The sequence below is a fragment of the Pantoea sp. 9140 genome, assembly GCF_000745295.1.
In the GTDB taxonomy this organism is placed as follows: domain Bacteria; phylum Pseudomonadota; class Gammaproteobacteria; order Enterobacterales; family Enterobacteriaceae; genus Pantoea; species Pantoea vagans.
The window spans coordinates 112,072-168,270 of record NZ_JQNO01000002.1 but is presented as its reverse complement, the minus strand read 5'-3'; the positions used below and the strand labels follow the sequence as shown (position 1 = coordinate 168,270).

At 55.2% G+C, this 56,199-nt stretch carries 56 protein-coding genes (2 of these 56 cut by a window edge); 26 read left to right on the top strand and 30 right to left on the bottom strand.

What is annotated here, in order from left to right; genetic code table 11:
- The 4 genes from FA92_RS20135 to FA92_RS20120 form a co-directional block, all read right to left on the bottom strand.
- Positions 1-549, bottom strand: partial view of an anti-sigma factor gene (locus tag FA92_RS20135; RefSeq protein WP_033784907.1) — the 5' portion only. Its footprint begins 129 nt before the window's first position; only the first 549 of its 678 coding nucleotides appear in the window; the start codon lies at positions 547-549; its stop codon lies off the left edge, out of view.
- The gene (locus FA92_RS20130) at positions 546-1,094 is read right to left on the bottom strand and encodes a sigma-70 family RNA polymerase sigma factor (RefSeq protein WP_013196003.1); all 549 of its coding nucleotides are present in this window, start codon (positions 1,092-1,094) and stop codon (positions 546-548) included. Before FA92_RS20130 ends, FA92_RS20135 begins: the two co-directional genes overlap by 4 nt.
- Positions 1,095-1,155: 61 nt before the next feature.
- On the bottom strand, positions 1,156-1,716 hold the full coding sequence (locus tag FA92_RS20125) for a fasciclin domain-containing protein (RefSeq protein WP_033784905.1): 561 nt from the start codon (positions 1,714-1,716) through the stop codon (positions 1,156-1,158).
- Between the two features lie 129 nt (positions 1,717-1,845).
- On the bottom strand, positions 1,846-2,247 hold the full coding sequence (locus FA92_RS20120; protein ID WP_033784903.1) for a RidA family protein: 402 nt from the start codon (positions 2,245-2,247) through the stop codon (positions 1,846-1,848).
- A gap of 143 nt (positions 2,248-2,390) precedes the next feature.
- On the opposite strand from FA92_RS20120, the gene FA92_RS20115 reads away from it, so the two are divergent.
- Positions 2,391-2,984 carry a TetR/AcrR family transcriptional regulator gene (locus FA92_RS20115; RefSeq protein WP_033784902.1) on the top strand — a complete coding sequence of 198 codons (594 nt, stop codon included), beginning with the start codon at positions 2,391-2,393 and terminating at the stop codon, positions 2,982-2,984.
- Between the two features lie 64 nt (positions 2,985-3,048).
- Here FA92_RS20115 and FA92_RS20110 read toward each other — a convergent pair whose 3' ends face one another.
- The 7 genes from FA92_RS20110 to FA92_RS20080 all read right to left on the bottom strand — a co-directional run bounded on the left by FA92_RS20110 (position 3,049) and on the right by FA92_RS20080 (position 9,117).
- Entirely contained in the window at positions 3,049-3,828 is a 780-nt protein-coding gene (locus tag FA92_RS20110) for an ATP-binding cassette domain-containing protein (protein ID WP_033784901.1), read from the bottom strand.
- Positions 3,825-4,511 (bottom strand): ABC transporter permease subunit, encoded by a 687-nt coding sequence (locus FA92_RS20105; RefSeq protein ID WP_033784900.1) that lies wholly within the window; start codon positions 4,509-4,511, stop codon positions 3,825-3,827. The genes FA92_RS20110 and FA92_RS20105 overlap by 4 nt, the downstream gene beginning before the upstream one ends.
- A 9-nt stretch (positions 4,512-4,520) precedes the next feature.
- The gene (locus FA92_RS20100) at positions 4,521-5,246 is read right to left on the bottom strand and encodes an ABC transporter permease subunit (protein ID WP_197061520.1); all 726 of its coding nucleotides are present in this window, start codon (positions 5,244-5,246) and stop codon (positions 4,521-4,523) included.
- Positions 5,247-5,252: 6 nt separating this feature from the next.
- A complete protein-coding gene (locus tag FA92_RS20095; protein WP_013195994.1) occupies positions 5,253-6,101 on the bottom strand; it encodes a transporter substrate-binding domain-containing protein in 849 nt (282 codons plus the stop codon).
- A gap of 21 nt (positions 6,102-6,122) precedes the next feature.
- Positions 6,123-7,310 (bottom strand): M20 family metallopeptidase, encoded by a 1,188-nt coding sequence (locus FA92_RS20090; RefSeq protein WP_033784898.1) that lies wholly within the window; start codon positions 7,308-7,310, stop codon positions 6,123-6,125.
- Positions 7,311-7,584: 274 nt separating this feature from the next.
- Positions 7,585-8,451 (bottom strand): alpha/beta hydrolase, encoded by an 867-nt coding sequence (locus FA92_RS20085; RefSeq protein WP_033784897.1) that lies wholly within the window; start codon positions 8,449-8,451, stop codon positions 7,585-7,587.
- Between the two features lie 51 nt (positions 8,452-8,502).
- Positions 8,503-9,117, bottom strand: a complete 615-nt coding sequence (locus tag FA92_RS20080; RefSeq protein WP_033784896.1) for a TetR/AcrR family transcriptional regulator — start codon at positions 9,115-9,117, stop codon at positions 8,503-8,505.
- A gap of 148 nt (positions 9,118-9,265) precedes the next feature.
- Here FA92_RS20080 and FA92_RS20075 point away from each other — a divergent pair, with 148 nt between their 5' ends.
- The 3 genes from FA92_RS20075 (at position 9,266) to FA92_RS20065 (ending at position 11,381) form a co-directional block, all read left to right on the top strand.
- Positions 9,266-9,709, top strand: coding sequence for an antitoxin Xre/MbcA/ParS toxin-binding domain-containing protein (locus FA92_RS20075; protein ID WP_033784894.1), 444 nt, complete (start codon positions 9,266-9,268; stop codon positions 9,707-9,709).
- Positions 9,706-10,176, top strand: a complete 471-nt coding sequence (locus tag FA92_RS20070) for an RES family NAD+ phosphorylase (RefSeq protein WP_033784892.1) — start codon at positions 9,706-9,708, stop codon at positions 10,174-10,176. Before FA92_RS20075 ends, FA92_RS20070 begins: the two co-directional genes overlap by 4 nt.
- 173 nt (positions 10,177-10,349) lie before the next feature.
- On the top strand, positions 10,350-11,381 hold the full coding sequence (locus FA92_RS20065; protein ID WP_033784891.1) for an AI-2E family transporter: 1,032 nt from the start codon (positions 10,350-10,352) through the stop codon (positions 11,379-11,381).
- Here the strand turns inward: FA92_RS20065 and FA92_RS20060 are convergent.
- Positions 11,370-14,099, bottom strand: a complete 2,730-nt coding sequence (locus tag FA92_RS20060; RefSeq protein ID WP_033784890.1) for a cation-transporting P-type ATPase — start codon at positions 14,097-14,099, stop codon at positions 11,370-11,372. The two genes, FA92_RS20065 and FA92_RS20060, sit on opposite strands and share 12 nt — an antisense overlap.
- 513 nt (positions 14,100-14,612) lie before the next feature.
- Here FA92_RS20060 and FA92_RS20055 point away from each other — a divergent pair.
- Genes FA92_RS20055 through FA92_RS20045 form a run of 3 tightly spaced genes read left to right on the top strand, consistent with a single transcriptional unit; the run spans position 14,613 to position 19,721 of the window.
- Complete coding sequence (locus tag FA92_RS20055; protein ID WP_033784889.1) at positions 14,613-15,701, top strand: efflux RND transporter periplasmic adaptor subunit; 1,089 nt, start codon at positions 14,613-14,615, stop codon at positions 15,699-15,701.
- Positions 15,701-18,763 (top strand): efflux RND transporter permease subunit, encoded by a 3,063-nt coding sequence (locus FA92_RS20050; protein ID WP_033784888.1) that lies wholly within the window; start codon positions 15,701-15,703, stop codon positions 18,761-18,763. The genes FA92_RS20055 and FA92_RS20050 overlap by 1 nt, the downstream gene beginning before the upstream one ends.
- A complete protein-coding gene (locus tag FA92_RS20045) occupies positions 18,756-19,721 on the top strand; it encodes an acyltransferase family protein (RefSeq protein ID WP_033784887.1) in 966 nt (321 codons plus the stop codon). Before FA92_RS20050 ends, FA92_RS20045 begins: the two co-directional genes overlap by 8 nt.
- Here the strand turns inward: FA92_RS20045 and FA92_RS20040 are convergent.
- The 3 genes from FA92_RS20040 to FA92_RS20030 form a co-directional block, all read right to left on the bottom strand.
- Positions 19,671-20,399, bottom strand: coding sequence for a DJ-1/PfpI family protein (locus FA92_RS20040; RefSeq protein WP_033784886.1), 729 nt, complete (start codon positions 20,397-20,399; stop codon positions 19,671-19,673). The two genes, FA92_RS20045 and FA92_RS20040, sit on opposite strands and share 51 nt — an antisense overlap.
- Before the next feature lie 125 nt (positions 20,400-20,524).
- Entirely contained in the window at positions 20,525-20,848 is a 324-nt protein-coding gene (locus FA92_RS20035) for an AzlD domain-containing protein (protein ID WP_033784885.1), read from the bottom strand.
- Positions 20,845-21,513, bottom strand: a complete 669-nt coding sequence (locus tag FA92_RS20030; RefSeq protein WP_156105731.1) for an AzlC family ABC transporter permease — start codon at positions 21,511-21,513, stop codon at positions 20,845-20,847. The genes FA92_RS20035 and FA92_RS20030 overlap by 4 nt, the downstream gene beginning before the upstream one ends.
- 111 nt (positions 21,514-21,624) lie before the next feature.
- On the opposite strand from FA92_RS20030, the gene FA92_RS20025 reads away from it, so the two are divergent.
- Positions 21,625-22,173, top strand: a complete 549-nt coding sequence (locus FA92_RS20025) for an XRE family transcriptional regulator (RefSeq protein ID WP_033784884.1) — start codon at positions 21,625-21,627, stop codon at positions 22,171-22,173.
- Here FA92_RS20025 and FA92_RS20020 read toward each other — a convergent pair whose 3' ends face one another.
- Entirely contained in the window at positions 22,174-22,512 is a 339-nt protein-coding gene (locus FA92_RS20020) for an ASCH domain-containing protein (RefSeq protein ID WP_033784883.1), read from the bottom strand.
- Positions 22,513-22,634: 122 nt separating this feature from the next.
- On the opposite strand from FA92_RS20020, the gene zigA reads away from it, so the two are divergent.
- Both zigA and FA92_RS20010 read left to right on the top strand, forming a co-directional pair.
- The gene (gene zigA / locus FA92_RS20015) at positions 22,635-23,864 is read left to right on the top strand and encodes a zinc metallochaperone GTPase ZigA (RefSeq protein ID WP_033784882.1); all 1,230 of its coding nucleotides are present in this window, start codon (positions 22,635-22,637) and stop codon (positions 23,862-23,864) included.
- Positions 23,865-23,957: 93 nt separating this feature from the next.
- The gene (locus FA92_RS20010) at positions 23,958-25,136 is read left to right on the top strand and encodes an FAD-binding oxidoreductase (protein WP_033784881.1); all 1,179 of its coding nucleotides are present in this window, start codon (positions 23,958-23,960) and stop codon (positions 25,134-25,136) included.
- Between the two features lie 3 nt (positions 25,137-25,139).
- On the opposite strand, the gene FA92_RS20005 is transcribed toward FA92_RS20010, so the two are convergent.
- Positions 25,140-26,510, bottom strand: a complete 1,371-nt coding sequence (locus FA92_RS20005; RefSeq protein WP_033784880.1) for an aldehyde dehydrogenase family protein — start codon at positions 26,508-26,510, stop codon at positions 25,140-25,142.
- 464 nt (positions 26,511-26,974) lie between these two features.
- Here FA92_RS20005 and FA92_RS20000 point away from each other — a divergent pair, with 464 nt between their 5' ends.
- The 3 genes from FA92_RS20000 to FA92_RS19990 all read left to right on the top strand — a co-directional run bounded on the left by FA92_RS20000 (position 26,975) and on the right by FA92_RS19990 (position 31,637).
- Positions 26,975-27,904: a RepB family plasmid replication initiator protein gene (locus FA92_RS20000; protein ID WP_003855845.1), complete on the top strand. Its 930-nt coding sequence runs from the start codon at positions 26,975-26,977 to the stop codon at positions 27,902-27,904.
- Positions 27,905-29,458: 1,554 nt separating this feature from the next.
- On the top strand, positions 29,459-30,658 hold the full coding sequence (locus tag FA92_RS19995) for an AAA family ATPase (RefSeq protein WP_013196500.1): 1,200 nt from the start codon (positions 29,459-29,461) through the stop codon (positions 30,656-30,658).
- A 7-nt stretch (positions 30,659-30,665) separates the two neighbouring features.
- Complete coding sequence (locus FA92_RS19990; protein WP_033784879.1) at positions 30,666-31,637, top strand: ParB family protein; 972 nt, start codon at positions 30,666-30,668, stop codon at positions 31,635-31,637.
- Between the two features lie 709 nt (positions 31,638-32,346).
- Here FA92_RS19990 and FA92_RS23120 read toward each other — a convergent pair.
- The 5 genes from FA92_RS23120 to FA92_RS19965 form a co-directional block, all read right to left on the bottom strand.
- On the bottom strand, positions 32,347-32,631 hold the full coding sequence (locus FA92_RS23120) for a hypothetical protein (protein ID WP_081917213.1): 285 nt from the start codon (positions 32,629-32,631) through the stop codon (positions 32,347-32,349).
- A gap of 99 nt (positions 32,632-32,730) precedes the next feature.
- Positions 32,731-33,741 carry a transketolase family protein gene (locus FA92_RS19980; protein ID WP_033784877.1) on the bottom strand — a complete coding sequence of 337 codons (1,011 nt, stop codon included), beginning with the start codon at positions 33,739-33,741 and terminating at the stop codon, positions 32,731-32,733.
- A gap of 1 nt (position 33,742) precedes the next feature.
- A complete protein-coding gene (locus FA92_RS19975) occupies positions 33,743-34,585 on the bottom strand; it encodes a transketolase (protein WP_033784876.1) in 843 nt (280 codons plus the stop codon).
- A gap of 12 nt (positions 34,586-34,597) precedes the next feature.
- Positions 34,598-35,896, bottom strand: a complete 1,299-nt coding sequence (locus FA92_RS19970; protein ID WP_033784875.1) for an MFS transporter — start codon at positions 35,894-35,896, stop codon at positions 34,598-34,600.
- A 54-nt stretch (positions 35,897-35,950) separates the two neighbouring features.
- Entirely contained in the window at positions 35,951-36,700 is a 750-nt protein-coding gene (locus FA92_RS19965; protein WP_013196494.1) for a glucose 1-dehydrogenase, read from the bottom strand.
- A gap of 197 nt (positions 36,701-36,897) precedes the next feature.
- Here FA92_RS19965 and FA92_RS19960 point away from each other — a divergent pair, with 197 nt between their 5' ends.
- The 4 genes from FA92_RS19960 (at position 36,898) to FA92_RS19940 (ending at position 41,832) form a co-directional block, all read left to right on the top strand.
- On the top strand, positions 36,898-37,800 hold the full coding sequence (locus tag FA92_RS19960; RefSeq protein ID WP_033784874.1) for a LysR substrate-binding domain-containing protein: 903 nt from the start codon (positions 36,898-36,900) through the stop codon (positions 37,798-37,800).
- A gap of 199 nt (positions 37,801-37,999) precedes the next feature.
- Positions 38,000-39,451, top strand: a complete 1,452-nt coding sequence (locus FA92_RS19955) for a sugar porter family MFS transporter (protein WP_033784873.1) — start codon at positions 38,000-38,002, stop codon at positions 39,449-39,451.
- Positions 39,452-39,753: 302 nt separating this feature from the next.
- Positions 39,754-40,314 carry a lipid IV(A) palmitoyltransferase PagP gene (gene pagP / locus FA92_RS19945; RefSeq protein ID WP_033784870.1) on the top strand — a complete coding sequence of 187 codons (561 nt, stop codon included), beginning with the start codon at positions 39,754-39,756 and terminating at the stop codon, positions 40,312-40,314.
- 18 nt (positions 40,315-40,332) lie between these two features.
- Complete coding sequence (locus FA92_RS19940; RefSeq protein ID WP_033784869.1) at positions 40,333-41,832, top strand: alpha/beta hydrolase; 1,500 nt, start codon at positions 40,333-40,335, stop codon at positions 41,830-41,832.
- Positions 41,833-41,864: 32 nt separating this feature from the next.
- Here the strand turns inward: FA92_RS19940 and FA92_RS19935 are convergent, their stop codons facing one another.
- Entirely contained in the window at positions 41,865-42,719 is an 855-nt protein-coding gene (locus FA92_RS19935) for an aldo/keto reductase family oxidoreductase (RefSeq protein ID WP_033784868.1), read from the bottom strand.
- Between the two features lie 95 nt (positions 42,720-42,814).
- Between FA92_RS19935 and FA92_RS19930 the strand changes: the two genes are divergently transcribed.
- A complete protein-coding gene (locus tag FA92_RS19930) occupies positions 42,815-43,744 on the top strand; it encodes a LysR family transcriptional regulator (protein ID WP_033784867.1) in 930 nt (309 codons plus the stop codon).
- On the opposite strand, the gene FA92_RS19925 is transcribed toward FA92_RS19930, so the two are convergent.
- Both FA92_RS19925 and FA92_RS19920 read right to left on the bottom strand, forming a co-directional pair.
- Complete coding sequence (locus FA92_RS19925) at positions 43,728-48,242, bottom strand: ATP-dependent helicase (RefSeq protein ID WP_033784866.1); 4,515 nt, start codon at positions 48,240-48,242, stop codon at positions 43,728-43,730. The genes FA92_RS19930 and FA92_RS19925 overlap by 17 nt on opposite strands.
- A 106-nt stretch (positions 48,243-48,348) precedes the next feature.
- Positions 48,349-49,542: an MFS transporter gene (locus FA92_RS19920; RefSeq protein WP_033784865.1), complete on the bottom strand. Its 1,194-nt coding sequence runs from the start codon at positions 49,540-49,542 to the stop codon at positions 48,349-48,351.
- 152 nt (positions 49,543-49,694) lie between these two features.
- Between FA92_RS19920 and FA92_RS19915 the strand changes: the two genes are divergently transcribed.
- On the top strand, positions 49,695-49,967 hold the full coding sequence (locus tag FA92_RS19915; protein ID WP_033784864.1) for an antitoxin: 273 nt from the start codon (positions 49,695-49,697) through the stop codon (positions 49,965-49,967).
- Positions 49,967-50,332: a type II toxin-antitoxin system PemK/MazF family toxin gene (locus FA92_RS19910; RefSeq protein WP_033735363.1), complete on the top strand. Its 366-nt coding sequence runs from the start codon at positions 49,967-49,969 to the stop codon at positions 50,330-50,332. Before FA92_RS19915 ends, FA92_RS19910 begins: the two co-directional genes overlap by 1 nt.
- A 158-nt stretch (positions 50,333-50,490) precedes the next feature.
- On the opposite strand, the gene FA92_RS19905 is transcribed toward FA92_RS19910, so the two are convergent.
- Positions 50,491-51,108: a pyridoxamine 5'-phosphate oxidase family protein gene (locus FA92_RS19905; RefSeq protein WP_033784863.1), complete on the bottom strand. Its 618-nt coding sequence runs from the start codon at positions 51,106-51,108 to the stop codon at positions 50,491-50,493.
- Positions 51,109-51,381: 273 nt separating this feature from the next.
- Here FA92_RS19905 and FA92_RS19900 point away from each other — a divergent pair, with 273 nt between their 5' ends.
- From FA92_RS19900 to FA92_RS19895, 3 genes are all read left to right on the top strand, one after another.
- Positions 51,382-51,930 (top strand): GNAT family N-acetyltransferase, encoded by a 549-nt coding sequence (locus FA92_RS19900; RefSeq protein ID WP_013196482.1) that lies wholly within the window; start codon positions 51,382-51,384, stop codon positions 51,928-51,930.
- Positions 51,931-52,066: 136 nt separating this feature from the next.
- On the top strand, positions 52,067-52,198 hold the full coding sequence (locus tag FA92_RS23780) for a hypothetical protein (protein WP_255359552.1): 132 nt from the start codon (positions 52,067-52,069) through the stop codon (positions 52,196-52,198).
- Between the two features lie 127 nt (positions 52,199-52,325).
- Complete coding sequence (locus FA92_RS19895; RefSeq protein ID WP_033784862.1) at positions 52,326-52,871, top strand: TetR/AcrR family transcriptional regulator; 546 nt, start codon at positions 52,326-52,328, stop codon at positions 52,869-52,871.
- Between the two features lies 1 nt (position 52,872).
- Here the strand turns inward: FA92_RS19895 and FA92_RS19890 are convergent, their stop codons facing one another.
- The gene (locus FA92_RS19890; RefSeq protein WP_033784861.1) at positions 52,873-53,754 is read right to left on the bottom strand and encodes a LysR substrate-binding domain-containing protein; all 882 of its coding nucleotides are present in this window, start codon (positions 53,752-53,754) and stop codon (positions 52,873-52,875) included.
- A gap of 96 nt (positions 53,755-53,850) precedes the next feature.
- Here FA92_RS19890 and FA92_RS19885 point away from each other — a divergent pair, with 96 nt between their 5' ends.
- The 3 genes from FA92_RS19885 to FA92_RS19875 are packed head-to-tail and all read left to right on the top strand — an operon-like array spanning position 53,851 to position 55,069.
- A complete protein-coding gene (locus FA92_RS19885; RefSeq protein WP_033784860.1) occupies positions 53,851-54,156 on the top strand; it encodes a carboxymuconolactone decarboxylase family protein in 306 nt (101 codons plus the stop codon).
- A complete protein-coding gene (locus FA92_RS19880) occupies positions 54,156-54,545 on the top strand; it encodes a tautomerase family protein (protein WP_013196477.1) in 390 nt (129 codons plus the stop codon). The genes FA92_RS19885 and FA92_RS19880 overlap by 1 nt, the downstream gene beginning before the upstream one ends.
- The gene (locus FA92_RS19875) at positions 54,542-55,069 is read left to right on the top strand and encodes a DUF4865 family protein (RefSeq protein WP_013196476.1); all 528 of its coding nucleotides are present in this window, start codon (positions 54,542-54,544) and stop codon (positions 55,067-55,069) included. Before FA92_RS19880 ends, FA92_RS19875 begins: the two co-directional genes overlap by 4 nt.
- A 25-nt stretch (positions 55,070-55,094) precedes the next feature.
- On the opposite strand, the gene FA92_RS19870 is transcribed toward FA92_RS19875, so the two are convergent.
- The 3 genes from FA92_RS19870 to FA92_RS19860 form a co-directional block, all read right to left on the bottom strand.
- Positions 55,095-55,472 (bottom strand): RidA family protein, encoded by a 378-nt coding sequence (locus tag FA92_RS19870; RefSeq protein WP_033784859.1) that lies wholly within the window; start codon positions 55,470-55,472, stop codon positions 55,095-55,097.
- A 49-nt stretch (positions 55,473-55,521) separates the two neighbouring features.
- The gene (locus FA92_RS19865) at positions 55,522-55,842 is read right to left on the bottom strand and encodes a hypothetical protein (RefSeq protein WP_033784858.1); all 321 of its coding nucleotides are present in this window, start codon (positions 55,840-55,842) and stop codon (positions 55,522-55,524) included.
- Between the two features lie 99 nt (positions 55,843-55,941).
- Positions 55,942-56,199 carry the 3' end of a B3/4 domain-containing protein gene (locus FA92_RS19860; protein WP_033784856.1) on the bottom strand. It continues 438 nt past the right edge of the window, so 258 of the gene's 696 nt are visible here — the last part of the coding sequence; its start codon lies off the right edge, out of view — the gene reads right to left on this strand; it ends in the stop codon at positions 55,942-55,944.

Below are 56,199 nucleotides of genomic sequence, written 5' to 3'. Positions count from 1 at the left end.
GGCGTTACTGTCACGGTGATCGATCAGTCCCAGTGATTGTGGCGGAGCACTGCCCTTAATCAGCCACAGCTGTAAGTTTTTATTTTCTGGCAGCGTGACGTTCAGTGCAGAAACCTGAATTAATGACGCGCGCTTGTCCAGACTCACCACAAACTGTACATCAGGCTGTGCGCCGCTGAGTACCGCGATCGGCTGCAGCGCGTGTGTCGCATCAGGCTTCGTCACCCAGCTAAATACGAGGATGCCGGTCATTGCCGCGGCGAGGCCCCAGCCGAGCCAGAATCCGGGAGGCTGCTGTTTGCGTTTATTGCCGGGGATGCCAGGTTTCCGCTCAAGATTCTGCGCAATCTGCTGCCAGAGTGCAGAAGGTGGGGCGACCTCCTGAGTCGTCAGGTCAATGCCACTGAACGCGCTCTGCCAGCGCACCACCTCAGCGGCAAAGGCTGCATCGTCATTAAAGCGTTTATCCAGCCGTTGCCGGGTGTCAGCGTCCGTTAGCCCAAGCACATATTCCGCGGCAGTGAGATCATCGTTTTCCTGACCAGTCATAAGCCTATGCACTCCCGAAGATGGGTTAACGCGCGACGGATCCAGCTTTTTACCGTGCCTTCGGGCTGGCTCATGGAGAGTGCGATCTCACTCTGTGACAGACCACGATAATAGGCGAGCGAAAGGCTTTGTCGCTGTTCTGACGGTAACTGCGCCATACAGTGCTGAAGGCGACGCGCCTCAGCAGGACTGTCGTCAGAGGGACGTGAACGCTCAAAACCCGCTTCCGCTTCGCTGATTTCCTCTATCGAACAGCATCTGTTCTCGTGTTTACGCAGAAAATCGATCGCTCTGTTTCTTGCAATGTGACTGAGCCAGATGAGCGGTTCACTGCGCTTGTGGTCGTAGTAGTTTGCCGACTGCCAGATTTGAATAAAGGTGTCGTGGAGGATCTCTTCTGCCCAGTCGCGCCGTCTGACCATACGCAGAATAATGCCGTAAAGCCGGGGTGAGAGGACGTGATAGAGCTGCGCCAGCGCAGATTTATCGCCGCAGGCAATCTGGTTCATTAAGTCAGCCTGAATATGAGGCACAGTTTTTGTCATCGGCTTCCCTGTTAAAGGTGTAGCCACAGTATCAGTGGCTACACACAGTATAGGTAACGCTTTACGGCATCAGCACGGTATCGATAACGTCAATGACGCCGTTACTCTGATTCACATCATAAGTGGTAATGTTAGCGACATTGCCCTGAGCATCTTTAAGCTGAATGTTGTGCGGGCCGTTTGCCATCACCCACAGCGATGCGCCATTTACCGTTTTCAGCTCCGCTTTGCCTCCACCCGCTTTGATTTTTTTCTCCAGCGCTTTCATGTCCAGTTTTCCTGCGACCACGTGATAGGTCAGAACGCTGGTGAGCTTCTGTTTGTTCTCTGGCTTAAGCAGAGAGTCGACCGCGCCCTGCGGCAATTTTGCAAAGGCGGCATTGGTCGGCGCAAAAACGGTAAATGGCCCCTTCCCTTCGAGCGTCGGAACCAGACCGGCGGCTTTAACAGCCGCGACCAGCGTGGTGTGATCTTTCGAGTTAACAGCATTCTCAACAATATTTTTTGACGGGTACATGGCAGCGCCACCGACCATGACCGTATCGCTGTCCATGGATGCCGCATAGGTGGCACCGCTGAAAACTAATGCAGAAAAAAGCAGAGTTGGCAGGAATGGTTTCATTTTCACTTCCCTCATTGAGTTTGCAGACAGGGCCGATGTGCCCTTATCTGTTAATACGAATGAGTGAAGAAAACGGATGCAAAAATTTTTAATTATTTTCTTCCGGCATCCGTTTACGGCACGAACAGATTATTTTTGTTGTGGCGGAATGCGGGCAATCACCTTGATTTCAAAATCAAATCCCGCCAGCCAGGTGACCCCTACCGCTGTCCAGTTAGGGTAAGGCGGCTGCGGAAAAATGGACTGCTTCACCTGCATAATGGTTTCAAACTGGTTCTCCGGATCGGTGTGGAACGTGGTGACATCGACCAGGTTGTCAAAAGTGCAGCCTGCCGCAGCGAGCGTCGCCGCCAGATTTTCAAACGCCCGTTCAACCTGAGCAGCAAAATCGGGCTCGGGCGTGCCGTCAGCACGGCTGCCCACCTGACCGGAGACAAACAGTAGATCGCCTGAGCGGATGGCAGCAGAATAACCATGCTGCTCATACAGGGCATGACGGTTAGCGGGGAAAACAGGTTCGCGCATAATCATAGTGGTTCCTTTCATAGCGTCTGTCGGGAAAGCAGGATGCGGCGTACACAGGATTGATTTAATATACGCGGCGTATGTCACATTAATCACGCATACGCCGCGTATGTCAAATAATATACGAGACGTATGTGAAAGGAGAGCTTATGACCGTTAAACGTCGCGCTGAGACAATGGAAGAGAACCGTGCAAAGCTGATTGCAGCAGCGCGCACCGCATTTGCTGAAAAAGGGTTTGCGGCGGCATCTATGGATGAACTGACGGCCAGCGTGGGCCTGACCCGTGGTGCGCTTTACCATAATTTCGGCGATAAAAAGGGGCTGCTGGCGGCGGTCGTGGCTCAGGTTGATGGTGAGATGGCGCAGCGGGCTAAAGCAGCCGCATCCGGCGTGGCAGATGGGTGGGAAAAGCTGGTGGCAGAAGGCGTCGCCTATATTCAGTTAGCTATGGAGGCCGAAGTGCAGCGTATTGTGCTGCGCGATGGCCCGGCATTTCTGGGTGATCCCGCGCAATGGCCCAGCCAGAACAGCTGTCTGGAAGCCACGCGCGAAACGATTATGAAGCTGACCGAAAGCGGAACGATCAAGTCGGTAGACGCCGATGCCGCCGCGCATCTGCTGAATAGCGCAGCGCTGAATGCCGCCCTCTGGGTCGGCTCCAGCAGTGACCCGGAAAAGGCACTGCCGAAGATGATCGAGGTGTTCACCCAGCTGGCGGGCGGCCTGCGCCAGAGTGATTAATCCTGAACATGGCTTCAAACGATAGCTATCAGTGCTGAAGCCAGATTGCATGATCCCGGTTATTCTAGCCAGCATTGCGCTCAAAGTGGCTGTTCACAAAGGCACGACAGCGCGGCGAGATCGGATCGAGGAACACCTGTTCCGGCGAACCCGACTCCTCAATCATCCCCTGATGCAGAAACACCGCCTTGTTGGACACGTCACGCGCAAAGCCCATTTCATGGGTCACGATAATCATGGTGCGCCCTTCTTCTGCCAGACTGCGGATCACCCGCAGTACTTCACCCACCAGCTCTGGATCCAGCGCAGAGGTCGGTTCATCAAACAGGATCGCTTTCGGCTGCTGCGCCAGCGCCCGGGCAATCGCCACGCGCTGCTGCTGTCCGCCTGACAGCTGCGACGGCCAGGCGTCGCGTTTTGCGTAAAGCCCCACTTTATGCAGCAGCGATTCGGCTTCTTCAATCGCCTCTTTATGGCTGCGCTTCTGCACATGAACCGGCGCTTCAATGATGTTCTGCATCACCGTTTTATGCGGCCACAGATTGAAGCTCTGAAACACAAAGCCAAGCTGCATACGCATCAGCTTGATGCGACGGCGCTGCTCACGACTCAGTTTTTCGTCGGCGTTATCCAGCGTGACGTTTACCTCGCCGACCGCAATTTCACCCGCCTGCGGCACTTCAAGAAACGGGATGCAGCGTAGCAGCGTACTTTTTCCTGAACCGCTGGCACCAATCAGTGATATCACATCGCCATCCTGCGCGGTCAGGCTAATGTCGTGCAGCACTTCGTGTCCCGCATAACTCTTTCTGAGATGACTCAGCATGATAGTAGGTGCGGTCATGATCGTGCTCCGAAATAGTAAGGTGATAAGCGTCGTTCCAGCATCGATACGCCTTTGCTGACCAGCATGGTCAGAATCAGGTAGATCACCGCCGCGCTCAGGAACACTTCCAGCGCCCGGAACGTGGAGGAGACAATTGAGTCGGCAATGCCGGTCATTTCCATCAGGCTGATGGTGCTGACCAGTGACGTCGCTTTAATCATCGAGATAATTTCATTGCTGTAAGCCGGCAGCGCCTGACGAATCGCAATCGGTAAGGTGATGCGGGTAAAGATCTTGTATGACGACATGCCCGAGACCTTAGCCGCCTCCAGCGACTGCTGGCTGACGGCACGCAGCCCGCCGCGCAGAATCTCTGAGGTGTAAGCCGCATCGTTAAGGATCAGCGCCAGCAAGCCGCACCAGTAGGGATCGCGCAGCAGCGGCCAGAACAGGCTTTCGCGCACTGCCGGTAAACTGCCGAGGCCGTAATAGACCATAAAAATCTGGATCAGCAATGGCGTACCGCGAAACAGCCAGACGTAGAAACGGCAGAACAGGCTGCCGACACGCGTCATGCGCAGCAGGTTAAGCAGCAATGCCAGCATGCCGCCCCCCAGCAGCGAGAGCAGCGCCAGATTGATCGTCAACGGCAATCCTTTCAGCAGCGCCAGCAGCGTCTGCTGTAAAAACAACATATCCACGTGGACTCCTTATCCCCTCACGCGCTGTTGACCGCGCATCGCAAACTTTTCCACGTAGCGGAAAACCATATCGGAACAGGTGGTGATAATCAGGTAGATCACCGCACCCACGCTGTAGAAGAAAAAGGACATCTGGGTAGAGTTGGCTGCGGTCGAGACCTGGTTCATGGTTTCCACCAGCCCGGTGACCGAGACCAGCGCCGACTCTTTGATCACCGATTGCCACTGGTTGCCCATGCCTGGCAGCGCGGTGCGTAACGCCTGTGGTACGATGATGCGGCGAAACATCATCAGCCGTCCCATGCCAGTCACGGTCGCCGCTTCCAGCGTACCGCCCGGAATGGCGTAGAACGCGCCGCGAAATACGCCGCTCTGATAGGCACCGGAGATCAGCCCGATGGCGATCGCGCCCGCCACAAAACCGTTCACATCGAACGGTCCCTGTAGGCCCAGCGCGGTGCCTACCGTGGAGACCACCTGACGTCCACCGAAGTAGAAGAGGTAGATCACCAGCAGTTCCGGCACGCCGCGAAACAGCGTGATGTAGCCTGCCGCCAGCCGCTGCTGCCAGCGCGAACCGGCAATCTGCATCCAGCAGAGCACGCTGCCCAACAGGGCACCCAGCAGCCAGGCGCAGAGCGACACGCTGACCGTGACGGCGGCGGCGTTAAGCAGCACGCCTCCCCAGCCCTCATCACCGAAGCCCAGTATCTGCCAGTCAATATTCATCAGCATCAGCAGTTACGCTTTTGGCGCGACATCTTCGCCAAACCATTTCATCGACAGTTTGCTGAGTGTGCCATCTTTGATCATCGAGTCCAGCGCCTGATTCAGCACCTGCTGCAGCTCGCTGTTACCTTTACGCAGACCAATCGCCGAACCTGCGCCCAGCACACCACCCGAGAAGCCATAACCGCTGCTGCTGATGGCATCACTGTGTTTTTTCACAAAGGCATTGAGGTTGGTGCGTGAAGCCATGACGGCATCAACACGGCCATTCATCAGGTCAGCGAAGGTTTCAGGACCGGCCTGATAGGTGCGGATAGTGGCCACATCGCCCAGGTATTTCTGCAGGAAGTCCGCCTGAATAGTGGCGACCTGCACCGCAATGGTTTTGCCTTTAAACGTGGTTTTAAGATCGTCGATCGCTTTTTTCATACCGGCATCGTCATCCGCCGTCACCACCGTGCCGCTGCCTGGCAGCGTGGCGAGCGGGCTTTTTTTCGCGGTCACAAAGCTGGAGACGCTGACGGTGTACTGATGAGTAAAATCGATCGCTTCAGCGCGCTTTGGCGTCACCGTCACCGCGTCTATCACCGCATCATATTTACCGTCGATGAGGCCCGGGATCATGCCTGACCATTTCTGGGCGATGATTTCATATTTAAAACCTGCACGCTTCGCCAGCTCCGCTACCATATCCGGCTCATAGCCGACGATTTTTCCACTCGGGGTCGTCTGGTTAAACGGAGGGTAAGCCGCTTCGGTAGCAAACTTCAAGGTGCCGAAATCTTTCGCCTGGCTGAAGGCGGAAGTGGCAAGCAGCGCCACGGTCAGAGACGCCTTAAGGAGACGGTTACGCATCATCATATAAACCTCATGTCTTTATTATTAAGAGAGTAAATCAATAGCAAGGCGGGTCAGCGCCTGCGTCCCGGCGGCAATGCTGCGTTCGTCCGGCTGATAGTCGGAGTTATGCAGATGATCGTCACGGCCCGGCGTAGCGGATCCAATATGAATCTGACAACCCGGTACCCGTTCTGTAAACAGTGAAAAATCCTCAGCACCAAAGCTGGCGCTGGGCTGCGCGATGATGGCCTCCTCAAACTGATGCGACAGAATCTGCTCCAGTGAATCGATGAGGCGATCGTCGTTCATTAAGGGGGGAACGCCACGCTGGAAGTTAACTTCTATGCGGACGTTCTGCGCCAGCGCTACCCCTCCGCACATCCGTTTAAATGACGCTTCCATCGCAGCCCGCACTTCCGGTGATTTAGTGCGGATGGTGCCCTGAAACAGACAGCTGTCAGGAATGATGTTGTGGGTGGTGCCGCCCTGAATGTGCCCGATGGTTAACACGGCGGAGTGAGCAGGATCGCGTTCACGCGAGATGATGGTCTGGAGCTGGCTGATGAGATGCACAGTGGCGAGTATCGGGTCAGTGCCCATATGCGGACGGGCCGCATGGGTCGATACACCCTGTACCGTCACGTCGAATTCGTCGCTGGAGGCAGTACTGGCGCCGCGCGTCAGGGCAACGTCACCCGCAGCCAGTTCAGGTTTGTTATGCAGGGTCACCGCCCAGTCAATGTCGTCGGCCACACCGTCGGCGATCATAGCCTCAGCACCACTTTCTGGTGTCTCTTCCGCAGGCTGGAAGATCAGCCGGACGCGGCCTTTTAGCTGCTGACGATAGTGCGGCAGGATTGTGGCCACACCCAGCATCGTCGCCGTGTGAATGTCGTGACCACAGGCGTGCATTTTGCCGGGATAGCGGCTGGCAAAGGGTAAACCCGTCTGTTCATGTATGGGCAGCGCGTCCATATCAGCACGCAATAGCAGTGTCTTACCCGGCTCCGCGCCGTCGATATCCACCACGACACCGCTGCGGCCAACGCCGGTCCGGGGATTCAATCCCAGCGCCTGCAGATACTCTGTGACCAGACTGGCGGTACGCAGCGTATCAAAGCCTAATTCCGGATGCGCATGGATATCACGCCGAATCGCCACCAATTGCGGTTCAATCTCATTAACTCTGGCTTTTATTTCCCCGGCCAGTCGTTCTTTTTCCTGATTCATCGCAGCCCCGGCAATATGAGGCCGGCAGTCTGGTGCCGGCCCTCTTTTTAATCTCATCCTGACGTTGGATGGTGGTGACCGTTTATTTATTCACAGCACGTGACAGAAAGCAACGCGTTATAACACACGAGGAACCATTAATAATCAGTAGCTTAGGTTTATTTATTGGAAAGCCGTATGAGATAGCAGCGGATCAGCAATAATATTAATAATCCGCCGCCCCACATTACTTTCCCTACTTTCTGAGCGGTGTTATTCAGCGTATATCCGGAGGTTAAATAAAGAAGTCTGCCAGTATTTCCGCTAATTTCTCCGGTTGTTCATCAGGAATAAAATGACCGCAGTTGAGAATAGTTTCACTGTTTACCTGCTGCGCCACAGCGCGTAACGGCGTAGCCATATCGGGTATCGATCCCTGATCAGCACTCACCGCCAGCAGCGGCATTGCCAGCTTACCGTTTAACGCACGCTGACGGTTCTGCTCTGCCGACTGCGAGAAGGCGCGGTAAAAAGCCAGTCCCGCGCGTAACGCGCCGGGCTGCTGAAAAATGCGCAGATATTCACGACGCGCCGTCGCATCAATTCGACGAGGATTCGCTGCTTTGCGGTTAAAAAACCAGTCAAGGTAGATCGCCTCCCTGCCGGTGATCAGGGCTTCCGGCAGATCATCCACACAGTGAAAGCCGAAATGCCAGGTTTTCCAGGCACTATCACCGACCATCGGCAGCACGTCAGGCAGGGTCACACCGGGAATACCGCCATCCAGCAGCGCGAGACGGCTGACCTTATCGGGATGGGCTGCCGCCAGTGACCAGGCAATCCATGCTCCGACATCATGTCCGGCCAGATGAAAGCGTTCGATTCCCAGCTGATTTAGCAACGCCACAATGCATGTCGCTACACTGTCGGTGTCATAGCCACTGACCGGGAAATCTGAATCACCCTGCCCCGGCAGGTCGGGTGCAATGACATGAAATCGACTGGCCAGCCGGGGAATCACCTCCCGCCAGGCGTAACTGCTCTGCGGAAAACCAGCGAGCAACACCACTGTTTCGGCGTGTTCGCTGCCAGCGCTAAGGTAGTGAAGGCGCTGTGTGCCGACGTTGATAAAATGATGCTGATAAGCGGGTTGAGAATACATAAAGCCTCCGGATAATAAGGAAACGATCACTTCCTTAATGGATAAAAAAATTCAGTCGAGTAACTTCAGTGCCACAGGGATGATGCTGCTATCGGGCCGGGTAGCCGCAACTTTACCGGCGACGCGCATCCCCAGCACGATACAGAGCATCAGCGAAGCGGTGGCTTCACAGTCAAGTGCAGGGTTAACCGAACCATCCTGCTGACCCAGCCTGATCATCTGCTGTAAGTTCTGCTGATTGCGCATCAGCGCCGCGCTGACCGCGCCGGCCAGCTCCTCATCCAGCGTCTGCAACTCCACGGCACTTACCGCGACCAGACAGCCGCGCTCGCCTTCCAAATCGCGCACTGAATCCACGTAAAAATTCAGCAGCGCCGCCAGTTGCTCACGGCCATTTTCACATTGCGCCAGCCGCGCAGCTAAGCTGCCGTTACGCTGTGAGAGATAGCGGGCAAAGACCGTAGCAAACAGCGTTTGTTTGTCGGTGAAGGCTTTGTAAATGCTGCCAGTGGTCAGCTGCATAGCATGGCCCAAATCGCCGATTGAGGTGGCGTGATAGCCTTTCTGCCGGAAAACCAGCATTGCGCTGTCGAGTGCCGCATCGGTATCAAATGCCCGTGGTCGTCCCCGATCTTTATTACGGTTATCGTGCATTGATAGCACCATTAGGAAATGATTATTCCCTTAAAGATAGACTGATTCGTTACTTAGTTAAAGAAGCGCTTGTACTTTATCCGACATCTTTTATCAGGCTTCAGCAATTGCGCAGTGCAAACCAAATGGTTATGATTAAATGACCAACTGGAGGTGACGAATGAAAATATTCAGTTTTTCTGCAGCTAAGACCAGACCGCCACGTTTATGGCAGGCTGCGGGCCTGCACAGTACGGATGGTGTCGCTCTGCTGGGCCAGATCAACGATGGCCTCGATGGCAACGTGGCTCACCTCATCATCGACTGGGCGAAGATTACCCAAAACGACCTGCGCAGAATGTCCGGTATTCCCTCCACGACTTTCAGCCGTGGCGTGAAAGCGAAATTCAGCGCTGAACAAAGCGAACGACTGGTGCGGATTATCCGCGTTATTGATAGGGCGGTTGAATTGTTTGAAGGCGATAAGGATGAAGCGCAAAAATGGCTGAATGAGCCTAACCGGGCGTTGAGCTGGAAAATGCCAGCAGAACTTATGGCATCGGAAACCGGCGCTTATGAGGTCCTGAAGCTCATCACGCGTCTGGAGCATGGAGTTTATTCTTGATCCTCTACAGGCTGACTAAGACAAAGTATCTTTCGACCGCCTGGACGGGATTCGGCGCAAAAGAGGCGGGCGGTCGCTGGAACAGCATCGGCATCTCAATGGTTTATGTCTCAGAAACCGCCTCACTGACGTTGCTGGAAACACTGGTCCATCTGCACTCAGCACACATCCTCGACGCTTTCACGCTACTGCGCATCGATGTTCCCGATGCGCTGATACAAACCGTCGATATCAGTGAATTGCCTGCAAACTGGGCCGATGAAGACGCGCCGGCGGAACTGGCTGACTATGGCGACGCCTGGTGCTCTGCCTGCGATGCGGTTGCGTTGCGAGTTCCCAGTGCTCTATCTCCTACAGAACACAACTATCTGTTAAATCCTGAACACCCGGAGTTTTCCCGGATCGTTCAACAGGCTGAGGCCATTCCGTTCCGGTTTGACCGTCGGCTGAAACCGGACCGTAAATAGACTAACCGGATAGCGACAGACCACGCATTTGGCTTTGAACAGTGATTCAGAGCCTATGATAATCGGATCTGAAGCGTCTCTTATAACTCTTCCCCCTGCTCTGACCTGACGCAAAGCACTGACAGGTAAGCCTCATCTATACTGCAGCTTATCTTTGCTGAAGGAGCCCGAACATGGGACTGAGCTGGTTTACTCTCTGGCAACCGCTGGCGCGCGTGCTGTTTATTCTCGCCTCTCTGACCATTATTCTCACCGGCCTTTATCTGGCGGCACCGCTGATCAATCAGGTCCTGCTGGCGGCGTTACTGGCTATCATGCTCGACCCACTGATTACCCAGCTGGATAAAAAACGCATCCCACGCATTATCTCATCCCTGCTGGTGATTACGCTGATGCTGATGGTCATGGTGGTCACCACGCTCAAGTTAACGGCACTGACGCCCGATTTAATGCAACTCAGCCGCCAGGCCCCCATGCTGCTGGCGGCACGGCTGGAACAGCTGACGCTGGCTTTTGCCCGGCTTGATATCGGTATGACGCCCGACCAGATGCTCACTTTTGTGGATGCGGGCGCGATAGTGCGTATCGTCACCGCGTTTCTGACGCAAATTCCCGGCGTCATCTCCTGGTGGATTATGGTGTTCCTGATGCTGCTGTTTATGCTCTATGAGATGCCGCTGCTGAAAGCGGCGCTTCAGCAGCGGGTCAGCGGAAAAAATCAGGCCTTTTATCTGGCGCTGCAGGAGGGAATTGAGAGCGTGATTGTTTATGCCAGGGTGAAAACACTGACCAGTATTCTTGGCGGGATCATCGTGGGTTTAGGTGCGCACCTGATCGGGCTGAAGTTTGCCTTTTTCTGGGGCGTGCTGATGTTCATCTTTAACTACGTGCCGGTGCTGGGCTCTTTCCTGGCTGCGATTCCGCCGGTGATCCAGAGCTACATCATGTTTGATTTACAGGTTGCGCTAGCGGTCTCAGGCTTCTTTATGATGCTGAACCTCTGCCTGAGTTCGGTGATTGAACCGCTGCTGATTGGTAAACGACTCAATCTGGCGCTCACTACACAGTTGCTGGCGTTTCTCTTCTGGCAGGCGTTACTGGGGATTACGGGCGGGATACTGGCCATTCCTCTGACCTATCTGATTAAGAAGGTCCTGCTGGCGAGCTATCCGCAGCAGGACCCGGAGTCAGAGTTAACTCAGTGACGGCGTCTTCACCCGCCATGCGCGGGTGAGACGTTTCTCAATCTCTACCACAATGAAGATTGCGATACTGACAAACAGCGAAATCAGCCAGTAGTTAATCGGTAGTGGGCGTGTTCCGAACAGCGTGTTCATCAACGGCACGTAGATAATGATCGCCTGAAGCACAATCAGTACCAGCGTAACAAGCCAGATACCGCGGTTTTTCAGCAGGCCACGGTCCAAGGAGAAACCATCTGTGTTGCGGCAGTTAAGCATGTAGACCCACTGCGCCGTAACCAGCATCTGCAGCAGCACGGTGCGGATGAACTCAGGACTGTAGCCACGCGGTTGCAGCCAGGCTTCCAGCACAAAGGCACTGATTGAAATCAGCAGGCTGACAAACACCACACGCCAGATGGCGTAAGCGTCCATCACGTGTGCTTTGACATTACGGGGGGGCCGACGCATCGCATTGGGTTCTGCTGGCTCAAATGCCAGACCAAACGACAGCGTGGCGGAGGTCGCCATATTCATCCACAGGATCTGAACCGGCGTTAACGGCAGCAGATTACCCATCAGAATCGCGATAATAATCAGCAGTCCCTGCGCCATACAGGTTGGCATAACGAACAGAATGGTTTTTTTCAGGTTGTCATAAACCCGACGGCCTTCTTTGATTGCCGCCGCGATGGTAGCAAAGTTGTCGTCGGCCAGAATCATATCGGCCGCCTCTTTTGTAACCTCCGTGCCTTTGATCCCCATCGCAATGCCGACGTTCGCCTGCTTCAGCGCCGGTGCGTCGTTGACGCCGTCGCCGGTCATACCCACGATCTCGCCGCTCGCTTCCAGTGCTTTCACCAGACGCAGTTTATGTTCCGGGCTGGTGCGGGCAAAAATATCATAGGTTTTTGCCGCCTCGGCAAGTTCAGCGTCACTCATATGTTCAAGCTGGTAACCCGTGATGGCCGTCTGGCTGTTGCCTATACCCAGCATCTGACCAATCGCCATAGCCGTTTCCTGATGGTCGCCGGTAATCATTTTGACGCGGATGCCCGCTTTCTGGCATTCATCAATGGCAGTTATGGCTTCAGGACGCGGCGGATCCATCATGCAGGCAAGCCCCAGCAGCACCATGTCACTTTTCAGATCGGCATGATCCAGCGAAGTAATGGGTGCGGAGGTTTTTTTCCAGGCTGCAGCAACGGTGCGTAATCCTTCACTGGCATAGGTAGTGATGGCAGCATCCCAGTAAGCACGGTCAATCGGCTCTGCACCGTCCGGCGTTTGCTGCTGCTGACACAGCGTCAGCAGCACATCCGGTGCGCCGGTCAGCAGAACATAAGATTCACCGTCAGCTACACAGCTGACCGACATATATTTATAGAGGGAATCGAACGGCAGCTTGCTCACCACGTCAACCGGCTGAGGCGTCGTCAGACCTTTGGCTGCCAGCACTTTCAGTGCGCCTTCAGTCGGGCCGCCAACAATCGTCCAGAGCCCCTGGCTTTCCTGACGCAGCTGACTTTCATTACAGGTGTCTACCGCATGGAGGAACTGCTGGAACAACGGATCCTGTGCCGCCGAAGCAGCCGCGTTGCCGCCCTGCTCAGCCACAATTTCGCCTTTGGGTTCGTAACTGTTGCCGCTGACGCGCCAGCGGCTTTTTGCCAGCACCACCGCTTTCACCGTCATCTCATTCATAGTGAGCGTGCCGGTTTTATCAGAACAGATAACGGACATGGCGCCCAGGGTTTCGACCGTCGGCAGTTTGCGGATAATCGCATTGGTGCGCGCCATCGACTGCACACCCAGCGACAGAATAATGGAGATAATGGCGGGCAGACCCTCCGGCACGGTGGCGACGGCCAGGCTGATAACGGACAGCAGCAGTTCGCCCAGCGGAATGTCACGCAGCATGAAACCGAAGATAAACAGCATCACCATCATCGCCAGGATGATAAGGAAAATCGCTTTACCCAGTTTGTCGATCTGCACCAGCAGCGGGGTTTTAGCCTCTTTTATGCCGCTGATCATTTCGTTGATATGGCCCAGTTCCGTATCACCCCCGCTGGCGATGACCACACCTGAGGCGGTGCCGGAGCTGACGGTGGTGCCGGAAAATGCCAGATTCAGACGGTCCCCCAGCGACTTTTCACCGCTCAGCGTGTCGATGTTCTTAGACACCACCGTCGATTCGCCGGTGAGAATCGCCTCTTCCACCCGCAGGTTATTGACTTCAAACAGTCTCAGGTCAGCCGGAATTTTGTCGCCGGGACGTAACATCACCACGTCGCCGACCACAATATCGCGTGTTGCGACAGTGACCTGTTTGCCATCCCGCACCAGCATCGCTTCACTGGCGAGCATGTTCTGAATACTCTTCAGCGATTTCTCGGCATTGCTCTCCTGAATAAAGCCGATCAGGGCATTGATAACGGCTACGCCGATAATGACAAAGGTATCCACCCAGTGGCCCATGAGCGCGGTGATCACCGCTGCGGCCAGCAGAATATAAATCAGCACATCTTTAAAATGGGCGATAAATTTGAGCAGCGCAGATTTATCCGCTTTTTGCGGCAGCGCGTTTGGCCCCTGTTTCTGCAGACGTTCCTGTGCGTCAGCAGTCGATAATCCTGCCGGAGAGCTTTGCAGGTCAGAAAATATCTCGGCTACACTGCGCTGATACCAGGGGCGCTCAGATAAAGCTAACGCTTTATCCTGCTTATCATTATTTAGCATATATAAACCTCGTGCCATTTAGCGATGAATTAAAGGCGCAATTAAAAGACATGCATTTTGCGGGAAGCCGCTCCCGCCAGTAATGACCGATATCATATTTAGGTAAGAAACGTCTGATGAATAACATAAAATGGCTAAATTAAATCTAACCTATATTATGAGAATAACAACGTTGTTTTTGTTTAGCTAAGGTTTAACTATGCTGATGCAGTGTGCTTCGGCTTGTACTCTGGCTCGCAAAAGGAAACTCTGATGAAAAAACAGAGCATTATCATGCTTTGCGGTTTCGTTATTCTCGCGGTCACCGCAACCACATTAGTCGGCTTACTGACCTGGCTGGTGGTCTCTCATATGGCGGCGTAACCCGATCCAGGCGAAGCGGCCCTGCCGTCTCGTTAAAATAAGATTACGTATATTAAAAATATTTTTATCCCGGTGGCGATAAGCACCAGGCTAATGACGCCTTAACGCTTATTAAACCGCAGTGAAATAGCTGATGTTAAGGCGAATAAAATGATTAAACGCAAGGTTATTCCCGTTTTTCTCTGTTGCTTATTTATGACAGCGTGCGATGAAAAAAAAGAACCGGACGCGCCACCTCCTCGTGTAATAAAAGTTTTTACCCTTGAGCCGGACATTGCGCAGAATATCCGGGTATTTCCTGCACGTATTCAGGCCGGAGACAATACCGACCTGGCTTTTAAAAGGGCGGGCCAGCTGGTACAGCTGGATATACGTGACGGAACACCCGTGAAAGCGGGGCAAATTCTTGCCACCCTGAACGACGCGGATGCGAAACTGCGGGTACGCGATCGTCTGACGGCGCTGCAGCTGGCGGAGCGGCAATTTCAGCGCTTTAACACGCTGGCCCAGCGCAGCGCCGTTTCAAAATCGGAAATGGATGTGCAGCGAGCTAACCGCGATGCCGCCGCTACCGCACTGAAAATTGCGCAGGAAGAGTTGCAGTTTCTTACCCTGCGCGCGCCGTTTGATGGCGTGATTGCCAGAGTGCAGGCGCGTAATCATCAGGTGGTGGCCGCAGGACAGCCGATTGCGCTGCTGACCCGGGCCGATTTGCTCGACGTGATCTTCACGCTGCCGGAAACCCTCTTCACCAGCCTGGACATCCAGAATATTCACTATCAGCCGGAGGTGCAGTTTAACGCCCTGCCCGGTCGCTTTTTCACCGCGCAATACAAAGAGCACACCAGCCAGACCGACGCTGCCACGCTGACGTATCAGGTGGTGCTGACCATGCCGCGTCCCGCTGATCTGCCTGGCGTTGCCGGTCTCAGCGGCTCAGTGCGCGTTAAGCTGCATAACCTGCCGAATGCCCCTGCGCAGCCGCGGCTGGTGGTACCGGCGGCTGCGGTGTTCAATCCCGACCGTAGCCCGACTAACCAGCCACACGTCTGGCTGGTTGAGCAGGATGGCGAGGCGCTGCGCATTAAAGATCGCCCCGTCGAAGTGGGTCGTCTCACCGCGCAGGGTATTGAAATCGTCAGCGGGCTGCAGCCTGGCGACCGCATTGTTGCTGCCGGTGTGGGTAAGCTGCGTGACGGTGAAGCGGTGCGCATCTGGCAGCGTGAGCGGGGGTTATAATGCGTATTCAGGAGCACTTCCTTGATAAACCCATTCGCATCTGGATGGTTATTCTGCTGCTGGGCGTGGGCGGTATCTATGCCCTGCTGAACATTGGCCGCCTTGAGGATCCGCTGTTTACCATCAAATCGGCGGTGATTGTCACCCACTATCCTGGTGCGTCAGCCCAGCAGGTCGAAGAAGAGGTGACTCTGCCACTGGAGAATGCGCTGCAACGCCTGCCCTCACTGGACAATGTCACCTCCATTTCAGGCAATGGCCTGTCGCAGATTACCGTCAATATCCATACCCGCTATCTTGCCGATCAGCTGCCGCAAATCTGGGATGAGCTACGCCGTCGCGTCGGCGATGCGGCCCGGCAGTTTCCGCCAGGCGTGCAGGCTCCGCTGGTTAACGACGACTTCGGCGATGTTTATGGCTACTTCTTCGTCATCCACGGCAAAGACTTTACGAACAGCGAACTGCGTAACTATGCCGATCAACTGCGGCGCGATCTCGTTCTGGTGCCCGGCGTGGCGAAAGTCGCGGTAGCGGGCGTTGAGCAGGAGGAGGTCCGCATTGCCCTTTCCGCCAGCAAAATGACCGCCTATGGCATGACGCCGCAGCGCATCGCCGATCTGCTGAACCGGAATAACAGCGTTGCCAGTGCCGGCACGCTGCGGGTCGACAGCGAATCAATCCGTTTTCACCCTACCGGCGAGCTAAAGACACTCGACGACCTGGCGAATCTGCCCATTCTGCCTGCGGGCAGCCCGCAGAACGTGCATCTGCGCGATATCGCCACCCTGACACGTGGCGTGACCGATAATCCTGCCAATATCTATTTTGCCGATGGTGAAGCGGCCCTGGCAATCGGCATTTCATTTGCGCCTGGCGTCAACGTGATTGATGTCGGCGACGCGCTCTCCGCCCGGATAACACACTATCAGCAGGATACCCCCGCCGGGATCAGTCTGAAGGTGTTCTACAACCAGGCGCATGAGGTGAAACAGTCTGTTGATGGCTTTATCCTCAACTTCCTGATGGCGCTGGCGATTGTGGTGGGAACGCTGCTGCTGTTTATGGGCCTGCGCAGCGGCATGGTGATTGCCGCGTCACTGGCACTAAACGTGCTCGGCACGCTACTGATCATGTATCTGTTTAAACTGGAACTGCAGCGGGTGTCGCTGGGCGCGCTGATTATTTCGCTCAGCATGCTGGTGGATAATGCCATCGTCGTTGTCGAAGGGGTGAAGATCGACCACCAGCGCGGACATCCTTTACAGCAGGCGATTTCCCGCATGGTGCGCCGCACTGCCCTGCCCCTGCTGGGTGCCACGGTGATCGCGATACTCGCCTTTGCACCGATTGGCCTGTCGCAGGACTCAACCGGCGAATATTGTAAATCGCTGTTCCAGGTGCTGCTGATTTCCCTGATGCTGAGTTGGGTAACTGCGCTGACGCTGACTCCGGTATTTATCAACTGGAGCGAGAAACGTCGTGGCGCAGCGAAGCCCGCAAAAACTGACATCTCCGATCCTTATCAGGGCATCGTTTTCCGGCGCTATCGTCAGACGCTGAGCGGCCTTTTGCGTTTTCGCTTGATCACGCTGACGGCGATGGTCGCGCTGCTGGCACTATCGCTGTATGGCTTTACCCTGGTGAAACAGAACTTTTTCCCCTCATCCAGCACGCCGGTCTTTTTTACCGATCTCTGGCTACCCTATGGCACCGATATCCACTACACCGCAGATACCGCAGCGGAAATAGCCCGGTTCATTAATCAGGATCCGGACGTTGCGGCGACGGTCACCACCGTGGGCCAGGGCGCACTACGCTTTACCCTGACCTATGACGCGGCGCGCCAGTACAGCAACTTCGCCCAGATTATGGTGCGGGTTAAGGATGGCCGACTGCTGGATGCGCTGGCGCTGAAAACTGAGAATTATATTCAGCAAAACTTCCCGCAGGTGAATCAGCGCATCAAACGTATTCAGTTTGGCAGCGCCAGTGATAGCGCGATTGCCCTGCGGGTAACCGGCCCGGACCCGGAAGTGCTGCGTCACATCGGCAGCCAGCTGGATGCGATTTTTCTGGCGGATGGCTCGACGTTCCCGGTACGCAACGACTGGCAGGAGCGCAGTAAAGTGCTCCGCCCGGTTTATTCCGCACTGCGTGGTCAGGAGCTGGGCATTGATAAACGCGATATCGATCAGGCGCTGAGAATGAATTTCAGCGGCGATGCCGTAGGCATTTTCCGGGACGGATCGCGGCTGATGCCGGTGATGCTCTATCCGGCAGATGAAGAGCGGCAGAGTGTTGATCACATCGAAAACATTCAGCTATGGAGCGCTGCCCTGCAGCACTTTGTGCCGCTGAGCAATGTGATTTCTGACTTCCGGCTGGAGTGGGAGAATCCGCTGATTATGCGTCGTGACCGTACGCGCGTGCTGACGGTGCAGACAGACCCCGATCCCGCCTCAGGATTAACCTCCGCGCAGGTGGTGGCACGGGTTCAGCCGCAGATCGATCAACTTAAGCTGCCGTCGGGCTACCGGCTTGAGTGGGGTGGCGAGCTGGAGAGCTCACGTGAAGCACAAAGCGGATTGCTGAGTTCGCTGCCGGCAGGCTTCCTGGCCATGTTCATCATTACCGTGCTGATGTTCAACTCGCTGCGTGACGCCGTCGCAATCTGGATTACCGTGCCGCTGGCGATGATTGGTGTCACCTGTGGCTTTTTGAGCACCGGTATTCCGTTTGGCTTTATGGCGCTGATTGGACTGCTCAGCCTGTCAGGGATGTTGCTCCGCAACGGGATCGTGCTGATTGAGGAGATCCGACTGTTCCGGCAGGAGAAGCCGTTGCAGCAGGCAATTATTGATGCGGCGACCTCGCGTCTGCGTCCTATCCTGCTGACGGCCTTTACTACCGTACTGGGCCTGCTGCCGCTGCTGCGCGACGTCTTTTTCCAGAGCATGGCGGTGGTGATTATTTTTGGTCTGGGATTCGCGACGGTGCTGACTCTGCTCGTACTGCCGGTGATCTATCGCTGCTTCCACGGACGGGAGGCGCACGGTGAATAAGACCGGGCTGGCAATGCTGAAGACGCTGGCCTGTATCACAGCCGTGTCGTTTTTCACGCTGTATCAGAGTTACGACAGCTATCATTACGACGTTAATCTGACGCTGAATGTGCTGAGTTTTATCTCGACCATTGCCACACCGCTCTATTTTCTGCTTAGCGGCTATCTCGACGCGGGCGAGCTGCACACGCCCGCGTGGCAGCTCGGCAAAATTCGCCGTATTCTGCTGATTTTTATCTTCTGGTTCAGCTTTTTCTGGTTTGCCGGGATGCACCACAAAGGCTACCTGATCCAGCCGTGGTTTGTGATTGCACTGATTGTCATTTACGTCTCGCATCCGCTAATCGACTGGCTGATTCAGCGGCCTGGCGTAATGGCAGCAGGGATTTTGCTGTTGCTGGTGCTGGCCTTTGCTTTTGACCTGCTCGCCAGCCTCTATCCGGACCAGCGGGCCTTTTCACTGCTGCCGCAGTACCGAATCTGGACATGGGTACTTTATTACCTCACCGGCCGGCTGATGGCTGCGCCACGTGTGATGCAGTTGCTGACATCACCCAGAGTGATAAAGATAAGCCTGCTGCTGCTGCCCGCGGTGTATCTCTTTACCTGGCTGTATGAGCGCTATTACTTTATTGCGCGCTTTCTGGCGACCCACAACGACGTAGTGCTGACGGGCTCACAGGTTTATCTGCTGGTGGTGCTGATCGTGATCAGCATTAACGCTATCCGGCTGCCGGAAAAAGCCCAATGGCTGACCACATTTCTGACCACCCTCGGCAAAACCATGACCGGCGTTTATATCCTGCATTACCTGATTTTTGGTGTGCTGGCGGCTGCTATCCGCATTCAGACCCTGGGCGACAAGCTGCTGGTCATCGCCCTGACGCTGATCTTCTCAATGGCGCTGTCACTGCTGCTGTTGCGCATCCCCGGCGTCCGTAAGCTGATCAGCCTGTAGTCGCCGCGCGGCATGCTCCGTTGCTGCACGGCGCGTGGCGATGAACTCAGCAATTTTCGCCCGTGCCTGCGCCACCTCCTCGGGCGGCGCGGTCTGCGGCGAGCCGCAGGAAAACGGCGGTTCGGGGTCATATTCCATCTGCAGCTGAACGGCTCGGGCGACGGCGTCCCCGGCGATTTCCGCCATCAGCGTCAGGGCGAAATCGATGCCGGAAGTGACGCCCGCGCCGCTGATACGGTTGCGGTCACGCACCACCCGCTGATTCACCGGCTCCGCGCCCAGCAAAGCCAGTTGGTCGATGGAGCTCCAGTGTGAGGTCGCACGGTACCCTTTCAGCAATCCGGCAGCGCCCAGCACCAGCGAACCGGTACAGACCGACGTGACCCACTGCGCCTGCTCAGCCTGCCGTCGAAGAAAATCCAGCGTTTCCTCATCCGACATCAGGGCAATCTGCCCTGGCCCACCCGGTACGCAGATCACATCCAGTAACGGGCAATCGCCAAAGGTAGCAGTCGGTAATATCGACAGGCCGCGATCGGAGCGCACCGGCTGACGATCTTTCCAGATCAGATGGCACTCCACGCCGGGCGTGCGTGCAAATACCTCCCACGGGCCGGTTAAATCGAGCTGGGTAACATCGGGGAAAAGTAACAGACCAATCTGTAGCGGACGATTCATGCGTGAACTCCGGCGGGTGATGAGTGACCATCATGCCGTGATGCCCGGTCAGATAGCAATTATGATTGCCGGAGACGCTTTACAGCCTCTCCGGAAGAGAGAGCAGTGGATTGCGTAAAGAAGCCTCAGGCCACGCCGAGAAAACGCAACAGCGCGGTCATTGCTGCCGCCCCCAGAATAATGACAATCAGGGGTGCCCGACGCCATGCCAGTAACAGAGCAAAACCCACGCCTGCCACTCGTGCCACACCGGCAAAATGCTGGCCTTCAAACAGCGTGGTGGTCGCCGCGACGGCCAGTAGCAGCACCGTGGCAGCGTCGGAGAGCATCTGCTGAGTACGCTCACTAATCGGAAGACGGTTTCCCAGCCTGACGCCGGCAAAGCGCATCAGATACGTTCCGGCGGCCAGCATGGCAATCCCGGCGATGATCATTCCCTGATGCGTCATTTGCGCGATCTCCATGTCAGCAGGCCCAGCAGCGAGAACAGCACCGGCATGCCCGCCGGAACCAGCGGCGTTGCCAGCAATGAGAGCAGCGCGCCGACGGTGGCAGGGATCCGGGTCCGCCGCTGTCGCAGCGCCGGGATGATCAGGGCAATCAGGATCGCCGGAAACACCGCATCCAGTCCAATCACCGAGACATCGGGAATAAACTGGCCAATCGCCGCCCCAACCATAACGCTCACCGGCCAGATTAAGCCGATACCGATGCCGCACAGCCAGTAGGCGCTGCGACGCTGGGCCAGCTGTGGTTGTGAGATACCAAACACCACGCTTTCATCATTCATGATGTGACAGCCAAACCAGCCCTGAGGCCCCTTTCCAACCAGATCTTTGACCGCAATGCCAAAAGGCAGATGACGCGCATTCACCAGCAGGCCCGCGGCAGCCGCGGTAAAGGGACTGCCGCCACCAGCCACGATGCCGATAAACAGAAACTCAGACGCGCCTGCCAGCACCAGCGTTGACAGCGCCAGCGGCACCCAGAGCGGAAACCCGTCGGCGGAGGCCAGCGAGCCATAGGATAAACCGACAATTCCATCAGCCAGGCAGACCAGAAAAATCGCTTTGATTACCCCTTTGTCCAGCGACTGCATTTGCGGAAAAAGCATCACTCTGTCTCATAATGAACGTATAATCCGATATAATGAACACCTCAACATCGTTTTACAAGACGAACAAAGCGTTCGGTATAAAAAACTTTTCGTTTTTCAGGAGTGCGTTTGAATACCCCTATCAGCATCATTGCCAATGCCTTAGTGCGTGAACGTCAGCGATCCGGCCTGTCACTGGCTGAAGTCGCGCGTCGTGCCGGTATCGCCAAATCAACGCTCTCACAGCTGGAGGCGGGTAACGGCAATCCGGGCATTGAGACGCTGTGGTCACTGTGCGTGACGCTGAATATTCCGTTTTCACGGCTGCTGGAGCCGGATGCGCGTCGTCTGCAGGTGATCCGCCGTGGAGAAGGTCTGACGGTGACTGCCGATCTGGCAGACTATAAGGCGGTTTTGCTGGCATCCTGCCCGCCCGGCGTCCGGCGTGATATCTATCTGCTGGAGGTTCAGCCTGGCAGTGAGCGCATTTCACAGCCCCATATTCCCAATACGATTGAGCATATTATTATTGCTAAAGGCCGGGCGCTGGTGGGTCCGATGGACAGCGCGGTAGAGCTGGATGTGGGTGATTACATTACCTATCCGGGCGACGAGCTGCATATCTTTCGGGCGCTGGAAGCCGATACGCTGGCGCTGCTGGTGATAGAGCACAGCTAGTTACCGCTCAGCAAGCTTCTGCCGGGTTTCTGCGGGTGTGAGGTGCGTAATCAGCTGCACCTCACTGCTCAATCTGATCGCCGGATAATGCTCGCGCATCCCCTCCAGCAGCACCGCATCCGGCCATTCGTGCTCTTTCCCCAGCTTCGCAGCGACCTCGTTTAAGCGCAGTGTGTCGATCCGTGTCACCCAGACGATCACCGTGTCGGCTTCATCCTGCTGATTCACCAGCCTCAGCGGGCCGGTGACGATATCGCCCTCCTGCCAGCGTATCGTGGAGGTTTTCTCGCCGCGTCTGACGACGGGCATCAGACGCGGAACCAGTGTAAGTTGCTGCATTTCCTCTCCTTTTTTTAAACCCACTTTGAGAACTGCCACAAAACCAGAAATCCGGATTGAAAACAGTGTTATTAATGTTATGTTATAACATAATTATTTAACCTCATCTGACAGGTAACAGTATGACACTCTCTTCTCTGATATCCGGCGATCCACGTCTGCCGGTTGCCGTTCTCTCCGGTTTTCTGGGGGCCGGTAAAACCACGCTGCTCAATCATATTCTGAATAACCGTGAAGGACGACGGATCGCAGTCATCGTCAATGACATGTCTGAAATCAACATTGATGCGGCCCTGGTGCGCAACGGCGACGCACAACTGTCACGCACTGATGAAAAGCTGGTCGAGATGAGTAACGGCTGCATCTGCTGCACGCTGCGTGAAGATCTGCTGCTGGAGGTGAAACGTCTGGCGCAGGCTGGTCGCTTCGACCACCTGGTCATTGAATCGACCGGCATTTCTGAACCCCTGCCGGTGGCTGAAACCTTTACGTTTGAAGACGAAGCGGGTGAAAGTCTTTCAGCCTATGCCCGGCTGGATAGCATGATTACCGTGGTGGATAGCTTTAACTTCCTGCGCGACTACCGTTCAGTCGATGATCTTCAGTCTCGCGGCGAGTCGCTGGGCGAGCAGGATGAACGATCGGTGGTTGATCTACTGGTGGATCAGATTGAGTTCTGTGATTTGCTGGTGCTGAACAAAACGGATCTGCTTAGCCCGACGGAACTGCATCAACTGCAGAGCATACTGCGTGCGCTCAACCCACACGCTCGTATGGTGACCAGCGAGTTCGGGCAAATTCAGCTGGACTGTCTGCTGAATACCGGCCGGTTTGATTTTGACCGGGCAGCGCAGGCCCCCGGCTGGCTGCAGACCCTGCGCGGCGAGCATCAGCCGGAATCGGAGGAGTATGGCATTCGCAGCGTTGTCTATCGCGCGCGTCGTCCTTTCCATCCTCAGCGTTTCTGGGAGGTTGTAAACCACCAGCTCGACGGCGTGATTCGTTCAAAAGGTTACTTCTGGCTGGCCACCCGGCCCGAATTTGCGGCAATGTGGTCGCAGGCGGGCGCAGTGGCACGCCAGGGTTACGCCGGGCGCTGGTGGGTCAGCGTGCCGCGAGACAACTGGCCACAGGATGCAGATTCGCTCAATTCCATCGCTGAGCAGTGGCAGGAAGGCACCGGCGATGCGCGTCAGGAGCTGGTATTTATCGGCATAGATATGGATGAGCAGCACATTATTGTCGCGCTGGATCACGCACTGCTGACGCCTGATGAGATGGCTGCAGGGCCGGAGCACTGGGTTACGCTGGACGATCCGGTGCCTGCCTGGTTTGATGAGATGACCGCCTGACGCAACGGTTGACCGCACACTGTCGCTCCGCAATAGTAAAACGTCCCGGCGGGTGGCCGCCACCCGCTGATTTCTGTTCAGGAGAAGCCGGATATGCCACAACGTATCGCTGTTATCGGTGCAGGCGTGCTAGGTTTAGCCGTCGCGCAGTCATTGTCCCGCCGGGGCGCACAGGTCACTGTGTTCGACAAAAGCTTGCCTGGCAGTGGCACCAGCCAGATTAGCTACGCCTGGGTCAATGCCAACGGCAAAGAACCCGGCCACTATCATGAACTCAACGCCCAGGCGATAAACGAGCACAAGCGATGGCAGGCGAGCCACCGTGCATGGCCCCGCTGGCTGCTTGAAACCGGCTCGCTGGAGTGGGCAGCCGATGAATCATCCCTGCGCCAGCTAACGCAGCGCGCAGCAAAGCTTGCTACGCTCGATTACCCCGTTGAGAAGCGTAGCCGCGCTGCGTTACTGGGTGCCCTGCCCGGACTGCGGCTCGATCCCCGCATTCAGCACGCGTGGTTTTTCCCTTCGGAGTGCCTGCTTTATCCCAGCCTGTTCATCGCTTCTCTGCTTGCCGACCTGCGCGCCAGTGGCGGTCAGCTGGTCTGCAACAATGAGGTGACCACGCTGACTGAATCAGGTCGGCATGTGCATCTGACGCTGGCCAGTGGTGATGAGTGGCACGGGGATCAGCTGGTGCTGGCAACCGGTCGCTGGGCACCTGAGCTGATCAGCCAGTGTGGACTCGAACTGGCGATGACCGATGCGAACCGCGCCGATCCTGTTGCCTGCAGTTTTCTGGCGCAGACACAGCCCTTGCCGATCCCGCTTAACTGCAATCTCATTACCCCGGAACTGAATGTGCGGCCGGATGGCGGAGGACGCCTGATGCTGCAGGCACTGGATCTTGACCAGCATGCCGATCCGTCACGCCCCGCTTCTCCGGATGGGCTGACTGGCAAAGAGATGCTGCGTCGGTTGCGTCGACTGTTTAACCATGCGGAAGGGGCGAGAATTGAGCGCATTGAAACAGGACAGCGATCGCGTCCGGCAGATGGATTGCCCGCACTGGGCTACATCAGTGACTCAGCACGCGTTTATCTGATGGTCAGCCATAGTGGCATGACCCTTGCCCCGTTACTGGGCAGACTGGTGGCTGAGGATATGCTGAGCGGTACACCTTCACCGATGCTGAGTAGGTTTACCCCGCATCGGTTGCTGCGTCCGCTCAGTGAGGTCGTTAAAACCGCGCCTGCCTATCTTCCGGCAGCGCAGTAAAAACTAGCGGCGGTTCTTCCAAACGGTTTGCACGTTACAGAATTCGTGGACACCAAAATGTGACAGCTCACGACCATAGCCGCTTTTCTTCACGCCGCCGATGGTCACCCGCGGATCGGATGCGCCGTTGCCATTTATAAATACGGCACCGACTTCCAGCTGCAGTGCCAGCCGATCGGCAGTTTCTTCGTTACCGCTCCAGACAGTAGCACTGAGGCCAAATTCGCTGTCGTTAGCGATCTCCAGTGCATGCTTCGGATCCCGCGCGACGGCAATAGCCGCGACCGGACCAAACAGCTCCTGCTTAAACGCGGTCATGGTGCTGGTAACATCAGCGAGAATAGTTGGTGCATAGTAGTTACCCTCCCCTGCCACCTTCTCACCACCCAGCACCAGCCGCGCACCTTCACTAAGGGTCGCTTTTACCTGTCCGTCGAGTTCGTCGCGCAGATCGGCGCGTGCCATCGGACCCAGGAAGGTATTTTCATCCAGCGGATCGCCCATTTTCAGTACCTGTACCGCTGCAGTGAAGCGTTTTTCAAACTCTTCCGCGATGGGGGCTTCCACAATAAAACGTTTAGCCGCCATGCAGACCTGTCCGGTATTCTGGAAACGTCCGATTACGGCAGATTTCACGGCTTCATCAAGATCGGCATCGGCCAGCACGATAAAGGGATCGGATCCACCCAGCTCCAGCACCGTTTTCTTAAGCGCTGCACCCGCCTGTGCTGCGATTGCCGCACCCGCCCGCACGCTGCCGGTTACCGCGACGGCCGCAATGCGATCATCTTTAATCGCGACTGAGACACCGTCGTTGTCGACGTTGATCAGGTTAAAGCCACCTGCTGGCAGATCGGTTGCTGTAAACAGCTCAGCCATCAGTGTGGCGCTTCCCATGACGTTAGGGGCGTGTTTCAGCAGATAGGTGTTACCTGCCAGCAACATGCTGACTGCGCCCCGCAGAACCTGCCACAGGGGGAAATTCCATGGCATGACAGCCAGGATCACCCCGACAGGACGGAATCGCTGCCACGCATCGGCAATCTGAGTGGGCTGATCGGCCAGCATCGCCGGTCCATGTTCTGCATACCAGTCGCACAAATTTGCACATTTCAGTACTTCAGCGCGAGCCTGTGCAATGGGCTTACCCATCTCCAGCGTAATCATGCGCGAAAGATCCTGCTCTCTCAGACGGATCTGTTCGCCGAGCTGACGCAATACGCGCACCCGGTCACTCATACTGCTGCGCTGCCATGCTGTAAAAGCGGAAGCGCTTTCTGCCAGCGTCTTTTCCAGTTCGATGCTGTTCTGCAGAGGATAGCGTGCCAGAATTTCGCCTGTTGCAGGGTTACGTGATACGGCATGTTCAGTCATGGTTCTGTTTTCCTCATTCGTTCAGTAATTGAGAAACGATACGCGCTGTAGTTAATGATGAAAAATGAATAATAGTGAGGAAGTTGTTTATCAATTGAGAATGTCTGAATTGCAAAGACGTTATACAGTAAGCGTGAAGGACTCTGGAGATGATGATGCGATCACGCCACCTGTCCGTGAGTCTGAAACTGATGCCTGATAAGTAGTTATCCACTTATACAGTGACACGATCCTAAAAAACGATCCTTAATAGATCATAGAGAGATCCTAAGAGATCCCCGATCGTCGCAGGCCGCACCCCGCAAGGGCTGAAAGGGTGATCGCGTTCACTATAATCAGTAAAGTGTTCACTGTAATCAGTACTTTATTCACTGTACCAGGTAGAATGTTCACTGTAAACAGTGCTAATGTTCACTGTAGTCAGAAAACGATCCCTTTCATCCACAGAATGAAGATCCTACGCGATGGCAGATAAAGACAACGAAAACAAAGCGTTACTTGAACCTTTTCTGTCAGTGACCAAAAACAGTGGTGAAGTTATTCAGCTTCATCCCAACAAGAATAATACCGTTCAGCCGGTGGCACTGATGCGTCTTGGACTGTTCGTTCCGACGCTGAAATCAACCGCACGGGGTAAATCCGGTGCAATGGCATCAACGGATGCGACGAAAGAGCTGAAGAATCTTACGTTGGTAAAGGCGGAAGGCTACGAAAAGATTACCATTACCGGCGCACGGCTGGATATGGATAACGATTTCAAAACCTGGGCAGGTATTATTCAGTCCTTTTCGCGCTATCCGACTAAAGGCGATACCGTCACACTGCCGTTTATCGATTTTGTGAAGATGTGCGGCATTCCCTCTGCCAACTCGTCTGCCGCACTGCGTAAGCGTCTTGATGCCTCTCTGCGCCGCATTGCAACTAACACGCTCTCTTTTGAAGGCAACGGCAAGGCGTATCATACCCACCTTGTCCAGTCAGCCTATTACGACCGCGAAAAAGATATTGTGCGGATTCAGGCAGATCCCAAACTGTTTGAACTCTACAACTTCGATCACAAGGTGCTGCTTCAGCTTCGTGCAATATCCCGCCTTAAGCGTAAAGAGTCTGCACAGGCGCTCTATACTTTCCTTGAGAGCCTGCCGACCAATCCGGCACCGATATCACTGGCACGCCTGCGTATGCGCCTTAATCTCGGCTCTAAGACCACCACGCAGAACCATGTGGTGCGGCGTGCAATGGAGCAACTGAAGGAAATTGGTTATCTGGATTATTCAGAAGTGAAGCGTGGCCGCTCAGTCTTTTTCATTATCCATAGCCGCACACCTAAGCTTGATGGCATCGGTAACCTCGAGAGCATCGATTCGCTGGACGAGATCGAGTTTGAGGATTAACTCCTGACGTTCACTGTAATCAGCATTTCTGCGTGGCAGTGTCACTTTTACCGTTGAAAGTGATATTGCGCCCTTCCTCTCATATTCACTGTAATCAGTATTCCACCTCTATTCACTGCAATCAGTAACGTTCACTGTAATCAGTAGACGGGGCATGTTTTAGAATCATACTCTTCTTCCCTCTTTTCCTGTCGTACTATACCATAAGGCTTATGAAGTAAGTGCGTGCTTACTTACTAACTGGTTAGCCCCTTCCAGGATCGGCTTTGCTGATTATAGTGAACGTCCTGATTCAGGCAGGACAGCGTCTCTTTCTGCTGATTCCCGTTGAGCACTTTACTGATTACAGTGAATGACTGCATTCACGTTCAACACGGCCGGCGTGCGTACTGTATTGAGGCGCTTTAACTTATCAGTATTGCCAGCGTGACACTGTTACTGATTACAGTGAATGTTTGCCGACTGGCATCGTCAGAGCTCCGGCGTACTGCGGATTCCCCTGTCGGTTACTGATTACAGTGAACGTTGTAGCGCGGAGCTGTCTTCACCGCGGTGATCCTCAGGAATGCTGCTTTACTGATTACAGTGAATGCTTTGCTGAATACAGTGAATGATAGCTGAAATTTGACGCAACGCTTTGCCGCTTTACTGTTTATAGTGAACATTCGTGGGAAAGTTGTGGTGACATAACTCATGATCAGGGGTTGATGTCTGCTGGCCTGAGCATTGCCAGAATCGAAGTGATATCTGCGTATCGTAATCTTACTGTCTTCTATTCCGGTCGAACTGAACTGACGCTTCTGCTGATTACAGTGAATGTCTGGTCAGCAAGGCTCTTCTTTTACTGACTACAGTGAACGTTCGATATCTCCTCGTTACTGATTACAGTGAACGTTATCGGACTGTCTTGTTCATGCCTGCCGATCCATTCTGGCTCCCAAACAGTAGTTGCCTGTTATCTCATCAGCTTCCGATGCTTTTATGAACCAGACAGGATTTCTCCTCTCCTCACTACTGACTACAGTGAACGTTTACTCAGTTCGGCTTCCTGTCCTGCTAGCTGATCAACGAGTTTACTGATTACAGTGAACGTGATTGCTGCCTGGGTATCTGCAATGACATTACTGATTACAGTGAACGTTTGGCTCATTCAGCGTCAGGCATCAGCCAGGCTTTATCGCGTGGGCTTTCTGAATGCGGTTTGTCTTCTGCACCACCACTTCAAGTTTCTCCGGTAAGAGACCTTATAGAGAGCTGACTTTACTGATTACAGTGAGCGTTCAGACTCATCAACCCGCTTAGTACAATCCACTCTCCCCCTTCTCTCTTACTGAAGATCGATTTCTACTGATTACAGTGAATGCCCTGCTGATTACAGTGAACGCTGCTCGCATTTCAACTGCGTAAATTGCCAGACCAGAAATAATAATGTGATGAACCTCACCAAAACCCATGGTGTTACATAAAAACGGAGATTATGTTGAAAGGATAATTTATTGCCTCACGTGCAGGATTTCTGTATAAAGTCATAAATCCTACATGTTTGGAGCAACTATGGCTAACGATGACAAGCAGGTGATGAAGGTTGCACAGCGTTCTGAACGCATGCTGCTGAGCCTCACCGACCAGATTCAGGCGCAAAAGCAGGAACTGCATGAAAATACGTACTATCAGGTTTATGCCAAAGCGGCGTTAGCAAAGTTGCCCAAACTGACACGAGCGAGTGTCGATTACGCTGTAAATGAGATGGAAGAGAGCGGTTATCAGTTTGATAAACGTGCGGCCGGTTCTTCCGTTAAATATGCAATGTCGATTCAGAACATAATCGATATCTACCATCATCGGGGTGTACCGAAATATCGCGATCGCCACAGTGAGGCCTATACCATTTTTGTGGGTAATCTTAAGGGTGGTGTCTCGAAAACGGTTTCTACCGTCTCACTGGCTCATGCACTTCGTGCCCATCCTCATCTGCTGTTTGAAGATTTGCGTATTCTGGTGATTGACCTTGATCCGCAGTCCTCAGCAACCATGTTTTTGAATCATGAACGTTCAGTAGGGCTGGTGGAAGCGACAGCGGCACAGGCAATGCTGCAGAATGTCACCCGTGATGAGCTGGTGAACGAATTTATCGTTCCGTCGATTATTCCAGGTGTGGATGTGCTGCCTGCCTCCATTGATGACGCCTTTATCGCCTCAAGCTGGGACCAGCTTTGCGCTGAGCATCTGCCACAGCAGAATGTTCATGCCGTGCTGTATGACAACGTCATTGCCAAACTGAAGAAAGATTATGACTTTATCTTTATCGACAGCGGCCCGCATCTTGATGCTTTCCTGAAGAACGCCATTGCGGCCTCTGATCTGCTGATGACGCCGGTGCCACCGGCTCAGGTCGACTTTCATTCCACGCTTAAATACCTGACGCGTCTCCCGGAACTGATTGCAATTATTGAGGATTCCGGCGCTACCTGTCGCCTGCAGGGCAATATTGGCTTCATGTCTAAGCTCTCGAATAAAGCCGACCATAAGCTCTGTCATAGCCTGGCAAAAGAAATTTTCGGTGGTGACATGCTTGATGCTGCCCTTCCCCGCCTTGATGGTTTCGAACGTTGCGGCGAATCCTTTGATACGGTCATCTCCGCAAATCCTTCAACATACGTCGGCAGCAGTGAAGCGTTGAAAAATGCAAGATCCGCTGCAGAGGACTTTGCAAAAGCCGTCTTTGACCGTATCGAATTTATTCGCCTGAACTGAGGTTTGTATGAGCGCAAAAAGAATTACGATTGGCAGAACCTTCAGCCAGACTCCACTGGAAAATGATACGCCAGATAGCCAGCACAACCAGACATTCGTTCTGGCTACGGGCAAGCGCGCCCTGTTTCGCTTTGAACGTATTGCCGCCAGTGATGTTGAAAACAAGACATTCGTGACGATGGAAACCAATGGTCGCGATCAGGCGGGCCTGACACCCGATTCACTGCGCGACATTATCCGTACTATTAAGCTTCAGCAGTTCTTCCCGGCCATTGGCGTAATGCGCGATGACCGCATTGAGATTCTTGACGGCTCACGTCGGCGTGCAGCTGCGCTTTACTGTAAGACCGGGCTGGACGTACTGGTCACTGATGCCGCTATTAGCGCCGATGAAGCACGCAGACTGGCGCAGGATATCCAGACGGCCCGCGAACATAACCTGCGGGAAGTGGGAATGCGCCTGCTGGCGTTAAAAGAGGGTGGACTGTCGCAAAAAGAGATCGCTGAGAATCAGGGATTATCTCAGGCGAAGGTCACGCGTGCTCTTCAGGCGGCCAGCGTTCCGTCCGATTTGATCTCACTTTTCCCTAATCACGCTGAGCTGACTTATCCTGATTACAAAGCGCTGTTGCAGGCGGCTGACAAATTGAGTGAATCCGGGCAAAGCGTTGAAGCTCTGATTAATTCTATCTCGCGGGAAATAGATGTGGTTTGCGCGCGAGAAGGGCTTGCCGAGGATGAGCTGAAAAATCACATTCTGCGTCTGATTCGCCAGGGCAGCCAGACATTAATGAAAGAGCCTGAGAAAGATAAAACACAGGCGACTGCACTCTGGTCTTTTGCTGATAAAGATCGCTTTGCGCGTAAAAAGGTACGCGGCCGGATGTTCAGCTATGAATTTAACCGGCAGTCGAAAGAGTTGCAGGAAGAGCTGGATAAAGTCATTGCCGAGACCCTGAAGAAATATCTCAATCGTTAATTTATATACATCCAAATCAGCCAGCGCCTGACGCTGGCTTTTTTATTGCTTTGTTAAGCTGAAAGACACTTCGACGATGCATGAAAACCAGAATTTCAGGCTGAAATCGCCAGGTTTTCAATGGTGATAATCTGGATAAATAACTGAATTTATTGATATTGTTTATAAGTTTTTTCAATCTGATCTCTGTGAAATCGCCATTCCTCCTGAACATTTCACCTGCGTTCCTGACAGCCTTTGAGTCCCTTAATTGTCTGTAATGGAAAAAGCAGATTCAAAATCTGATGTTACCTCCGAAGGGTTCAAATGCTGCCTTTCCACATTCAGCGGTCGCGAATTGCAAGTAAAGATTTTCGGAAGCTGGTTCATTAGTGACCAGTTACTTCTCACCAGACCTCAGTTCCCGCACAACTGCTTCATACCGACTGATGCTTTCTCTGCAAGTCTTTTTACCGTTATGCTGGCCGCCAGCGAAATTTAACGCTTAAGCGGCTGTTTTAATTAAAAATATCTGTGAATTTCAGCCTGAAATCGCCACGCTTTCTGCTGGAGATCGTCCTGATTACAGTATATAAGCGTTTCGTTGAGATCGTAATTACAGCGTAACCGCCTAACAGCAAAGGCATCTTCTCAGAATGAAAAAAGATACTCAGAAAATATCCCTCACTTATCCACAGAAAAAGTGGATAACTTTCTCATCCGGCTAAAATTATTTTCTGTTGATGCGAACGACATGAGCTGGATTGGACAGAAAAAGTGCCAGTGATCTGAAATCGGCTACTTCAGACAGATTCACTGTATTGAGTAAAGCAGATGAAAGGATGTGCTCAACAGCAGAAAACGAGAACCGGCTGCTCAGGAAAGGGACATGACTGACCGTAAAACTGTTTACAATGAATGCGGAGCTAAAGAGGTTAAGCAGCACAGACAATCGGCTGGCGGGCTCATCAGAATCTGTTGATGCGCAGCCAGCGTTGAGCACGGCAATCATCATAGTGCCTGAGGAGTGCGTATGATGGAGGCAATAACAGAATCGTTATCTGATGCGGCAAACAACGATACAAAACCGGGCCTGGCCCGGTTTTATAATGAATCAGGCTTCAAGCCAGTCGGTTATTTGCCTGACCATCGCATCTGTAGAGATGCCATAACGGTCATGCAACGTCGGTAAAGCGCCTGCTGCCAGGAATGTATCCGGCAGGGCAATCTGCTTAAAGCGAGGCGTCACATGGTTCCGCATCAGCAACCCCGCGATTGCCTCGCCTAACCCGCCCGTGATTGAATGATTCTCTGCTGTGATAACCAGCTGGTTATGATGCAGCGCTTCCCCTGCCTCTCGCAGGATTGTCTCTTCATCCAGAGGCTTAATCACAGGAGAGTGAATCACCCCAATCTCAATGCCCTGCTTTTCCAGCACCTCAGCGGCTTCAAGTGCCCGCATGGTCATCAATCCGCTACTGATGATAACCGCATCTTTGCCCGTTCGCAGACGCTGGGCCTTGCCGTGCTGATAGCGATAATCATATTTATCCAGCACCAGCGGAACCTTACCGCGCAGCAGGCGCAGGTAAACCGGACCCTGATGTTCGGCAATCGCCGGGATGACCTGGCTAATCTCCAGCGCATCGCAGGGATCGATGATTGTCAGGTTTGGCATACCCCGAAAAATTGCCAGATCGTCAGTCGCCTGATGGCTTGGCCCATAACCGGTGGTCAGGCCCGGCAGCGCACAGGCGATTTTGACGTTCAGATTCTCTTCGGCGATGGCCATGCAGATAAAATCATAGGCGCGGCGGGAAGCAAACACGGCATAGGTGGTGACAAAAGGCATAAAGCCCTCGCGCGCCATTCCTGCTGCGGCACTCATCAGTAACTGTTCCGCCATTCCCATCTGGTAAAAGCGCTGCGGAAAAGCGTCCGCGAACAGATGCAGGTCGGTGTATTTACTCAAATCTGCCGTCATACCGACCACATCCGATCGCTGCTCTGCCAGTGACACCAGCGCATGCCCGAACGGAGCCGAAACCGTGGGCTGACCCTCAGCAGCAATCGAGGCGATCATGGCGGAAGTGGTCAGCCGTTTTTTTTGCGGTTGTGAACTCATATCAGACTCCTTGCTCAAGTGCAGTCAGGGCTGTGTCCCACTCATCAGCATCAACACGGATGAAGTGGGTTTTCTCCCGGCTTTCAAGAAACGGCACACCTTTTCCCATTCGGGTATCGCAGATGATGACGCGCGGCTGAGGTTCAGGCCAGCTGCGGGCTGCGTCAAAGGCATGCTGCAAAGCAGCAATATCATTGCCATCAACGCGCTGGGTATACCAGCCAAAAGCCTGCCAGCGCTCCACTATCGGTTCGAACGCGAGAATCTCGCTGCTGTGACCGTCAGCCTGCTGATTGTTGACGTCTATAATGGCGATCAGGTTATCAAGCTGCCAGTGTGAGGCTGACATGGCCGCTTCCCACGTTGAGCCTTCATTTAGCTCGCCATCAGAAAGCAGGTTATAGATTCGCGCCTGTGAGCCTTTCTGCTTCAGTCCCAGACAGGCACCCACGGCTATTCCTAATCCATGACCTAATGAACCGCCGGTGATCTCCATGCCTGGGGTATAGGCGGCCATGCCGGACATGGGCAGGCGGCTCTCATCGGTGCCATAGGTTTCCCGTTCTTCTTCTGGTATGACGCCCGCTTCCAGTAGCGCGGCGTAAAGCGCGATGGCGTAGTGCCCAATCGACAGGTAGAAACGATCGCGCTCTGCCCACTCAGGCTCATCTGGACGGTAATTCATGGCGTGAAAATAGCTGACAGCGAGCAAATCGGCTGCACCCAATGCCTGACCGATATAGCCCTGTCCCTGTATCTGCCCCATTAACAAGGCATGACGGCGAATATTCCTGGCACGCTGCGGCAATGAAAGCGTGCGTGAACGGTGACGAGGGTCAGTCATATAACCTCCTGATTAACGATTAACATCCGCAGCCCGAATGCGCAGTACGCATAGCGCACCACCCAGCAGAACGGCAGCAATAAAATACATTCCCGACGCGGGGGAGCCGGTTGCGGTGGTGATTGAGCCAATCAGCCACGGCGAGAAAAAACCGGCCAGATTGGCAATGCAGTTCACCGCAGCGATGCCTGCGGCAGCAGAGACTCCACCCAGCAGGTTGGTCGGCAGCACCCAGAACAGTGATGAAGCGGAAAGAATGCCCGCAGCGGCAATACAGAGGGCAAACAGTGACAGGGAGACGTTATGGCTGAGTAGCGTCGCCAGCGTCAGTCCGGAGAGGCCGATCAGCATCGGAACAATCAGGTGCCAGCGACGTTCACGATGACGATCGCCACTGCGTCCGGCCAGTAGCATAAAGATAATGGCGCACAGGTACGGCAGACTGGTCAGTAATCCGATATGCAGAGGTTCACTGACGCCTGAATTTCTTACCAGCGTCGGTAGCCAGAACGTTAACGCATACTGTCCCATCACCACGCAAAAGTAGATCAGCGCCAGCAGCCACAGGCGACGGTCAGCAACAAAGGCTTTCACCGTGCCATGACAGGCTTTCTGCTGATTGTCTTCGTCGAGATCGGCACGCACCCGGCGCTTCTCATCCTCATCCAGCCACTCTGCCTGCTCCACCCGATCCTTCAGAACCAGCAGCACTACGAATCCCATAACAAGGGTAGGGATAGCCTCCAGCATAAACATCCATTGCCAGCCCGCCCATCCGTGAAAGCCTGCGAAGGTCGCCATGATCCAGCCAGAGAGCGGGCCACCAATCATTCCGGAAAGTGGAATCGCGACAAACCAGAGAACTGTCATGCGAGCGCGACGGTGAGAGGGAAACCAGTAGGTCAGATAGAGCAGTAAACCGGGTGCAAGTCCGGCCTCTGCCACACCAAGCAGAAAGCGCAGCAGGTAGAACTGCCATGCGGTTTCTACAAATGCGAACAGGGCCGAGATTACACCCCAGGTAATCATAATGCGGGCAATCCAGCGGCGTGCACCGACCCGATGCAGGATCAGGTTGCTCGGCACTTCAAAGAAGAAGTAACCGAGGAAAAAGATCCCGGCACCCAGCCCGTACACCGTTTCGCTGAGTGACAAATCATCCATCATCTGTAATTTCGCGAAGCCAACGTTTACACGATCAAGATAGGCACAGAGGTAACAGAGCATCAGCCAGGGCATCAGCCGCCAGGCAATTTTGCGATAGGTGATATCGCGTGCAGCAGAGGCTGCGCTCAGATTAAGCGTGGTCATGGTATTCACTCCCGAAGTTAGCCCGCAAGGCGTGCGGGCAGGGCAGGGCGCTATTTAATGGATCAGCATGCCGCCATTCACATCCAGCGTGATGCCGGTGAGATAACCGGAGAGATCGCTGGCGAGGAACAGCGCCGCATTAGCGACGTCGCTGGCAGTTCCCAGGCGGCCAAGAGGTATGCTGTCGAGAATGGCATGGCGGCGTTCATCCTGTAACAGGCCACCGGTGATATCGGTCTGGATAAGACCGGGCGTCAGGGCATTGATACGAATCTGGTCCGGGCCGAATTCGCGCGCCATGGCTTTTGTCAGGCCAAGCACGCCTGCTTTCGCCGCACTGTAGTGCGGGCCGCCGAAAATGCCGCCGCCACGCTGAGCCGATACGGATGACAGACAGACAATGCTGCCGCTTTTTTGCCGCTGCATCGTCGGGATAACCGCCTGAGACATCAGCAGCGTACCGCGCAGATTGACATCAAGAATGCGGTTGTAATCTTCGATGCCGATTTCCAGTGTTTTAACCGGCTGAGTGATCCCGGCATTGTTGACCAGCACGTCAATACGGCCGTAGTGCTCAAGTACCTGATCGATAGCACGATGAATAGAAAGAGGATCGGTGACATCGGTGGCCAGGCCGAGATGCCCGTCGCCACACGACAGCGCGCTGGCCTGAGCTGCCTGCAGATCTAAATCAAGCACCACCACGCGCGCGCCATGCTGAGCAAAGCAGGCCGCTGTGGCTCGTCCAATGCCGCGCTGAGATGCGGCACCAGTAATAATCACAACTTTATTTTCAAGTAACATTGTCCACTCCAGAAGAATAATTATTAGTGGTTCGGTATCGCTACCGGCAGGGTCACGATCAGAATTGATAAAGCGCCTAATATTGGCAATGCAGAAAAATTCATTTGATGCTGAATGAATTTGTTGATTTGATGCAGTTAACAAATCTGCGATTTAAAAATGGGCACACATCACATAATTTCTGTGTGGAGAGGCGGATGGAAAAGCAGTCGGAGCACTTACCTTCAATTAAATCACTGCGGGTTTTTGAACAGGTGGCCCATTTTGGTAATGTCGCGCGGGCGGCTGAGGAATTAAGTATTACGCCATCCGCAGCCAGTCATCAGCTGGCCAAACTGGAGCGGGAACTGGGCTGTATTCTGTTTAATCGTTCGGCAAAAGGCGTAACGCTCACGCTGTCGGGGGAACATTACCTTAGGGAGATCGGCCCGATACTGCTGTGCCTGGCGCAGGCCACGGCGCGCATCAGTAACGAGAAAGCACGCAGTAACCTCAGGATCCACTGCGCACCCAGCTTCGGTCTGCTCTGGCTGTTGCCGCGTATCCATAAATTTCGCGACAGCTATCCAGAGTTTCAGCTTACGCTCTCCTGCTCTTATGAAAATCTCTCCTTCAGCCGCGACAATATTGATATAGCAATACGTCACGGCTTCCCGGACTGGAACGCATTTGAGATTAAAACTATCCGCCACGAAAAAATGTCGGTGCTGGCCTCGCCAGACTATCTGAAACAGCATCCTGTCAGTCAGGCCGCCGATTTAATCCATCACGCGCTGATATTATCGGAGTCGCCGCTTATTCAATGGCCGCAGTGGTTTGCGGCGCAGCAATTACCTCAGCCGGATAAAGAGTGGTTATTTCGTTTTGACCGCTCTTATATGAGTCTTGAAGCGGCAATGTTAGGCCACGGTCTTATTTTTGAAAGCGAATTGCTGGCGGAGGATTATCTTCGCAGCGGGAAACTGGTCAGGGTATTGACTGAGCAGCATAGCCTGCCTGTCAGCGCGCACCATCTGGTCTTTCCGCGTGGATTTGCCCAGTTCCCCCGTGTTGCACATTTCCTGAGCTGGATACAGGAAGAACTCAGAACGTTAATATGATGTTAAAATAACTTCCGTCGCGTCACTATGACGCGGGTTTATTTCTGCTGGTAATTATTCACGCCATAAAAGTCGCATTGCCAAAGCTAACTTTTAAATACCGTCTACACTTCTTTACCCAATCGGTAAATATGTTCCCTTTCTATTCCGTATGAAATTTAATCAAACGGATGTTTAACTTATTAATGGCAGGAATATTATGAGTACAAATACACCAGACGCTGGGGAAGCGGGCGATCACGCGCCTGCGGATACGGTACGCCAGCGCATTTTTTTAGTGGTGCTGGTTGCCACTATGGGCGCGCTGGCTTTTGGCTATGACACCGGGATTATCTCGGGTGCATTACCTTACATGACTTCGCCACCCGATCAGGGTGGTTTGGGACTGAACTCATTCACGGAAGGGCTCGTCGCCTCTTCGCTGGTGTTTGGTGCCGCTATCGGCTCTTTCCTCAGTGGTTTCTTCTCGGACCGTTTTGGCCGTCGCATTACCCTTCGCACCCTGGCGGTCATTTTTGTACTGGGTTCCCTTGGTACGGCACTGGCGCCTTCCGTCAATGTGATGGTGGCCATGCGCTTCCTGCTGGGAATTGCTGTCGGCGGTGGCTCTTCAACCGTACCGGTGTTCATTGCCGAAATTGCCGGGCCACGTCTGCGTGCGCCGCTGGTGAGCCGCAATGAGCTGATGATCGTTACGGGCCAGCTCATTGCCTATGTCGCCAGTACGCTACTGAGCTATCTGCTGCATGATGAGCACCTGTGGCGCTACATGCTGGCGATTGCGATGGTGCCCGGTTTCCTGCTGTTTATCGGCACCTTCTTCGTTCCGGCTTCACCACACTGGCTGGTGGCGGAAGGGCGTCTGAAAGAGGCGAAAAAGATTCTGAAGTATCTGCGTGAAACGCCGCGTGAGGTGCGTCATGAGTTGGCACAGATGAAGAAGCAGGCGAAGGCAGCAGAACGCGGGCCGGATGCGAAAACCCTGATTCGTGAGAAATGGGTTATCCGCCTGATGATTATTGGTGTTGGCCTCGGCTTTGTCGCGCAGTTTACCGGCGTTAACGGCTTCATGTATTACACGCCGATCATCCTGAAGTCGACCGGCCTGGGAACCAGCGCCTCGATCGCAGCCACCATCGGTAACGGTGTGGTGTCTGTTCTGGCGACCTTTGTCGGTATCTGGGCGATCAGCCGCTTCCCGCGTCGTACTATGCTCATCACCGGTTTATGTCTGGTGATTACCGCACAGATCCTGCTGGGCAGCGTGATGACCTTTATGAGCTCAGGCCTGATGCAGAGCTACCTCGCTCTTGGCTGTATTCTGCTGTTCCTGTTCTGTATGCAGATGTGCATCTCGCCGGTCTACTGGCTGATGATGTCAGAGCTGTTCCCGATGCAGCTGCGTGGCGTTTTAACCGGTGGCGCTGTCTCACTACAGTGGATTTTCAATGCTGTGGTCGCGTTCGGTTTTCCACCGATCATGGCGTATGCCGGCAGCACGACCTTCTTTATCTTTGCTGCGATTAACGTCGGCTCGCTGATCTTCGTGATGACGATGGTGCCCGAGACGCGGGGCAAAAGTCTGGAAGAGATTGAGTCACACATGAAAGAAAAGTTTGGTGAAAAGCCCAAGGAGGCTGAAGCCTGCTAACGTCCCTACCGGATTCGGCCCGCCGGCTGAATCCGGTTTCTCTCACTTCTCTGCCCCCTTGCGTCGTATCCCTTTCTGTCAGTTAAGACGTTTCATTCACTGTAATCAGCTCGATTTTGCGGGAAGGTTTCCGGCCATGCCTGGCGATTTCAGGCTGAAATCGCCAGAATCCGGCGTAACCCTCATATGCCGCTGACGGTTGAAACCGCCGTTTAAGCGAAGCATGACCGCTGACAAAGATTGGAGCTGGCTCTGCGCTATACTCACTTTTCATCTGCTCCGCATGCTGACCGGGATGCACCATGAATATATCAGACTCTGTGGCAGTGGCTGCTGCACTGCTGATTGCCACGCCACTGCATGCTGAAAATGCGCCGGTTTCATCCTGGTGGAATGATTTCACTGACGATGTTGCACAAACCTGGAACGCGCCTCAGCACACCGATCTCTATCTGCCGTTTATTAGCTGGCACGCACGCTTTATGTATGACAAAGAAAAAACCGATAACTATAACGAGAATCCCTGGGGCGGCGGTCTGGGTGTTTCCCGCTACAGCGACAGCGGCAACTGGAGTGCGCTTTATGCGATGGCGTTTAAAGATTCGCACAATGAGTGGCAGCCCATTGTCGGTTATGGCTGGGAGAAGGGATGGTATCCGGGCTCTGGTCAGGATTTCCGGCTTGGTGCCGGATTAACAGCGGGTATCACCGCGCGTGAAGACTTTGGCAACTATATTCCGCTGCCGATTATATTGCCGCTGTTCTCTGCCGGTTATAAAGCGGTGAATGTCCAGTTCACTTACATCCCCGGCACTTACAATAATGGCAACGTGCTGTTCGCGTGGTTTCGCTATGCCTTTTAATTTTTCAGGAAAGGATTTATGACCCGGAAGTTGAAAACTGTTACGCGCAGACTCTGGCATTCAACGCTTGTTGTGGGTTTAGTATTACTGCTGCTACTGATCATTCGCATCTATGAGGCGGAACGTGGCCCGGAATTACATCGCTGGCACACCTGGATTCCGCATGAGCTGACAGTTGAACAGCTCGATAAAGCGGGTTACACCGATTATCTTAATGCTGAAAATCATCTTTTTTATGAGATGAAGCAGCAGGTCACTGACAAACTGGATGCGGATGAGAAAACCCCGCTCAACCGATATTTTTCCGGCAGTCTGATCTATCCGGGTCATTTTGCACAGGACTGGAACCGTTCCTATATTCTGCTTCCGGCGGGCACGCCGCTTGGTGCAGTCGTTTTACTGCATGGTCTGACCGACAGTCCTTACAGCCTGCGTCATATCGCAGAAATCTATCGCCAGCAGGGGTATGTGGCCATAGCGATCAGGTTACCGGGTCACGGGACGGTGCCTGCGGGCCTGACCGATGTGGACTGGCAGGACTGGATGGCGGCTACACGCTTAGCGGTGCGCGAAGCAACCCGTCTGGCGGGCACCCGGACGCCGCTGCATCTGGTAGGATTCTCTAACGGCGGGGCGCTGGCGGTAAAATATGCGCTCGACAGCCTGGGCGACGCCACGTTGCGTCGTCCGCAGCAGCTGATTCTGTTATCACCGATGATCGGTGTCACTCGTTTTGCGCGGTTTGCCGGGCTTGCGGGACTGCCCTCTGTTTTCCCGGCCTTCTCGAAAACAGCCTGGCTGAACATCGTGCCGGAGTTTAATCCGTTTAAATACAACTCTTTTCCGGTGCACGCTGCCCGGCAGACCTATCTGCTGACGCAGGCGCTACAGAAAGAGATCCAGCACTACGCGCGTAATCAGCAGTTGTCCGGCTTCCCGCCAGTACTGACCTTTCAGTCGGTCATGGACTCTACTGTCAGCACGCCGTCGGTGATTCGCTCGTTATACAATTATCTGCCAGAAAACGGCAGTGAGCTGGTGCTGTTCGATATCAATCAGGCCGTCAGCGTCAGCCCGTTATTCCGTCACTCCTCATACACGGCAGTGAATCAGCTCTTACCCGCTGCCCGTCGGCATTATTCTTCCACGGTGATCACCAATGCTGCCGCCACGACGCTGGAAATGGTGACCAAAAGCGTGCCTGCCGGTGAGATTCAGGAGCGAATCCAGCCACTGGCCATCAACTATCCGGCCGGGCTTTACTCGCTGTCGCATGTGGCGATCCCGTTCCCGGCTGAGGATGGTCTCTACGGCAGTGCACCTGCGAAGAAGAATGAATTTGGTATCAGTTTTGGTACGTTGTCACTGCGAGGCGAGAGTGCGGTGCTGATTGTGGGGCTGGACTCGATTATGCGCGCGACCTCTAACCCGTTTTATCCTTACATGATTAACAGAATCGATCACCACATCGGTTGCAGTGACAAGCCGCAACTGGCGACCTGCCTCAGCAGTTTCTGAATCAACCAGGCCCGCATGATGCGGGCCTGGGTTTATATCGCGTTCAGCTTTTCCATTACCTCATCCGACAGGTGCAGGCTGCCACTGGCCAGATTCTCTTTGAGGTGTTCCGGTGAGGACGTGCCGGGAATCAACAGAATATTGGGCGAGCGCCTCAGCAGCCAGGCCAGCGCCACCTGCATCGGCGTCACATTCAGGGACGCAGCAACGTCATTAAGCTGATCCGACTGTAATGGCGAAAAGCCGCCCAGCGGGAAAAACGGCACGTAAGCGATGCCCTGCTGCGCCAGCTGATCCACCAGCTCATCATCCTGTCGATGCGCCTGGTTATACATATTCTGCACGCAGACAATGGGTGTCATCGCCTGGGCTTCAGCGATCTGCGTGGCGGTGACGTTGCTCAGGCCAATATGCCGAATCAGCCCGCGCGCCTGTAATGTCAGCAGCGCCTCCAGCTGGGGTGCCAGAGAGCCCTCTTTCGGCTTCGCCGGATGTAGCATACTGCGCAGGTTCACCACTTCAATCACGTCCAGCCCCAGATTGCGCAGGTTATCTTCCACCGCCTGAGTCAGCGCTTCAGGTTCCATCGCCGCCAGCCAGCCGCCTTTAGCATCTCGGCGGGCACCCACCTTGGTCACAATTGTCAGATCCTGTGGATAGGGATGGAGCGCCTTTTTGATTAACTGATTGGTTTCGTGCGGGCCATAAAAGTCGCTGGTGTCGATATGATTGACGCCCGCCGCGATGGCGTCGCGCAAAACCTGAATTGCCCGGGCTTCATCTTTTACCGGCCCGAATACACCTGGCCCGGCCAGCTGCATTGCGCCGTAGCCGAGACGGTTAACTTCACGATCGCCTAACGGATAAGTCATGGTGATATCTGACATGAAAACCTCCTGCGTGAATGTAGATTAATTGTAACGGTGATTCAGCTGTGCAACTATCCGGTGAAATCAGGACAGGCTGTACGGGGTGATGCACAATGGCGATCGATATGGCGCTGCTGGATGCTATCGTGGCAGTGGCGAAAGCGGGAGGATTCCGGGAAGCCGCGCGTATTACAGGCAGCAACGCGTCACGCCTGAGCGATGCGGTGCGGCGGGCAGAACAGCAACTGGGTATCCGACTGTTTCACCGGACGACACGCACGGTAGTACTGACTGAAGCGGGCAGGGCGCTGATGGAACGTCTGTTGCCCGCCATGAATGAAGTTAATGCCGCGCTGGATGCGGTTAATCGCTATCGCAACACGCCAGGCGGCACGCTGCGGCTGAATGTTCCGGTCAGTGCCACCCGGCTGGTATTGCCCGGGCTGGTGCCGGAATTTCTGCGGCGCTATCCTGATATCCGGCTGGAAATCGTGGCTGAGAGCAGCGTGCAGGATGTCTTTCGTGACGGCTGCGACGCCGGAATTCGGTATGATGAGCGGCTGGAGCAGGATATGGTGGCGATGCCCATTGGCCCCCGGCAGCAGCGGTTCGCGCTGGCCGCGTCTCCGGCTTATCTTGCGGAACATGGCCGACCCGATCACCCGCGCGATCTGATCCATCATCGCTGTCTGCGTGGCCGTTATGCCAGCGGCATCATGGCTGACTGGACATTCAGCTGCGACGGAGAAGAGATCAGCTTTGAAACCGGCGGGCCGCTGGTAGTGACCGTCGGCGGGGCAATGGATCTGGCTGTAGATGCCGCGATTGCCGGAAGCGGGGTGATCTATCTGTTTGATGAGTGGCTCAGACCGGCCCTGGACAGTGGCAAACTGGAACCGCTGCTGCAACCCTGGTGGCTGACCTTTTCCGGCCCGTGGCTTTACTACAACGATCGCCGTCTGATTCCGGCTCCGCTTCAGGCGTTTATCGATTTTGTGCGCGAAATAAATGCGCGCGAAAAACCTGTCAGCTATACCAGCTGAATCCCTGCGGCACCCGTGAAAAACCGGCGTGTCGCAATGCGTTAAGCAGCGGTGACTGCGACACCGCTTCACCATCTACCGTCTCCAGCGTAAAACTCGCGGGCTTTTCACATTTCAGCGCCACGCCCAGCGCCGCGACTGCGGTCTCAAGCTGTTCAGGGTCATCGCTGAACGTCAGCAACTCTTTTCCTCCCGGTGTCAGAAAGAGCATCAGCGCGCCGCCTGCGATCACGACCCGCGCACCCTGGCGACGCGTGGGGCGTATACCGCTGGCATGAACTGGCCAGCTCAGCATCGCGCCAAACGGATTCGCGGGATCGAGTGCAGCCAGCGTCACTGCCTCAGTGGCATCGGTTGGCGCTTCGGCCAGCGCCCGCAGCTGCTCAATGGTCTGATGGTCAGCAAACTGGGCACCGCCGGACCCGGCGACAAACTGTCCGCGCAGCAGTCGCCCGGCATCTTCCATGCTGCGCAGTACGGGCTGTAACGCCGGAAATCCACCGGGGATCTGCTCTGAAACTGCACTGCCTCGCGTAATCACCCCATAACGATCGAGCAGATTTTCTGCCAGCGAAAGAGCCAGTCGGGCAGGCACAATCTCCTGCCGGTTAATCTGTGACCAGCGCCCGGCCAGCGTGTTGACCGCTGGACGGCGTGCGGGCAATGCGCCAGGCGTAAAGCGCTGTCCAAAGCGGGTGCGCGGAGTGCGTGCCGGACGTGAACGGGTCATGCCTGGCGTGCTCAGCAGCCCACGTACCGCAATCCAGCTATCTGCCGTGACATAGCCCCGCCACACCAGTTGCCACAGGGCGTCATGGATGTCGGTGGGTTGTGCCTCCGGCTGCTCCATTTGCGCCATAATCTCATGAACAAACCACGCGCCGCCGCGGCTCAGTGCATCAAGTGTCGCCTGCTGGATCGGCGTAAGAGGGGTGGCGTCAGCCTCCGGCAGCGTCTCAGCGGCGAATTCTGCCAGGTGAAGCGAGATCAGACCATCATTCTGTCCCAGCGCTTTATGTCCGCACCAGATCACCTCGCCACTGGCTAACAATTCATCGAGCATTGCAGGCTGATAGTCGGCTATTCTGGCGCGCAGGATTTGTGACTCCCACAGCGAGGCGGGTAACGCCACGCCCGCCAGTTGCTCTATCACCCGCAGCAGCCCGCTGACCCCCTGATGCGCGTGGTTAAGCAGGCCATGTCGCGTCAGCAACAGGCTGACCCAGGCGGCGGGTGAAACCGGCCGGGTTGCTTCGCGCGCTGATTGCAGTGAACGTAAGCGCAAGCGTTTGAAGATCTCTGAGGAAACCCACTCCGTTTCCGATGTGCCCGCTGCCGCACCTGTGTTCAGCAGGCTGCCCTGTTGATACAGGGTTAGCAGCACCGCATTCACGACGGCCACGCCCAGACCGAAATGGGTCGCCAGCTGTCGGGCGGTGAATAGCGTATGGGTGCGGACGTAGCGGTTCACCAGATCGCGTAGTGGATCGGTCTGAGGCTCCAGAAATGTGTCGGGCAGATCGTCAGGCAGCTCAGTGCCCAGCGCATCGCGGAGGCGAGACGCATCTTCAACAACTGCCCAGCGCTCTTCACCCGCGAGCGTCACCGGAGTTATTCGCCGGGCATGAGAAAATAACGCGACGGCTTCTGCGATTTGCGGGTCATTGCCACTGAACCGCGCCGAAATACCGGCAACGGAGAGCGGGCCGAGGTCACGCAGCAGATCGATGATGCCTTCGGCGTGTTGTGCCTGATAGCGGGAATCAATGCGCTGAAGTTCCTGGCCGACCTGCTCAACCACGTCAGGTGCCAGCAAATCACGCTTGCTGGTCTGGCCGAGCAGTTCACCCAGCAGATTGCTGTCGAGCGCCAGCAGTGAGGCGTTTCGTTCAGCCTGTGGGGCATCGCTGGCGTAGATAAATTCTGCGATATAGCCAAACAACAGCGGGGCGGCGAAAGGCGAGGGCTGTTCGGTCGTCACCTCGACCAGCTTTACGTTTCCCTGTGCCAGCTGTTCCATCAGCTGGTGCAGAGCAGGCAGATCGTAGACATCCTGCAGGCATTCGCGTGCGGTTTCAATCAGGATGGGGAAATCATCATACTGCCGCGCGACGTCCAGCAACTGACCGGCGCGCAGCCGCTGCTGCCAGAGTGGTGAGCGCTTACCTGGATTGCGTCTCGGCAACAGCAGCGCGCGTGAGGCACACTCCCGGAAGCGGGCAGCGAACAGTGCCGATTGACCGACACTCTCCGTAACATCCTGAGTGAGCTGGTCGGCGTCGAACATAAACAGGTCAGCGCCGGGAAGATGCCCTTCGCTGGCGGGAAAGCGGGCTACGATGCCGTCATCGCTGGCTGCGACGGAAGCATCAATCCCCATGCGGAGCTGGATCCGGGCAGAAATCGCCAGCGCCCAGGGCGCATTAACCCGTTTTCCCCATGGCGAGTGCAGGATTACCCGCCAGTCGCCAGTTTCGTCCCGGCAGCGTTCAATCAGCAACGTGCGATCGTCGGGCAGTACGCCAGTCGCGACACGCTGTTCAGCCAGTAAAGCCAGCAGATTTGTCACGGCATGGGTATCCAGCCCCAACGCGTGCAGCTGTTGTTGCGCATCATCCGGTAAAGCACTGTTCAGGTTACGCAGAAACAGCCCGAGGCTGGCACCTGAATCGGCAGAACGGCCAACGCCCTCACCGCGCCAGAAGGGCAGACGAGCCGGACGGCCTGGCGCGGGCACCACCAGCACCTGATCGTGCGTGATCTGCTGAATGCGCCACGACGTTGCACCCAGAGTAATGATGTCGTTGACCCGCGATTCATAGACCATCTCTTCATCCAGTTCGCCGACCCGACGAGAGCCCGCCTGCTCTTCGCCTTCGGGCAGGATAACGCTGAACATGCCGCGATCGGGAATGGTGCCGCCGCTGGTCACGGCCAGATTCTGAGCGCCGGGTCGCGCCGTCAGCAGTCCGCTCTGGCGATCCCAAACCAGCTGTGGCCGCAGCTGAGCAAAATCATCTGACGGAAACTTACCCGCCAGCATATCAAGTGTGGCATCAAACAGCCGACGCGAGAGAGTGCGGAATGGATCGGCCCGGCAGACCTGTGCATACCAGTCGTCAGCCTGCAGAGGATCCATTGCCACGGCGGCCAGCGTCTGCTGCGCCAGAATATCGAGCGGGTTACGGGGCGGAGCCAGCGCATCGAGGTGACCCGCCCGCATCGACTGTAATATCACGGCCGAATCCAGCAGATCGCGCCGGGTGCGGGGATACAGGATGCCGGTGGAGATGCCGCCGACCTGATGTCCGGCGCGACCCACACGCTGCAGGGTGCTGGCGACTGACAGCGGAGCGCCCACCTGGATCACCAGATCCACCGGCCCCATATCAATGCCCAGTTCCAGACTGGAGGTCGCCACCACGCAGCGCAGACTGCCCTGCTTCAGGGCAGCTTCGATCTCACCGCGCTGTTCTTTCGAAACGGAACCGTGGTGGGAGCGGGCAATCAGATCGTCGGCGCGCTCTTCATCCTGATTTTCAGCAGGGATCTGCTGCGCCAGATAACGTGCATTGAGCCGCGCCGTCAGCTTTTCTGCCAGACCACGCGAATTCACAAACACCAACGTGGCGCGATGGGCCATTACCTGCTGCAGAATGCGCGCCTCGATATGTGGCCAGATCGATCCGCTTGCAGTGCTCGCTTCACCAGTCAGGTCATCGGCGCTGGCAATATCGGTCATATCCTCAACCGGCACTTCGATCGTCAGGTGCAGTGTGCGATCGGCGGCCGGATTTACCACCTGAACCGGCTGACAGCCGCCGAGAAAGGCCGCTACCCGTTCAACCGGTCGCACCGTGGCGGAAAGCCCGATGCGCTGGGCGGGCTGTGGCAGTAGCGCATCCAGCCGCTCCAGGCTCAGCGCCAGCTGTGAACCGCGCTTTGAACCTGCCACCGCATGCACCTCATCGACAATCACCGTGGTGACGCCCTGAAGCGTAGTGCGTGCTTTGGAGGTCAGCATCAGAAACAGCGATTCAGGCGTAGTAATCAGGATATCGGGCGGACGACGCAACAACCTGGCGCGCTCTGCGGTGGGGGTATCGCCGGAGCGCATACCGATATTCAGCGCGATCTCAGGTTCATTCAGCACCTGCCGTTCGGCGTAGACGCCTGCCAGCGGCAGACTCAGGTTGCGCTGCACGTCGGCTGCCAGCGCTTTGACGGGGGAAATATAGAGAATGCGGGTGGTCGTTTCGCGTGTGGGAGCAGGCTGGTCAGTTCTGACCTGAAACAGCGTGTCGATGGCGGTGAGAAAGGCCGCCAGCGTTTTCCCGGAACCGGTAGGCGCAATCACCAGCGCATGCTCTCCGCTGGCAATAGCCTGCCAGGCCGCCTTTTGCACCGGCGTCGGCGCAGCAAAGGCGGCAGAAAACCAGCGTCGGGTGGCAGGTGAAAATCGGGCCGGGACCGTATCAGATTGGGATTTCGACATCATACTCACGGCATCACGCAGAGATTGCGCCTGAAATTAATCCGTTGAGTGTAAGTGAAAATTGCCGTTTATGGATGACGCGGCCGATCTCTGGCCGCGTCAGCGGAGTTTAAGAGCAGGCCGTGCCGGCTAACGCGCGACCTCTGACCGCCAGGAGTGACACCAGCGCCAGCACAATAAGGGTCATGCCATAGAACCAGGCGGTCTGGGTCAGCCCGATATGGGGTGCGGCAATACCGGCCGCAATCGCGGGCAGGGCAAAGGCGAGATAGCTTTTGATCAAAAAGGCGGAGAACAACCCGGCGCGCTCATGACTCTCCGCTAACGGCATGATGATCTTCAGCACGCTGGAGAAAATCGATCCAAACCCCTGACCCGCAATGGCGGTGCCGAGATAGAGCAGGGCCACGCTGTGCATAGAAAGGCCTGTCAGTGTGACGCTGACACCCGCTATCAGCATCAGCGTACCAATAACCAACGCCCGCGCGGGCGGCAACGGACGAAAGAGTAATACGGCTGCCGTTGCACTTAGCATCAGCGTTGCCACAATCGAGCCGGCGATAAACGGCGACGTCAGGCCGGTTGCATTTGCCACCATCGTGGGCATCAGTGACAGATAAAATCCGCCCAGCATCCATGTTGCGATGTTTACCGGCGTCACCTTCAGCAACGGGCCCAGTGCGCGTCGCGGAATGCTCACCTGAGGCCGCAGCGCGGCCAGTACACCCGGCTGAGGTGCAATCGTTTCAGGTATCAGGGGCAGAAGAGCCATCGCGACTATCATCAGCACCATCAGCAGTGCGTAAATCGTGACCGTAGGAAACGGCGCAAAGCTGACCAGAAAGCCACCTGTCAGCGTGCCAAGCGTCATCCCGAGAAACGCGGTGAACGAATTTAGCAGGGGTCCACGCGTTTTACTGGCGTCAATCAGGCTGGCACCGAAGGTCGGCAGTGCAATACCCGTAGCAAAGCCCTGTACCAGTCGGGCGGCAATCAAGGTCGAAGCCGAACTGGCCACCATAAAGATTACCAGCGCGACCACGTTAATCGCCAGTGCCAGCAGCATCAGCGGACGGCGGCCGGTATAGTCCGACACTTTACCCACCGTCAGCAGCGCGGCCAGCAACGCGAAAGCATAGGCACCAAAGATCAGCGTCAGCATGGTCGGTGTCAGATGAAACAGGCTGCGATAGAGCGGGTAGAGCGGCGTTGGCGCGCTGCTGGTGGCTGAGATCAGCGCCGCACCGGTAAAGCTAAAAAGCGAGGTGCGGGTAGCCGCCTGCGGTGTCAGGGTAGGGTTCATGGGAGTCACCTTAATGCAAAGGATTAGCTTTTAATAAGGTATACGGTGATTCTGAGCTTAATGCAATATCTTTGCTTTAACGTTTATTGCGGTGTGACTTAGTGTCACCTTATGCTAAGCTATGTGTTACTAAGTTACACACCGGAGGACTCATGGCATCAACAAAACTTCGTCAGCAGGGCGGCGCTGTCGTGCTGACTATTCCCAGTGAGATTGCTGCCAGAGCAGGCTGGACCGTGGGCATTGAGCTGGACGTGACCGCTGAGGGCGAAACCGTGAACATTGTGCCGGTTACGCGTGTACCACGCGGTCGCCGGACAGTTGCTCAGTTGCTGGCCGGTATTGATCAGCTGGAAATCCAGAGTTATAACGACGAGGCCGTCGACGGACTGAATGACGCGCCGCAGGGCAGGGAGCATATCTGATGGTTTCAAGGAGGGTGCCGCAGAAGGGCGAAATCTGGCACGTTAATGGTGATCCGGTTGAAGGGCGTGAGTTTAAAGGGCCGCATTATTATCTTGTTATCTCTCAGCGCGAGTTAGTTGCGGCTCTGGGTACGGCAGTTTGTGTGCCGGTGACAAGCGGCGGCGTCGCGTCGCGCTCACAGGGAGTGACTGTGTTTCTGGACGGTAACAGCACAGATACCGGCAAGGTGACCGGCGTGGCGCTGTGCTATCAGGTGCGTTCGCTTGACCTGACAGCGCGCAAGGCAAGCTATGCTGCCAGGGTAGAGCCACATGTTATGGATGAAATATTGTCTCTGGTTGTAGACCTTATCGACCCGCGATAAATAAAAGCTGGCTGCCAGTTATAAATTACAAGTTAATTAATTCCGGGGAGGCCTGACACTCTCGCAGGGCTCCGACCGCAGGTTCATGATCATCTGCGGCCCGAAAGTATAAGCACTTCCCTCTTCAGCACGCTGCCTGAAGTGCAACCCGCAGGAGCTTAGTAAAGCGAGTTTTTCAATCGCTCTGGCAGCGCTTTGTCGTAGGCATCGCCATCGATTTCCGCAATCTGTTTAAGAATCGAGCCGGTGCTGGGTAGCGACTGCCGCGCAATCTGCGTTTCAGCGTTCCATAACCCGGAGCGGATAATCGCCCGGCTGCACTGAAAGAAAACGCTCTCCACGTGGATGCAGAGCACGGTTTTCGGCAGCTGATTATTGACAGCAAAGCGTTCAAGCAGCGCCGGGTCGGTGCTGATCGCCGCCGTACCGTTAACGCGTAGCGTCTCGCCAATGCCAGGAATGAGAAAAAGCAGTGCGACCCGATTGTCCTGCAGAATGTTGCGCAGGCTGTCGATGCGATTATTGCCGCGTCTGTCCGGCAACAGCAGAGTTTTATCATCTTCGATTTCGATAAATCCGGCCGGATCGCCGCGCGGTGAAACATCCAGTCCCTCCGGTCCCGATGTTGCCAGCGCTACAAAAGGCGAGGCGGCTATGAACGGACGATAGGCGGGATGAATATAATCGGTCACCTTAGCCACAGAAGGCCGGGCGACAGTGCCATAAAGACGTTCAAGTTCGGCCAGTTCCGTCACTATGCTGCTCTGTTCAGCCATGTTTGCACTTTCCTTTCATTGATCAGCGTCCTCAGGACGCTGACGATAAGACACCACAGATCCGACGCGCAGGTTTAAGCAGGACTCTAACACCAATAGCTGCAGAGTCAGAGATACTGCACTGTCCTTTGTGATCACTATTCACTATGATCTGTGAATCCCGCTTAAACAGAAAGGGATTACCAGGCCCGGCCTGTAAAATCCAGGTGTTGGTATCAGAACAACCTGCTGATATAAAGGATTAACCTGATCAGTACCCATAAGGAGCAAAGGATGGTTTGGGAATCAGAGCGGTTGCTTTACAGATTTACCCTTCGTGAGGATCTTGACGACCTGTTCAGAATTTATGGCGACCCGGAAACGCATAAATTTAACCCGCGCGGCCCGTGGCCTGACAGGGAATATGCTGTTCAGGCGATGGAGCGTATACAGGATAACTACCGGGATCAGGGGTTCGGCGACTGGACAATATTCGAGAAAGCCCATCCGGAAAAAATTATCGGCTTTGGTGGCGTCTTCAGAAGCCAGTTTGACGGCCGTCAGACCAATAATCTCGGCTACCGGTTTGAGCCAGATGCATGGGGAAAAGGATATGCTACTGAGCTTTCACGCAGAGCCATTCGCTACGGATTTGAGGAGGCCGGACTCAGCGTCATCACAGGCGTGGTGCGTGAAAACCATCTGGCTTCGCGCCGGGTGCTGGAAAAAGCAGGCTTAACGTTTTTGAAAAAGGTTAACGATCTCGAAGGGCTGCCTCCCAGCCTGATGTATGCCCTGAGCCGCCGGGAATGGCTTGACGCTGGCAACGCGCTTAACGTCTGACTTTCCACTTTACAAGTCGGGCGCAGCGTTGTCTGCGTCCTCTTACAGTCTTAAACCTCTGAGAAACCCTCTCTTATCCTGCGATTAATTCCCTGCTGGCTGAATTACCTTAACCGCCTTACTCAGGGGAGGATTTATGAATATTCGTACGATTTTTATTTCAGCGGTAATGGCAGTCAGTTTGTTGTGGATAGGCGCATCAGATAACCGTTCGTCTCATTTCAGCGGAGAACCGGTCAAAGCGGGCCTGAGTAAAGTTCAGCCCTGATTGACACACGCCCGATCGCACACTTTAGCGCCTGCTCAGCCTGAGATGCGGTACACTGCCGCTATCTGTTAATGCAACATCGTTGCGTTAACCAAAACGTTGAGGCAGATAAAAGCAGGAGAACGAGATGGCAAGGGAGATGATTCGTCAGGGCGGGCGCAGCGCCCGTATTCAGGCGGAAGTGCATGACACCGTTAACCGGCTGCTGGAAACACTGGATCGTTCCGCCATTACCGTACCGATGATTGCCGAACAGGCAGGCGTAACGCCGTCCACGATTTATCGACGCTGGGGCGATCTGGCCCAGTTGCTGGCGGATGTTGCCGTGGCGAGGATGCGTCCGATTGCCGATCCGGAAGATACCGGCTCTATGATCGGCGATCTTACCGCGTTCATTCAGCAGTATGCTGAAGAGATGTCTTCAAAAGTAGGCCGTGAGCTGCTTGCCGATGTGATTGGCAGTCATGCTGAAGAGGCCAGCCATAAATGCTGTGTATTCACTTATCAGCATCTTGAAACCCTTAACAACCGGGCCATCGCGCGCGGGGAAGCGGGTTTTGACGTTGATCGTCTCGTTGATGTCGCTGTCGCGCCCGTAATGTTCCACATACTGTTTGGCGATCGCGACGTTTCAGCGGAATACTGTTCGTTACTGATTCAGCAGGCATTTTGACTCAGCGCTGAACGTAGGGCAGGGCGGCTTCGGTGATCAGGTGCTGCAACAGCGTACGCGCGGGATCATCACTCTGGTCTGAGCGCGCCAGCGCAATACCCAGATGGCCCGGCTGCGGCAGTCGCTGTGATTCTGCCACCAGCCCCTCCGGCAATCCCGCGCGGGTGCGCAGGGTGATCCCCAGCCCGGCCTGTAGCGCGGCCCAGATGCCACTCAGACTGTGGCTGGTAAACACCACGCGCCACGGAATGCCCGCCTTATCCAGCGCGCCGGTGGCGAGGGATCTCATCACACAAGGCGCATCAAACGCCACCAGCGGCAGCGGCTCGCCACGCTGCAGAAATCCCGCCAGATCAAACGACGGATGCTGTATCCAGACTAACGGACACTGACCGATCACCTGCGTGCCGGATTGCTGTTCCGCCTGCCACAGCAGCGCTAAATCCAGCTCATGGCGAGCCAGTGCCGTTAATAACGCCAGATTTCTGTCAACGCGAGCGGTCAGCATCACGTCCGGATGCTGCCGGTTAAACGCGCCGAGAATGGCAGGCATCAGCGCCTCGCCAAAATCCTCCTGCATGCCGATGCGAATTTCGCCCTGTAACGCTTCGCCTTTTACTGCCCGCAAAGTCTCATCATTCAGTGACAGCAGACGTCTGGCGTAACTCATCAGCTGCTCGCCACTACGGGTTAATTGCAGATGCCGCCCTTTTTTCATCACCAGCGCGGTACCGCATTGCTGCTCCAGTTTTTTAAGCTGCGCACTGACGGCTGAGGTTGATCGGCAGAGGTGCTGTGCCGCAAGAGCAAAGCTGCCTGCATCAATGCCCGCCACGAAACTGCGCAGCGCATCCATGTCGAGCGATTCCGGTACTTTGTTCATCATTGTCCTTAAAATTGGGATGTTAGATGCTGATTAATTTGATTTTCAGGATTAACGTGCTGAGTGACACTCTCTCTGACCAACGAGGAGTGTGCAATGAAAAAATCACTGGACCGGGAAACACTGGCGCAGCGCGCGCCAAAACTGGCGGAACTGACGCAGCAGGTGTTGTTTGATGATATCTGGCTGCGCGATCTGCTGTCACCGCGTGAGCGCAGCCTGCTGACGCTGGCAACGTTAACTGCGCTGGGGCGTGTCCAGCAGCTGCCATGGCACATTAATTACGCCCGGCAAAATGGACTGACGCAGGATGAACTGGTGGAGAGCTTCACGCATCTGGCGTTTTATGCAGGCTGGCCCGCTGCCGTGACTGCGCTGAGCTATCTGGAGGATAATCACTGATGCCCTTCACCCGGATCACCTTGCGGCAAGGTTACAGCGATGCGGATCTGCATCTGCTATCCACGCTGCTTCAGCAGGCGCTGGTCGCAGAATTTGATGTGCCCGAGCAGGACTGCTTTCAGGTCATCGAGATGCTGCCTGTCCCTCAGCGTGTGTTTGATCGCCATTATCTCAGCGGCGGACGCAGCGAAAATTTCATGCTGTTTCAGATAACGGCAGGCCGCCCGCGTTCCCGGCAACAGAAGCAACGCTTCTATCACGCACTTTGCGCGGCGCTTCAGACAGAGATGGCAATCGATCCTGATGATGTGATGATCATCATTCAGTTTAACAGCCGCGACGAGTGGAGCTTTAGCGGCGGCCAGATGCTGGCACAGGCGGCGTTATGATTATCATGCATTATCGCTTTACGCTGCCTGGGGACTACGACATGGGCATCATTGAACAGCGTATCCGACTGAACGGTGCCCGGCTGGATGGCTTTCCGGGGCTGGTGGCAAAAGCATATCTTTACGCCTGCCGCGAGGATGGGGGAATCAATGAACATCGCTATGCACCGCTCTATTTCTGGCGGGAGGCGAGTGGCATGCAGCGATTCCTGCAAAGCCCGGGTTTTGCGGCGCTGGTGAGGGATTTTGGCTGGCCGATCATCGAAAGCTGGCTGGCGCTGGAGGGGCAGACTCTCCTCACCGATCTGGCTGAAGCCCGTTTTATGACGCTGAACCGCTGGACGATTCCTCCGCATGCGAACCTTGCCGCACTGCCTATGGCCGAAGGCTTCAGCGCCTGGGATGTGACCCGCTGGCAGGGATTAACGGTTAACGCATCACAGCAGCGACCGGCGTCCGGCCCGGAGGTCTATCGCATCGGTTATCTGGCGCGAGGCGCTGCCGCTTCAGATCTGCAGCTGTAGCAGCGGTCTTGATGCGGATTGCCATTCAGAGGGCAAATATAGCCTCAATCTCAATGCGCAGGTCAGTGGAGAACAGGCCGCTGACCTGGACCAGCGAGCTGGCAGGCAGATGTTCGCCATAATTACGATAGAGCACGTCCCGCAGCGCGGCGATTTCTGTGAACGAGGTGATGAATATTGTGACTTTGAGCAGCGCGGCAAGCGACGTATTTTCAGCAGCAGCAACGGCTCTGAGTTGTTCAAAGATGGCTTCAGCCTGTTCAGCCATATTACCCTGCTGAACGACCGTGCCAAAGGCGGTCAGGCCGGAGACATACAGCGTCGTGCCATGTTTAACGGCGTGGACATAAGGCGCGTTGACTTCGCCCAGTTGCGGATAATTTTTGCGTTCTGGCAGGGTCATATTTTCGCCTTCATCATGTGAATCATCAGATATTACTCCGCGCCACCCCTTAGCGCTTCAGGAGTTGCTGGCAGACCACATTATCCTGCGCGGCACGCTGTTGCTCATCGGCTTTCAGTTGCTCCCAGCGGCCAATCACGCTGCGTCCAAGCCGCGGTTTATAGGCTATTTTCTGCAGCGCATAGTCAGAGTTGCCGCCTTCAATAACATTTCGCATCTGCTGGTCGAACGGCTGCTGACCGTGGTGATCAATCGCGCAGAACACCGCGACGTAATACGCTTTGTCTTCCTCACTGTCGTGCGGGATAAACCACCAGGCCGCGAGGGCCAGGATCAGCAGCAGGGGAAGGATGAATTTTACTTTGGCCATTATGGTCACCGGTTGTGGTCAGTTAAGTCAGCCGGGTATGGCCAGACGCAGGGCGCGTATCCTGCCACAGATTCCGCTCAGCGTTAACCCCGTCCCTGTTTAGCCTGCGGGCGCTTCGATCAGCGTCTTGCCAATCTGTGCACCTGGCATCATCTGCTGCAATCCCGAGACCAGCTCGTCGCTGGCCTGTTGCAGCGCGGAGAGCGGCATAGCGGGCAGGCTTTCCAGTATAAACCACATCTGTTGCGCACTGGCATCCAGTCGCGTACGCACGCCCTGACGCCAGTTCCAGCGGCGGCAGGTTACGCCCTGATCGTCGCGCCAGATCACTTCGCCCGGTTCCGGCGATTCATAAAC

What these genes read in the sequence shown, in the direction of transcription:
- FA92_RS19890 (WP_033784861.1), bottom strand. Translation starts at nt 53,754, where the DNA reads ATGAACAAAGTACCGGAATCGCTCGACATGGATGCGCTGCGCAGTTTC.
- FA92_RS20100 (WP_197061520.1), bottom strand. Translation starts at nt 5,246, where the DNA reads ATGCTGATGAATATTGACTGGCAGATACTGGGCTTCGGTGATGAGGGC.
- FA92_RS19885 (WP_033784860.1), top strand. Translation starts at nt 53,851, where the DNA reads ATGAAAAAATCACTGGACCGGGAAACACTGGCGCAGCGCGCGCCAAAA.
- FA92_RS20080 (WP_033784896.1), bottom strand. Translation starts at nt 9,117, where the DNA reads ATGGTGCTATCAATGCACGATAACCGTAATAAAGATCGGGGACGACCA.
- FA92_RS20110 (WP_033784901.1), bottom strand. Translation starts at nt 3,828, where the DNA reads ATGACCGCACCTACTATCATGCTGAGTCATCTCAGAAAGAGTTATGCG.
- FA92_RS23120 (WP_081917213.1), bottom strand. Translation starts at nt 32,631, where the DNA reads ATGATGATTGCCGTGCTCAACGCTGGCTGCGCATCAACAGATTCTGAT.
- FA92_RS20050 (WP_033784888.1), top strand. Translation starts at nt 15,701, where the DNA reads ATGCGTATTCAGGAGCACTTCCTTGATAAACCCATTCGCATCTGGATG.
- FA92_RS19875 (WP_013196476.1), top strand. Translation starts at nt 54,542, where the DNA reads ATGATTATCATGCATTATCGCTTTACGCTGCCTGGGGACTACGACATG.
- FA92_RS19915 (WP_033784864.1), top strand. Translation starts at nt 49,695, where the DNA reads ATGGCATCAACAAAACTTCGTCAGCAGGGCGGCGCTGTCGTGCTGACT.
- FA92_RS19980 (WP_033784877.1), bottom strand. Translation starts at nt 33,741, where the DNA reads ATGAGTTCACAACCGCAAAAAAAACGGCTGACCACTTCCGCCATGATC.
- FA92_RS19865 (WP_033784858.1), bottom strand. Translation starts at nt 55,842, where the DNA reads ATGGCCAAAGTAAAATTCATCCTTCCCCTGCTGCTGATCCTGGCCCTC.
- FA92_RS19925 (WP_033784866.1), bottom strand. Translation starts at nt 48,242, where the DNA reads ATGATGTCGAAATCCCAATCTGATACGGTCCCGGCCCGATTTTCACCT.
- FA92_RS20125 (WP_033784905.1), bottom strand. Translation starts at nt 1,716, where the DNA reads ATGAAACCATTCCTGCCAACTCTGCTTTTTTCTGCATTAGTTTTCAGC.
- FA92_RS20005 (WP_033784880.1), bottom strand. Translation starts at nt 26,510, where the DNA reads ATGACTGAACATGCCGTATCACGTAACCCTGCAACAGGCGAAATTCTG.
- FA92_RS20060 (WP_033784890.1), bottom strand. Translation starts at nt 14,099, where the DNA reads ATGCTAAATAATGATAAGCAGGATAAAGCGTTAGCTTTATCTGAGCGC.
- FA92_RS20120 (WP_033784903.1), bottom strand. Translation starts at nt 2,247, where the DNA reads ATGATTATGCGCGAACCTGTTTTCCCCGCTAACCGTCATGCCCTGTAT.
- FA92_RS19905 (WP_033784863.1), bottom strand. Translation starts at nt 51,108, where the DNA reads ATGGCTGAACAGAGCAGCATAGTGACGGAACTGGCCGAACTTGAACGT.
- FA92_RS19940 (WP_033784869.1), top strand. Translation starts at nt 40,333, where the DNA reads ATGACCCGGAAGTTGAAAACTGTTACGCGCAGACTCTGGCATTCAACG.
- FA92_RS20055 (WP_033784889.1), top strand. Translation starts at nt 14,613, where the DNA reads ATGATTAAACGCAAGGTTATTCCCGTTTTTCTCTGTTGCTTATTTATG.
- FA92_RS20065 (WP_033784891.1), top strand. Translation starts at nt 10,350, where the DNA reads ATGGGACTGAGCTGGTTTACTCTCTGGCAACCGCTGGCGCGCGTGCTG.
- FA92_RS20040 (WP_033784886.1), bottom strand. Translation starts at nt 20,399, where the DNA reads ATGAATCGTCCGCTACAGATTGGTCTGTTACTTTTCCCCGATGTTACC.
- FA92_RS20085 (WP_033784897.1), bottom strand. Translation starts at nt 8,451, where the DNA reads ATGTATTCTCAACCCGCTTATCAGCATCATTTTATCAACGTCGGCACA.
- FA92_RS19900 (WP_013196482.1), top strand. Translation starts at nt 51,382, where the DNA reads ATGGTTTGGGAATCAGAGCGGTTGCTTTACAGATTTACCCTTCGTGAG.
- FA92_RS19935 (WP_033784868.1), bottom strand. Translation starts at nt 42,719, where the DNA reads ATGTCAGATATCACCATGACTTATCCGTTAGGCGATCGTGAAGTTAAC.
- FA92_RS19965 (WP_013196494.1), bottom strand. Translation starts at nt 36,700, where the DNA reads ATGTTACTTGAAAATAAAGTTGTGATTATTACTGGTGCCGCATCTCAG.
- FA92_RS23780 (WP_255359552.1), top strand. Translation starts at nt 52,067, where the DNA reads ATGAATATTCGTACGATTTTTATTTCAGCGGTAATGGCAGTCAGTTTG.
- FA92_RS20090 (WP_033784898.1), bottom strand. Translation starts at nt 7,310, where the DNA reads ATGAATCAGGAAAAAGAACGACTGGCCGGGGAAATAAAAGCCAGAGTT.
- zigA (WP_033784882.1), top strand. Translation starts at nt 22,635, where the DNA reads ATGACACTCTCTTCTCTGATATCCGGCGATCCACGTCTGCCGGTTGCC.
- FA92_RS19910 (WP_033735363.1), top strand. Translation starts at nt 49,967, where the DNA reads ATGGTTTCAAGGAGGGTGCCGCAGAAGGGCGAAATCTGGCACGTTAAT.
- FA92_RS19920 (WP_033784865.1), bottom strand. Translation starts at nt 49,542, where the DNA reads ATGAACCCTACCCTGACACCGCAGGCGGCTACCCGCACCTCGCTTTTT.
- FA92_RS20115 (WP_033784902.1), top strand. Translation starts at nt 2,391, where the DNA reads ATGACCGTTAAACGTCGCGCTGAGACAATGGAAGAGAACCGTGCAAAG.
- FA92_RS19975 (WP_033784876.1), bottom strand. Translation starts at nt 34,585, where the DNA reads ATGACTGACCCTCGTCACCGTTCACGCACGCTTTCATTGCCGCAGCGT.
- FA92_RS20035 (WP_033784885.1), bottom strand. Translation starts at nt 20,848, where the DNA reads ATGACGCATCAGGGAATGATCATCGCCGGGATTGCCATGCTGGCCGCC.
- FA92_RS20030 (WP_156105731.1), bottom strand. Translation starts at nt 21,513, where the DNA reads ATGCTTTTTCCGCAAATGCAGTCGCTGGACAAAGGGGTAATCAAAGCG.
- FA92_RS20020 (WP_033784883.1), bottom strand. Translation starts at nt 22,512, where the DNA reads ATGCAGCAACTTACACTGGTTCCGCGTCTGATGCCCGTCGTCAGACGC.
- FA92_RS20130 (WP_013196003.1), bottom strand. Translation starts at nt 1,094, where the DNA reads ATGACAAAAACTGTGCCTCATATTCAGGCTGACTTAATGAACCAGATT.
- FA92_RS19960 (WP_033784874.1), top strand. Translation starts at nt 36,898, where the DNA reads ATGGAAAAGCAGTCGGAGCACTTACCTTCAATTAAATCACTGCGGGTT.
- FA92_RS20075 (WP_033784894.1), top strand. Translation starts at nt 9,266, where the DNA reads ATGAAAATATTCAGTTTTTCTGCAGCTAAGACCAGACCGCCACGTTTA.
- FA92_RS19930 (WP_033784867.1), top strand. Translation starts at nt 42,815, where the DNA reads ATGGCGATCGATATGGCGCTGCTGGATGCTATCGTGGCAGTGGCGAAA.
- pagP (WP_033784870.1), top strand. Translation starts at nt 39,754, where the DNA reads ATGAATATATCAGACTCTGTGGCAGTGGCTGCTGCACTGCTGATTGCC.
- FA92_RS20095 (WP_013195994.1), bottom strand. Translation starts at nt 6,101, where the DNA reads ATGATGATGCGTAACCGTCTCCTTAAGGCGTCTCTGACCGTGGCGCTG.
- FA92_RS20010 (WP_033784881.1), top strand. Translation starts at nt 23,958, where the DNA reads ATGCCACAACGTATCGCTGTTATCGGTGCAGGCGTGCTAGGTTTAGCC.
- FA92_RS20000 (WP_003855845.1), top strand. Translation starts at nt 26,975, where the DNA reads ATGGCAGATAAAGACAACGAAAACAAAGCGTTACTTGAACCTTTTCTG.
- FA92_RS19955 (WP_033784873.1), top strand. Translation starts at nt 38,000, where the DNA reads ATGAGTACAAATACACCAGACGCTGGGGAAGCGGGCGATCACGCGCCT.
- FA92_RS19990 (WP_033784879.1), top strand. Translation starts at nt 30,666, where the DNA reads ATGAGCGCAAAAAGAATTACGATTGGCAGAACCTTCAGCCAGACTCCA.
- FA92_RS19995 (WP_013196500.1), top strand. Translation starts at nt 29,459, where the DNA reads ATGGCTAACGATGACAAGCAGGTGATGAAGGTTGCACAGCGTTCTGAA.
- FA92_RS19870 (WP_033784859.1), bottom strand. Translation starts at nt 55,472, where the DNA reads ATGACCCTGCCAGAACGCAAAAATTATCCGCAACTGGGCGAAGTCAAC.
- FA92_RS19970 (WP_033784875.1), bottom strand. Translation starts at nt 35,896, where the DNA reads ATGACCACGCTTAATCTGAGCGCAGCCTCTGCTGCACGCGATATCACC.
- FA92_RS19880 (WP_013196477.1), top strand. Translation starts at nt 54,156, where the DNA reads ATGCCCTTCACCCGGATCACCTTGCGGCAAGGTTACAGCGATGCGGAT.
- FA92_RS19895 (WP_033784862.1), top strand. Translation starts at nt 52,326, where the DNA reads ATGGCAAGGGAGATGATTCGTCAGGGCGGGCGCAGCGCCCGTATTCAG.